The 57,671-nt window shown below is 58.8% G+C and carries 52 protein-coding genes and 1 other RNA gene (2 of these 53 running past the window's edge); 22 read left to right on the top strand and 31 right to left on the bottom strand.

All coding sequences use genetic code 11. The annotated features are described in order from the left end of the window. The 4 genes from JK621_RS20650 to gcvT form a co-directional block, all read right to left on the bottom strand. A protein-coding gene (locus JK621_RS20650) for a quinone oxidoreductase family protein (RefSeq protein ID WP_212557438.1) crosses the window boundary here: on the bottom strand, positions 1-542 show its 5' portion. It extends 424 nt beyond the left edge of the window; the window shows 542 of its 966 coding nt (coding positions 1-542); its start codon is at positions 540-542; its stop codon lies beyond the left edge, outside the window. A gap of 122 nt (positions 543-664) precedes the next feature. Next, positions 665-3,544, bottom strand: a complete 2,880-nt coding sequence (gene gcvP, locus JK621_RS20645; protein ID WP_212557437.1) for an aminomethyl-transferring glycine dehydrogenase — start codon at positions 3,542-3,544, stop codon at positions 665-667. A 92-nt stretch (positions 3,545-3,636) separates the two neighbouring features. Then, positions 3,637-4,023 (bottom strand): glycine cleavage system protein GcvH, encoded by a 387-nt coding sequence (gene gcvH / locus JK621_RS20640; protein ID WP_212557436.1) that lies wholly within the window; start codon positions 4,021-4,023, stop codon positions 3,637-3,639. A gap of 97 nt (positions 4,024-4,120) precedes the next feature. Then, positions 4,121-5,218: a glycine cleavage system aminomethyltransferase GcvT gene (gene gcvT, locus JK621_RS20635; protein ID WP_212557435.1), complete on the bottom strand. Its 1,098-nt coding sequence runs from the start codon at positions 5,216-5,218 to the stop codon at positions 4,121-4,123. An 874-nt stretch (positions 5,219-6,092) separates the two neighbouring features. Here gcvT and JK621_RS20630 point away from each other — a divergent pair. Genes JK621_RS20630 through JK621_RS20615 form a run of 4 tightly spaced genes read left to right on the top strand, consistent with a single transcriptional unit; the run spans position 6,093 to position 10,624 of the window. Then, positions 6,093-7,100, top strand: a complete 1,008-nt coding sequence (locus JK621_RS20630) for a C-terminal binding protein (protein WP_212557434.1) — start codon at positions 6,093-6,095, stop codon at positions 7,098-7,100. 24 nt (positions 7,101-7,124) lie between these two features. After that, complete coding sequence (locus JK621_RS20625) at positions 7,125-8,126, top strand: KamA family radical SAM protein (RefSeq protein WP_212557433.1); 1,002 nt, start codon at positions 7,125-7,127, stop codon at positions 8,124-8,126. Positions 8,127-8,150: 24 nt separating this feature from the next. Then, a complete protein-coding gene (locus tag JK621_RS20620; RefSeq protein WP_212557432.1) occupies positions 8,151-9,413 on the top strand; it encodes an ATP-grasp domain-containing protein in 1,263 nt (420 codons plus the stop codon). Then, positions 9,410-10,624, top strand: coding sequence for a hypothetical protein (locus JK621_RS20615; RefSeq protein WP_212557431.1), 1,215 nt, complete (start codon positions 9,410-9,412; stop codon positions 10,622-10,624). Before JK621_RS20620 ends, JK621_RS20615 begins: the two co-directional genes overlap by 4 nt. Before the next feature lie 124 nt (positions 10,625-10,748). Here JK621_RS20615 and ubiI read toward each other — a convergent pair whose 3' ends face one another. From ubiI to JK621_RS20595, 4 genes are all read right to left on the bottom strand, one after another. Continuing rightward, complete coding sequence (ubiI, locus tag JK621_RS20610; protein ID WP_212557430.1) at positions 10,749-11,951, bottom strand: FAD-dependent 2-octaprenylphenol hydroxylase; 1,203 nt, start codon at positions 11,949-11,951, stop codon at positions 10,749-10,751. 86 nt (positions 11,952-12,037) lie between these two features. After that, on the bottom strand, positions 12,038-13,216 hold the full coding sequence (gene ubiH, locus JK621_RS20605) for a 2-octaprenyl-6-methoxyphenyl hydroxylase (protein WP_212557429.1): 1,179 nt from the start codon (positions 13,214-13,216) through the stop codon (positions 12,038-12,040). A 4-nt stretch (positions 13,217-13,220) separates the two neighbouring features. After that, positions 13,221-14,534 (bottom strand): Xaa-Pro aminopeptidase, encoded by a 1,314-nt coding sequence (pepP, locus tag JK621_RS20600; protein ID WP_212557428.1) that lies wholly within the window; start codon positions 14,532-14,534, stop codon positions 13,221-13,223. A gap of 60 nt (positions 14,535-14,594) precedes the next feature. Beyond that, positions 14,595-15,173: a YecA family protein gene (locus tag JK621_RS20595; protein ID WP_062792733.1), complete on the bottom strand. Its 579-nt coding sequence runs from the start codon at positions 15,171-15,173 to the stop codon at positions 14,595-14,597. 319 nt (positions 15,174-15,492) lie between these two features. Between JK621_RS20595 and zapA the strand changes: the two genes are divergently transcribed. From zapA to JK621_RS20580, 3 genes are all read left to right on the top strand, one after another. Beyond that, complete coding sequence (gene zapA, locus JK621_RS20590; protein ID WP_004931621.1) at positions 15,493-15,822, top strand: cell division protein ZapA; 330 nt, start codon at positions 15,493-15,495, stop codon at positions 15,820-15,822. Between the two features lie 41 nt (positions 15,823-15,863). Further along, positions 15,864-16,046: non-coding RNA, 6S RNA (ssrS, locus tag JK621_RS20585), on the top strand. A 28-nt stretch (positions 16,047-16,074) separates the two neighbouring features. Beyond that, the gene (locus JK621_RS20580; RefSeq protein ID WP_212557427.1) at positions 16,075-16,683 is read left to right on the top strand and encodes a 5-formyltetrahydrofolate cyclo-ligase; all 609 of its coding nucleotides are present in this window, start codon (positions 16,075-16,077) and stop codon (positions 16,681-16,683) included. Between the two features lie 44 nt (positions 16,684-16,727). Here the strand turns inward: JK621_RS20580 and serA are convergent, their stop codons facing one another. Further along, positions 16,728-17,966 (bottom strand): phosphoglycerate dehydrogenase, encoded by a 1,239-nt coding sequence (gene serA, locus JK621_RS20575; protein WP_212557426.1) that lies wholly within the window; start codon positions 17,964-17,966, stop codon positions 16,728-16,730. Positions 17,967-18,004: 38 nt separating this feature from the next. On the opposite strand from serA, the gene JK621_RS20570 reads away from it, so the two are divergent. Beyond that, the gene (locus tag JK621_RS20570; RefSeq protein WP_212557425.1) at positions 18,005-18,217 is read left to right on the top strand and encodes a hypothetical protein; all 213 of its coding nucleotides are present in this window, start codon (positions 18,005-18,007) and stop codon (positions 18,215-18,217) included. Positions 18,218-18,291: 74 nt separating this feature from the next. Here the strand turns inward: JK621_RS20570 and rpiA are convergent, their stop codons facing one another. Continuing rightward, positions 18,292-18,948: a ribose-5-phosphate isomerase RpiA gene (gene rpiA, locus JK621_RS20565; protein WP_212557424.1), complete on the bottom strand. Its 657-nt coding sequence runs from the start codon at positions 18,946-18,948 to the stop codon at positions 18,292-18,294. Positions 18,949-19,152: 204 nt separating this feature from the next. Here rpiA and JK621_RS20560 point away from each other — a divergent pair, with 204 nt between their 5' ends. Continuing rightward, entirely contained in the window at positions 19,153-20,046 is an 894-nt protein-coding gene (locus JK621_RS20560) for a LysR family transcriptional regulator ArgP (RefSeq protein WP_004952519.1), read from the top strand. A gap of 205 nt (positions 20,047-20,251) precedes the next feature. Here JK621_RS20560 and JK621_RS20555 read toward each other — a convergent pair whose 3' ends face one another. From JK621_RS20555 to JK621_RS20545, 3 genes are all read right to left on the bottom strand, one after another. Beyond that, the gene (locus tag JK621_RS20555; protein WP_006319489.1) at positions 20,252-20,983 is read right to left on the bottom strand and encodes an oxidative stress defense protein; all 732 of its coding nucleotides are present in this window, start codon (positions 20,981-20,983) and stop codon (positions 20,252-20,254) included. Positions 20,984-21,093: 110 nt separating this feature from the next. Then, on the bottom strand, positions 21,094-21,711 hold the full coding sequence (gene argO / locus JK621_RS20550) for an arginine exporter ArgO (RefSeq protein WP_212557423.1): 618 nt from the start codon (positions 21,709-21,711) through the stop codon (positions 21,094-21,096). Positions 21,712-21,835: 124 nt separating this feature from the next. Beyond that, positions 21,836-22,654 carry an IclR family transcriptional regulator gene (locus JK621_RS20545; protein WP_212557422.1) on the bottom strand — a complete coding sequence of 273 codons (819 nt, stop codon included), beginning with the start codon at positions 22,652-22,654 and terminating at the stop codon, positions 21,836-21,838. 375 nt (positions 22,655-23,029) lie between these two features. Here JK621_RS20545 and JK621_RS20540 point away from each other — a divergent pair, with 375 nt between their 5' ends. The 11 genes from JK621_RS20540 (at position 23,030) to araD (ending at position 34,482) form a co-directional block, all read left to right on the top strand. Further along, a complete protein-coding gene (locus JK621_RS20540; RefSeq protein WP_212557421.1) occupies positions 23,030-24,583 on the top strand; it encodes a sugar ABC transporter ATP-binding protein in 1,554 nt (517 codons plus the stop codon). Further along, complete coding sequence (locus JK621_RS20535) at positions 24,576-25,658, top strand: ABC transporter permease (protein WP_212557420.1); 1,083 nt, start codon at positions 24,576-24,578, stop codon at positions 25,656-25,658. The genes JK621_RS20540 and JK621_RS20535 overlap by 8 nt, the downstream gene beginning before the upstream one ends. Before the next feature lie 15 nt (positions 25,659-25,673). Next, positions 25,674-26,774 carry an ABC transporter substrate-binding protein gene (locus JK621_RS20530; RefSeq protein ID WP_212557419.1) on the top strand — a complete coding sequence of 367 codons (1,101 nt, stop codon included), beginning with the start codon at positions 25,674-25,676 and terminating at the stop codon, positions 26,772-26,774. Between the two features lie 12 nt (positions 26,775-26,786). Continuing rightward, on the top strand, positions 26,787-27,647 hold the full coding sequence (locus JK621_RS20525; RefSeq protein ID WP_212557418.1) for an SMP-30/gluconolactonase/LRE family protein: 861 nt from the start codon (positions 26,787-26,789) through the stop codon (positions 27,645-27,647). 256 nt (positions 27,648-27,903) lie between these two features. Beyond that, on the top strand, positions 27,904-28,902 hold the full coding sequence (yiaK, locus tag JK621_RS20520) for a 3-dehydro-L-gulonate 2-dehydrogenase (RefSeq protein ID WP_212557417.1): 999 nt from the start codon (positions 27,904-27,906) through the stop codon (positions 28,900-28,902). A gap of 13 nt (positions 28,903-28,915) precedes the next feature. Further along, on the top strand, positions 28,916-29,389 hold the full coding sequence (locus JK621_RS20515) for a YhcH/YjgK/YiaL family protein (RefSeq protein WP_212557416.1): 474 nt from the start codon (positions 28,916-28,918) through the stop codon (positions 29,387-29,389). Positions 29,390-29,486: 97 nt separating this feature from the next. Next, the gene (locus JK621_RS20510; protein ID WP_212557415.1) at positions 29,487-30,782 is read left to right on the top strand and encodes an MFS transporter; all 1,296 of its coding nucleotides are present in this window, start codon (positions 29,487-29,489) and stop codon (positions 30,780-30,782) included. Then, the gene (locus JK621_RS20505; RefSeq protein ID WP_283249340.1) at positions 30,782-32,272 is read left to right on the top strand and encodes an FGGY-family carbohydrate kinase; all 1,491 of its coding nucleotides are present in this window, start codon (positions 30,782-30,784) and stop codon (positions 32,270-32,272) included. The genes JK621_RS20510 and JK621_RS20505 overlap by 1 nt, the downstream gene beginning before the upstream one ends. Further along, positions 32,269-32,925 (top strand): 3-keto-L-gulonate-6-phosphate decarboxylase UlaD, encoded by a 657-nt coding sequence (gene ulaD, locus JK621_RS20500; protein WP_212557414.1) that lies wholly within the window; start codon positions 32,269-32,271, stop codon positions 32,923-32,925. The genes JK621_RS20505 and ulaD overlap by 4 nt, the downstream gene beginning before the upstream one ends. Position 32,926: 1 nt before the next feature. Further along, complete coding sequence (locus JK621_RS20495; RefSeq protein WP_212557413.1) at positions 32,927-33,787, top strand: L-ribulose-5-phosphate 3-epimerase; 861 nt, start codon at positions 32,927-32,929, stop codon at positions 33,785-33,787. Beyond that, positions 33,781-34,482, top strand: coding sequence for an L-ribulose-5-phosphate 4-epimerase (gene araD / locus JK621_RS20490; RefSeq protein ID WP_212557412.1), 702 nt, complete (start codon positions 33,781-33,783; stop codon positions 34,480-34,482). Before JK621_RS20495 ends, araD begins: the two co-directional genes overlap by 7 nt. Before the next feature lie 99 nt (positions 34,483-34,581). Here araD and mscS read toward each other — a convergent pair whose 3' ends face one another. Further along, complete coding sequence (gene mscS / locus JK621_RS20485) at positions 34,582-35,448, bottom strand: small-conductance mechanosensitive channel MscS (protein ID WP_212557411.1); 867 nt, start codon at positions 35,446-35,448, stop codon at positions 34,582-34,584. A gap of 215 nt (positions 35,449-35,663) precedes the next feature. Between mscS and JK621_RS20480 the strand changes: the two genes are divergently transcribed. Further along, positions 35,664-36,332: a DUF1345 domain-containing protein gene (locus JK621_RS20480; RefSeq protein ID WP_212557410.1), complete on the top strand. Its 669-nt coding sequence runs from the start codon at positions 35,664-35,666 to the stop codon at positions 36,330-36,332. Positions 36,333-36,384: 52 nt separating this feature from the next. On the opposite strand, the gene fbaA is transcribed toward JK621_RS20480, so the two are convergent. The 7 genes from fbaA to tkt all read right to left on the bottom strand — a co-directional run bounded on the left by fbaA (position 36,385) and on the right by tkt (position 46,411). Further along, positions 36,385-37,464, bottom strand: a complete 1,080-nt coding sequence (gene fbaA, locus JK621_RS20475) for a class II fructose-bisphosphate aldolase (protein ID WP_062868553.1) — start codon at positions 37,462-37,464, stop codon at positions 36,385-36,387. 116 nt (positions 37,465-37,580) lie between these two features. Then, positions 37,581-38,741: a phosphoglycerate kinase gene (gene pgk, locus JK621_RS20470; protein WP_212557409.1), complete on the bottom strand. Its 1,161-nt coding sequence runs from the start codon at positions 38,739-38,741 to the stop codon at positions 37,581-37,583. Between the two features lie 72 nt (positions 38,742-38,813). After that, on the bottom strand, positions 38,814-39,830 hold the full coding sequence (gene epd / locus JK621_RS20465; RefSeq protein ID WP_006317321.1) for an erythrose-4-phosphate dehydrogenase: 1,017 nt from the start codon (positions 39,828-39,830) through the stop codon (positions 38,814-38,816). 392 nt (positions 39,831-40,222) lie between these two features. Then, positions 40,223-41,293, bottom strand: a complete 1,071-nt coding sequence (locus tag JK621_RS20460) for an ABC transporter ATP-binding protein (RefSeq protein ID WP_212557408.1) — start codon at positions 41,291-41,293, stop codon at positions 40,223-40,225. Further along, a complete protein-coding gene (locus tag JK621_RS20455) occupies positions 41,286-43,055 on the bottom strand; it encodes an ABC transporter permease (RefSeq protein WP_212557407.1) in 1,770 nt (589 codons plus the stop codon). Before JK621_RS20455 ends, JK621_RS20460 begins: the two co-directional genes overlap by 8 nt. A gap of 78 nt (positions 43,056-43,133) precedes the next feature. Continuing rightward, positions 43,134-44,222, bottom strand: a complete 1,089-nt coding sequence (locus JK621_RS20450) for an ABC transporter substrate-binding protein (protein ID WP_212557406.1) — start codon at positions 44,220-44,222, stop codon at positions 43,134-43,136. A 194-nt stretch (positions 44,223-44,416) separates the two neighbouring features. Continuing rightward, entirely contained in the window at positions 44,417-46,411 is a 1,995-nt protein-coding gene (gene tkt / locus JK621_RS20445) for a transketolase (protein WP_212557405.1), read from the bottom strand. 238 nt (positions 46,412-46,649) lie between these two features. Between tkt and JK621_RS20440 the strand changes: the two genes are divergently transcribed. After that, a complete protein-coding gene (locus tag JK621_RS20440) occupies positions 46,650-47,402 on the top strand; it encodes a M48 family metallopeptidase (protein ID WP_212557404.1) in 753 nt (250 codons plus the stop codon). Between the two features lie 41 nt (positions 47,403-47,443). Here JK621_RS20440 and JK621_RS20435 read toward each other — a convergent pair whose 3' ends face one another. The 10 genes from JK621_RS20435 to JK621_RS20390 all read right to left on the bottom strand — a co-directional run. Continuing rightward, positions 47,444-49,084 (bottom strand): thiamine pyrophosphate-binding protein, encoded by a 1,641-nt coding sequence (locus JK621_RS20435; RefSeq protein ID WP_212560255.1) that lies wholly within the window; start codon positions 49,082-49,084, stop codon positions 47,444-47,446. A 50-nt stretch (positions 49,085-49,134) separates the two neighbouring features. Beyond that, positions 49,135-50,604, bottom strand: coding sequence for an aldehyde dehydrogenase (locus JK621_RS20430; protein WP_212557403.1), 1,470 nt, complete (start codon positions 50,602-50,604; stop codon positions 49,135-49,137). 16 nt (positions 50,605-50,620) lie between these two features. Then, the gene (locus JK621_RS20425; RefSeq protein WP_212557402.1) at positions 50,621-51,415 is read right to left on the bottom strand and encodes an aspartate dehydrogenase; all 795 of its coding nucleotides are present in this window, start codon (positions 51,413-51,415) and stop codon (positions 50,621-50,623) included. Positions 51,416-51,432: 17 nt separating this feature from the next. Then, a complete protein-coding gene (locus JK621_RS20420) occupies positions 51,433-52,227 on the bottom strand; it encodes an SDR family oxidoreductase (RefSeq protein WP_212557401.1) in 795 nt (264 codons plus the stop codon). Further along, positions 52,224-53,042, bottom strand: a complete 819-nt coding sequence (locus JK621_RS20415) for an alpha/beta fold hydrolase (RefSeq protein ID WP_212557400.1) — start codon at positions 53,040-53,042, stop codon at positions 52,224-52,226. Before JK621_RS20415 ends, JK621_RS20420 begins: the two co-directional genes overlap by 4 nt. Further along, positions 53,042-53,566, bottom strand: coding sequence for a cupin domain-containing protein (locus tag JK621_RS20410; protein ID WP_212560254.1), 525 nt, complete (start codon positions 53,564-53,566; stop codon positions 53,042-53,044). Before JK621_RS20410 ends, JK621_RS20415 begins: the two co-directional genes overlap by 1 nt. A 136-nt stretch (positions 53,567-53,702) precedes the next feature. Beyond that, positions 53,703-54,965, bottom strand: coding sequence for an MFS transporter (locus tag JK621_RS20405; RefSeq protein WP_212557399.1), 1,263 nt, complete (start codon positions 54,963-54,965; stop codon positions 53,703-53,705). A 76-nt stretch (positions 54,966-55,041) separates the two neighbouring features. Continuing rightward, positions 55,042-56,253 (bottom strand): NAD(P)/FAD-dependent oxidoreductase, encoded by a 1,212-nt coding sequence (locus tag JK621_RS20400; RefSeq protein ID WP_212557398.1) that lies wholly within the window; start codon positions 56,251-56,253, stop codon positions 55,042-55,044. Next, the gene (locus tag JK621_RS20395; RefSeq protein ID WP_212557397.1) at positions 56,250-57,191 is read right to left on the bottom strand and encodes a VOC family protein; all 942 of its coding nucleotides are present in this window, start codon (positions 57,189-57,191) and stop codon (positions 56,250-56,252) included. Before JK621_RS20395 ends, JK621_RS20400 begins: the two co-directional genes overlap by 4 nt. Positions 57,192-57,300: 109 nt before the next feature. After that, a protein-coding gene (locus tag JK621_RS20390; RefSeq protein WP_212557396.1) for an IclR family transcriptional regulator crosses the window boundary here: on the bottom strand, positions 57,301-57,671 show its 3' end. It continues 424 nt past the right edge of the window; only the last 371 of its 795 coding nucleotides appear in the window; its start codon lies off the right edge, out of view — the gene reads right to left on this strand; the stop codon is at positions 57,301-57,303.

Here is a 57,671-nt window from a genome sequence, read left to right as displayed (position 1 = left end):
AGCCCGAGATCTACCGTGCCATCAACGCCCAGCGCATCCAACACGCTCTGCCGACGACCGGCGGCCACGATGCGCCCCGCTCCCGCCTGACGCGCGGCGGCCACCGCCAGCCTGCCCGACGTGCCCGTGGCGCCAATAATCAGCACGGTTTCACCCGGCTGCACTTCGGCGCGCCAATGAAGCGGCAGCCAGGCGGCGAAAGCCGGGTTAATCAGCGCCGCCGCCGTGGCGTCATCCACGCCTTCCGGTACCGGCACTGTCCATGACGCGACGGTTCTTTCCGCCAGTGCGCCATGCGGCTGGCGGAACGAGGCGAAATAAACCCGTTGGCCGTCCGGTGTATAGCCCACGCCATCAGTGCCGGGCACAATCGGCAAGGTCTTGGGGCTGGAGTAGTGGGTTCCCGCGACCATAGCGCGGTCAAGCTGCTTGATGCCCGCCAGCGTCACCTCAATCAACACCTCGCCGGCCTGAGCCTGCGGCTCTTCGATCGACCCGAAAACCGGTGGCTGCCCTAACGCTTTTACGATTGCCGCTTTCATAACGATTCCTTATGCCATTGAGTTTGCCCATTAAGCAGTGAAGCGCAATCACTGCGGCCCGGCAATAAAAAAGGGACACCGCATCATGCGGTGTCCCTTGCCAACAAACGTTGCCGAATGTGTTATTCGTATTCGCTCATTGGCACGCAGGAGCAGAACAGATTGCGGTCGCCATAGACGTCATCCAGACGCTTCACGCTCGGCCAGTATTTGTTCTCACGCACACCGGCGATAGGGAACACCGCCAGTTCGCGGCTGTAGGCATGCTGCCAATCGCCGACCAGCTCCGCCTGAATGTGCGGCGCGTTCACCAACGGGTTGTCTTCCAGCGGCCATTCGCCTTTCGCCACCCGGTCAATCTCGCTGCGGATAGCCAGCATCGCGTCGATAAAGCGATCCAGCTCCACCTTGCTTTCCGATTCGGTCGGCTCGACCATCAGCGTGCCCGCGACCGGGAAGGACATGGTCGGCGCATGGAAGCCGTAGTCAATCAGGCGCTTGGCGATGTCCATTTCGCTGATGCCGGTCTCTTCTTTCAGCGGACGAATGTCGAGAATACATTCATGCGCCACGCGATGGTCGCGGCCGGTATACAGCACCGGATAGGCATCTTTCAGGCGGGTTGCGATGTAGTTGGCGTTGAGGATCGCCACCTGGCTCGCCAGTTTTAACCCTTCCGCGCCCATCATGCGGATGTACATCCAGCTGATTGGCAAAATAGAAGCGCTGCCGAACGGCGCGGCGGACACCGCGCCTTGCTGAGTGGTTACGCCGTCGATCTGTACCACGCTGTGGCCCGGCACGAACGGAGCCAGATGCGCTTTGACGCCGATCGGGCCCATGCCCGGGCCGCCGCCGCCGTGCGGGATGCAGAAGGTTTTGTGCAGATTGAGGTGCGAGACGTCCGCGCCGATGTAACCCGGCGTGGTGATGCCGACCTGAGCATTCATGTTGGCGCCGTCAAGGTACACCTGGCCGCCGAACTGATGAACGATCTGGCACACTTCACGGATGGTTTCTTCGTACACGCCGTGGGTCGACGGGTAGGTCACCATGATGCAGGACAGCTCTTCGCCCGCCTGTTCCGCCTTGATGCGCAGATCGTGCAGATCGATGTTGCCGTTCTTGTCGCAGGCCACCACCACTACGCTCATGCCCGCCATCTGGGCGGAAGCCGGGTTGGTGCCGTGCGCGGAACTTGGGATCAGGCAGATATGGCGGCCCGCTTCGTTACGGCTTTCGTGGTAACGGCGGATCGCCAGCAGGCCGGCATACTCGCCCTGGGCGCCAGAGTTCGGCTGCATGCAAACCGCGTCGTAACCGGTCAGTTGCACCAGCCACTGCGACAGCTGGCCAATCATCTGCTGATAGCCTGCCGCCTGCTCTGGCGGGCAGAATGGGTGCAGCTCGGAGAATTCAGGCCAGGTGATCGGGATCATTTCCGCCGCAGCATTCAGCTTCATGGTGCAGGAACCGAGCGGGATCATCGCCTGGTTGAGCGCCAGATCTTTGCGCTCCAGACGGTGCATGTAACGCATCATCTCGGTTTCGCTGTGGTAGCGGTTGAATACCGGATGGGAGAGGATCGGATCCTTGCGCAGCATTGCCGCCGGGATCGACTGGCCGTTTTTGCTCACCGCCGCGTCCAGCGTATCGATGTCCAGCCCGTGATCGTCACCCGCCAACAGGGCGAACAGCGTCTGCACGTCTTCACGCGAGGTGGCTTCGTCCAGCGTGATGCCAACCGCGCCGTGGATGTCGGTACGCAGGTTGATGCCAAAGCTCAGCGCGCGTTCCAGCACGGCGGCCTTGTCTTTGACTTCCACAGTCAGGGTATCGAACCAGGTTTTATGACGCAGCGCCAGACCGGCCTGTTGCAACCCGGCGGCCAGAATGTCGGTCAGGCGATGGATACGCCCGGCAATGCGCTGCAGGCCCTGCGGGCCGTGGTACACCGCGTACAGGCTGGCGATGTTGGCCAGCAGCACCTGCGAGGTACAAATATTCGAGTTGGCCTTTTCGCGGCGGATATGTTGCTCACGGGTTTGCATCGCCATACGCAACGCGGTGTTGCCGGCGGCGTCGCGGGAAACGCCGATAATGCGGCCCGGCATCGAGCGTTTGAATTCGTCGCGGCAGGCGAAGAAGGCGGCATGCGGGCCGCCGTAACCCATAGGCACGCCAAAGCGCTGCGCGGAACCGAAGACCACGTCCGCGCCCTGTTTGCCCGGTGCGGTCAACAGCACCAGCGCCATGATGTCGGCCGCCACGCTGGTGACGATTTTGCGGGTTTTCAGCTCAGCCAGCAACGCGCCGTAGTCGTGCAGCTCACCGGTAGTGCCCACCTGTTGCAGCAGCACGCCGAACACGCCCTGCAGCTCCAGCACCTTCTCGGCTTTATCCACGATCACTTCAAAACCGAAGGTTTCGGCACGAGTACGCACCACGTCCAACGTTTGCGGGTGCACATCGTCGGCGACGAAGAAGCGGTTGGCGTCTTTCAGCTTGCTGGCGCGTTTGGCCAACGCCATGGCTTCGGCGGCGGCGGTGGCTTCGTCGAGCAACGAGGCGGAGGCCAAATCCAGGCCGGTCAGGTCGAGCGTGACGGTCTGGAAGTTCAGCAACGCCTCCAGGCGACCCTGCGACACTTCCGGCTGATAAGGGGTATAGGCGGTGTACCAACCCGGGTTTTCCAGCATATTGCGCAGGATAACCGGCGGCGTCAGCACCGCGCTGTAGCCCATGCCGATATAGGATTTGTAACGTTGATTCTGCGAGGCGATCGCTTTCAACTCAGCCAGCGCCTGATGTTCAGTCGCCGCATCGCCCACCGGCGGCGGCCCCGGCAGCTGAATGTCCGCCGGTACGATCTGTTGGATCAGCGCGTTGAGTGAGCGTGCGCCCACCGCTGCCAGCAACTCCTGCTGTTGTTGCGCAGAAGAGCCGATGTGACGTTCGATGAACGCTTCGCTGTGTTCAAGTTGGCTGAGTGTCTGAGTCATTGCTACAAATTCCTGAATGCTTGCGTGATACGGGATATAGCTTGAGCGGTAACTAAAACGCCCCGGCCGAAAGGCCTGGGGCGTGGCCACTATTACTCGTCGATCGAGGCCTGATAAGCTGCAGCGTCCAGCAGGTTTGCCAGCTCGCCTTCGTCTGAAGCTTTAATCTGGAACAGGAAGCCGTCACCGTAGGGCTCGCTGTTCACCAGTTCCGGGGCGCTTTCCAGCTCGCCGTTCACCGCCACGATTTCGCCGCTGATTGGCGCGTAAATGTCCGACGCCGCCTTGACGGATTCCGCCACGGCGCAATCTTCACCGGCGGCGACGTTGCGGCCCACTTCCGGCAGATCGACAAACACCATATCGCCCAGCAGTTCCTGCGCGTGTTCGGTGATGCCTACGGTGTAAACGCCGTTACCTTCTGAACGAACCCACTCGTGGGAGGATGCGTATTTCAATTCTGTTGGCACATTGCTCATAGCCAGCTACTCCTTCGAAGAAATAATTTCCCTGCGTCTTTCACACCGCGGCGTTGTTGGCTGCGTGCGAAATCCATTGGGAATAACCAATAAAAAATCAATTTGTCAGTGGCTTACCGGCACGGACAAAGCCGGGCTTGGTGACCTTGACCGGCATTTCGCGGTTGCGGATTTGCACGATAGCCTGCTCGCCGATACCGGCGGGCACGCGCGCCAGGGCAATGCTGAAGCCCAGGGTCGGCGAGAAGGAGCCGCTGGTGATCACCCCTTCGTGCGCCTGACCTGCCGCGTCGGTGAAACGCACCGGCAGCTCATTACGTAATACGCCTTTTTCCGTCATGATCAAGCCGACCAGTTGTTCGGTGCCCTGTTCCCGTTGCTGTTCCAGCGCGTCACGGCCGATGAACTGGCGATCTTCCGGCTGCCAGGCGATGGTCCAGCCCATGTTGGCCGCCAACGGCGAAACGCCTTCGTCCATCTCCTGGCCATACAGGTTCATGCCCGCTTCCAGGCGCAGAGTGTCGCGCGCGCCCAAACCGGCCGGTTTAACGCCCGCAGCCAGCAGCTGTTGCCAGAAATCCGCCGCCTGCTCTTTCGGCAGGGCGATTTCGTAGCCCGCTTCGCCGGTATAACCGGTGGTGGCAATGAACAGATCCCCGGCCTGTACGCCGAAGAAGGGCTTCATGCCTTCAACCGCGCTTTTTTGTTCCGGAGTAAACAGGGTAGCGGCGCGTTCTTTGGCCTGTGGGCCCTGCACCGCAATCAGCGCCAGATCGTCACGTACCTTCAGTTCAATACCATAAGGTGCTGCGTGTTCTTCGATCCAGGCCAGGTCTTTGTCGCGCGTGGCGGAGTTCACCACCAGGCGGAAATAGTCTTCAGTAAGGAAATAAACGATAAGATCGTCGATCACGCCACCGGACGCATTCAGCATGCCGGTATACAGCGCTTTGCCAGGTTGAGTGAGTTTGGCGACGTCATTCGCCAGCAGATAACGCAGGAACTCGCGGGTACGGGCACCGTGCAGATCCACAATGGTCATATGGGAGACGTCGAACATGCCGGCATCCTGACGCACGGCGTGGTGCTCATCGATCTGGGATCCGTAATGCAGCGGCATCATCCAGCCATGAAAATCTACCATGCGCGCACCGCACGCCACGTGCTGGTCGTACAGTGGGGTTTGCTTTGCCATCTTTTCCCTCATTCCACTCAATAGCTGAAGTTAGGGTGCTGCCACGCAATACGGTATGGCTCGCGGGCCGGGTTGCGTGGCGCACTGACTGCCCAACAGAAACGCTGCGCCGAAACGTACGGAAACTGCGGCTGACCGTCGTGACGCAAACGATACCTTTGTTCTGACGTTATCACCGAACGCCCCCATTAACCATAAGTTAAAATAGGTTTGGCGGTGTCCGTCGCCAGTGAAAAGCCGGGCTAGTGTGCAGAGTTTTTAACTGGAAAAATGCGCTTTAAGGCACAAAACCAACAATTGAAGCACCAAAAATCCGAACTTATATAACAAACCAACGGCCTGACGCGGAATTTCGATTTTTGATAATCGACCATTGAATTAGAAAAAATAATGCGAAAAACCGACTGAAATTAGATTATTTCAAATGAAGGGTAATATAAGGAAAAGCTATGGGCGATCTCAGGTTTGAGCAGCCCGAAACTTGTCGTTCACTTAGGCCACGTGAGTTTCCTGATGACGATAAAATGCGCACCGCCCCAGCCCCTCAAAAAACCGCAGTGGCTTCACATCGGGCTGATGGGGAGCGTTCGTTCTCCCACTGAGAGCAAAAGTTTCGTTTACTGGTTTAGGTAAAGGGTAAATATTTTTCACGTTTATCATATTTTTTCAGAAGATTAATATTTCCATCTCTTACCCATTTCCTGATTTTTAGATTAACAAAACCATAACCATTGGGTTTATAAACCAATAAATTAATGATAATCGATTTTTTAATCTGAAAGTCATCAACTTGTTAGAAAAAAGGAACCATGCTTCAATTAACGCTCAGTTTGTAATGTTAATGTTATCTTAACAATTATGAGGTGGGCGTTAGATGGAACCCAAACGTACCAAGGTTTTAATCATTGATTCGACAACGGAAAAACATTTTCCCCAACCAGATATTGAACGAGAAATACTGGCCGGGCATGATGTTCACTTGGCACATATCAGCAATATCAATGAAATCCCCGCCGAAATCCTGCCCGAGATAGAGTTTATGATCATCTGGGCATGCATCCCGTCCATCCAGTTCAATCAGACTTTTTTACGCAATTTAAGCCGCTGCCGCACTATCGTTAAAGCCGCCGTCGGTTACGATAATGTGGATATTGACGCCGCCAGGCAGCTCGACATCGCCGTGTACAATATTCCCGACTACGGCACGGAAGAAGTGGCCGATCACACTTTGGCGCTGATGCTCGGCGTAGCCCGCAAACTCAACGACATCAATTTGCATGTCAGACAAGGTGGTTGGGACTGGGCCAGCGTCAAAAAGTTGTACCGCTTGCGTGATAAAACGCTGGGGATCATCGGTTTTGGCCGCATCGGCGGCGCCGTGGCAAAAAGAGCGGCGGCCTTTGGTCTGAAAATCCGCTTTTACGACCCCTATGTCGCCAGTGGGATTGATAAAACGCATGGCGTCACGCGCTGCGAATCCCTTGAGGAACTGCTCGCTTCGTCGGATATCGTGTCTGTCAACGCTTCCCTAAACCGCACTTCCCACCATCTCCTTTCCGAACCGCAGTTTCAGCAAATGAAAGAAGGCGTATTGCTGGTCAATACGGCACGCGGGGGCATTGTGGATTCACAGGCTTTGTTGGCAGCGCTCAATACCGGCAAGGTGGCGGCGGCCGGGCTGGACGTCCTGGAGAATGAACCCAATATCCCCGCAGGTTTCAGAACTCTGGATAACGTTATTCTTACCGCACACTCAGCTTTTTACACTGAAGAGTCATTCCTGGAAATGAGAACCAAATCGGCCGAGTTGCTTTTGGGCATCATGGCCGGGGCTAATGTACGCAACTGCGTGAACGGAAACGGTATTTCACAACCCTCGTGATCAATAAGAGCATGGAGAATAACAATGTCTGCCGAGCAAAATATTGTCGTTAAACAGGTTGAAGAAGAAACGCGTTTTTCAGAAAAGCTGACGCCGTATTTAAAAGAACTCAGCAAAACCAGCCAGGCAATAAAGGAGATGTATGAGTTCAATCCTGAATATGAAACATTGCCGGCCAATCTTGACGTTGACCTGCTGAACGAGAAAACATCCACCCCCGTTTTTGGTACGGTGAAAAAATATGATGGCCAATTACTGGTCTTGCTCTCTTATACCTGCGCCGCCAACTGTCGGTATTGCGAACGGCAGGATCGCGTGGGGGTTGGCCTGGATGTGGAAGGCCGGTTAAAAATGTCTCAAATTGATGATATCGTTGACTATATCGCCAACGATAAAAGCATCTACGAGGTCATCGCCAGCGGTGGCGATCCGCTGACCAACCCCAAAGGTCTGCAATATCTGTTTAATCGACTGAAAGCGATCGACCATGTAAAAGTGGTCAGGATCCATACCCGCTATCCGCTGCAAAATCCCGGCAAGGTACGTATGGAACTGATGGAAGAGCTGGCGCAGGCCAAACCGACGGTATATTTGAGCCTGCATATCGATCATCCGGATGAGCTGCAACCTGAAGTCATCGAAATGATCCGGGCTTTCAAAAAGATGGGCTATGTGTTGCTGACGCAAACCGTCTTCCTGAAAACAATCAATGACGACAAGGACACGCTGAAAACCCTGTTTTTGCGTTTATTCGAGTTGGGCGTTCGCCCGTATTACATCTATCACGGTCAGGAAGTCACCTCTACCCGGCGTTTTGTCATGCGCCTCGAAGATGAGATGGCAATCATGACGCAACTGCGCAATGAACTGTCCGGCCTCGCCTTCCCCCAGCACGTTATCGATATCCCCAGCGCTTCCGGCAAAGTGGTGGTGCCGAGCGATCACTGGCAAACGGATACCGCTACCGTTACGGACTTTTATGGCAAAACGGTCAGAACGGCCGACTGGTCGCCCATTACCAACTAAAACAACCGGGAGAGAGGCTATCTCATGAAAACATTTATCATATTGCAGAACATTGTCACCTTCCGGGCTGACTGGAATAAGCTGATCGACAAGGAAGAATACGCCGTTTGCCTGCTGACGGGGAAACAGGGCTGGGGCAATTTGCCTGCTGATCAAAAACCCTGTTTCGACGATATTCAAATCTGCGATCCCTTCACCACAGAAGAGCTGGAACAAGCCTGTCGCGATCTGTTTACCCGCCGCAATATCACCAATATGGCGGAGGTGAGAATCATCACCAACGACGAATATTTTCTGGGGCACGCAGCACGCCTGCGGGAAATATTCGGTATTCAGGGCGCAACGTTCGCGCAGACGGAACCCTTTATCAACAAGCTGCGCATGAAAGCTGTCATGGCTGCCGGCAATATAGAGATCCCTCGGGTAACGCCTTTTTCTCCGCAGTCCTATCAGGACTCTCCTGAACGTTATCTTCAACAAGTTGAACAGTCCTTGTCTTACCCGATATTCGCCAAACAAATTGATTCTGCCGGCAGTGAACGAATCGCCAAAATTCATGACCGCCCGGCGCTGCGGCACTGGTGTGAAGCCAATAAAGACGTTGAAAACTATGAGTTGGACCAATTTATTGAAGGAACGCTGTTCCATATCGACAGCCTGGTTTATCAAGGAGAGATCGCCGATATTTATATCTGCCAATACAGCTACCCCAACGCCGAGTTTATTGACGGCAAGCCAGTGGGCAGCTTACCGCTGGACAAAGAAGATCCGCTGTATTCACGCCTGGAAGCGTATAACTCCCGCGTATTCGATGCGTTGGGTTACGTGCCCGACGGCGCGACCCATATGGAAGCCTTCCTGACCAAAGATGACCGTATCGTGTTTCTGGAAATCGCCGCCCGCGCGCCCGGCGGCTGGATCCCGCAAATGCATGCCCTGTGCTCTGGCCGCAATATCGAAGAACAGCACTTTCTGGCGCAAATGGGTCTGCTGGAACAGGCGAGCGAGCGGCCTGGCGGTTACGCCGCCTGGGTGTGGTATCCGCATCGGGAAGGCGCGCGTGCCGATATAGAAAAAAACATCAGCGTCGGCAGCGCATATAAAACGACATGGGAGGTGCCGCAAGGCACTCTGCTGACCAGACCGCAGAGCGTACGCGACCGCATTGGCGGGATCCTGCTGTGGAATGACTCGCTGGCGTCTTTAACGGCGGACTTCCAATGGCTGGTTAATGACTACCTGCCTTATCACGATGCCGTGGCGGCAGATATCGGGGAGAATACATGAATACCGCCGGCATGTTGCGGTTATGGTTTCCCAGTGCGATCAGCATCAGTCTGCTGAATCTGGAACTCCCCATTATCTCGCTCATTCTTTCAGCCTACAGTCTCAAGGCATCCGGCGATTACGCCATTGCCCTGAGTACGTTCATGTTTGCCAATGCGTTTGTTTTCCCTCTGTGCGCGGTGGTCATCAAAATGAAAAAGAGTGCGGAGACGCTGATGTTTTCCGCACTGCTCGCCGCCGCGGTCTTTTTGATATTCAATCTGGGCGTTTGGGGTTTCAGGCAACATATCAGCCCGCATATCGCCTTTATTACCCATGTGTTTTCTCTTTCTCTGCTGGCCGTAGGCGTCCGACGTTATCTGCAGGGATGCTGCATCCTGGAGGGGAAAACCGCCCTGATGAGCCGCGCCTCATTCGTACGCGTGCTGGTTTCGGTGCTCGGTTGTTATGCGCTGACCCGATTTCAAGTACCTGTGGATATGGCGGCGATCCTGGCGCTTGTGGCAGGTGCCTATACGGAGGCCATTTTGCTGTTGCTGTTGGTCCTGCGTCAGGGCATTCGGCTACACGACGGGGGCGGCAGGGACTATCGGCAAATCATCGCGCCCTACTTCTCGGCCTTTCTGATGACCGCCTCATCGCTCATGAGCAACATCATTGTCGTCATCTGTCTGAGCCGGGTTATCGGCGGCAGTGAAGTGCTGCAATACTGGCCGTTAACCTTTGGCCTGATCTGCATTTCCATCGGCGCGGTGTTGGATATCGAGAGCATCCTCTTAAAAATATTGGGGCATCAGCCGCAGAAAAAACAGCAGTTCGGCTTCCTGGCGCTGCTGTGTCTGGCGGCCCCCATATTGTTCGTCGCGTTGTGCCTTATTCTTGATCGATTTGACCTGTTGCCGGCCGGGAGCAGAACGATTTACATGAATGCGGAGTTTTTCATCGCCATCGTCGGCGTGTCGATGTTGTGGATTTTACGGGGTTATATTCGCGCCAACCTGATGAACGACAATCGGCTGAGGATCATCAATGCCAGCATTCTGGTGGCGATGCTGGCCCCTTTAGCCGTATTTTACGCCGTCGAAATCCCCAATTATGGCGTCATGCTGTCGCTGTCGATTTTTTCCGCGCTGATTATACTGGAGCTGTTGTGCTATGCGCTTTACGGCATGACGCAGGCCCTGCAACGGCGACCGATCGCCGCAGAGTAGCGCCCCTGGGTTCATTCCATGCTGATAAGGCTCCGCAAGGAGCCTTTTTTGTTTCATGGTGGGCGCCGGGCATGCAGCGCCCCTGCGACAAGTCCGGGCGAGGCTTCATCCTGGGTTTCCAGCCTTAAGCCAGCCACTCCGGCAAATCGTTCAGGCCCATTGCCTGGCGTACCAGTTTTGGCTTCACGCCCGGCAAGCTGTCGGCCAGACGCAGACCGACATCACGCAGCAGTTTCTTCGCCGGATGATTACCGTCGAACAGCTCACGGAACCCTTGCATACTCGCCAGCATCACGGCCGCGCCGTGTTTGCGACGGCGCTCATAACGGCGCAGATACAAGTGTTGGCCAATGTCCTTGCCCTGGCGTTGCAGGCGGCGCAGCTCGGCAATCAGCTCGGCGGCGTCCATAAAGCCCAGGTTCACCCCCTGGCCGGCCAACGGATGCACGGTATGCGCCGCATCCCCCACTAACGCCAGCCGGTGCGCGGCAAAGCTGCGCGCGTAACGCCCGGTCAACGGGAAGGTCTGGCGTTCACTCTCAAGCCGGCAAGCGCCGAGGCGCAGATCGAACGTCATCGCCAGCTCGCGATTAAACTGCTCCGGCTCCAGCTGCTTCAGGCGCTCCGCTTCTTCCGGCGTTACCGACCACACGATCGAGCACAGATGCGGATCGCTGAACGGCAGAAACGCCAGAATGCCATTGCCATAAAATACCTGCCGCGCCGTCGCCAGGTGCGGCTCGTCGGTGCGGATGGTGGCCACCAGCGCATGATGGCGGTAATCCCAGAAGGTCAGCGGGATGTCGGCGTGCTGACGCAGCCAGGAATGCGCGCCGTCGGCACCCACCACCAGCCGGGCGGTCAGCATGCGGCCATCTTCAAGCGTGATAAAGGCGTCGTTCTCGCCCCAGGCCACCTGTTTTAGCGCCGCAGGGGTGATCAGCGTGACATCGCTCAGGCTTTCCGCACGCTTCCACAGCGCCTGCTGGATCACCGAATTCTCAATGATGTGGCCGAGGTGACTGAAGCCGCATTCATCGCCGCGAAAGGCGATTTTGCCGAAGCTGTCGCGATCCCACACTTCCATCGCGTTGTAAGCGCTGGCACGCAGGGCGAGGATTTCGTCCCACACGCCAATATGCTGCAGCAGGCGCTCACTGGCGGCGTTGATGGCGGATACGCGCAGCGCCGGCTGTTCCTGCGGCGGTGCCATCTCCGGTTGCCGGTGTTCAAGCACCGCAACGCGCAGGCCGCTGCCTTGCAGGCCACAGGCCAGCGCCAACCCCACCATACCGCCGCCGGCGATGACCACGTCAAATGATTGCATGCTGCTTAATTTCCTTAAATGACTCGCTGCGCAGCGATTGCGCGGCGTTCCGGGCGCAACACGCTGCACCCCTGCTTAATACCAGCCTAGCGATCCACCCAGCCCAGCGTACGTTTGGCAAAGGCATCGCGCACCGCCGGCAGCTGTTCCATCGCCATCAGGCCCAGATTGCGGCCGACCACTAAAGGACCATAACGATTGGCGAACAACCGGATCAGGCCGTCGGTCACGCCGACGGTCGCCTGCTGATCTTTCTGCCGCCGCTGCTGATAGCGGCTCAGCAGCGCATAGCCGCCGGGATCTTCGCCCGCCTGCTCCGCCTCTGCCAACGTTTCCGCCAGCGACATCACATCGCGCAGCCCCAGATTGAACCCCTGACCGGCTATCGGATGCAGCGTCTGCGCGGCATTGCCCACCAATGCCAACCGATGGCTGACATGCTGGCTGGCGGTCAGCAGACTTAGCGGATAGCTGTGCCGTTTGCCGGCCTTGACGATCCGGCCCAGCCGCCAGCCAAACGCCTGTTGCAGCTCACGGATAAAGCGGGCGTCGTCCCAGTTGTCGACCTCGGCGCGATCTTCACGCGCATGGCACCACACCAGCGAACTGCGGCCCTGAGACATCGGCAACAGCGCCAATGGCCCATAGCGGGTGAAACGTTCGAAGGCACGCCCCTGCGGGTCCTCTGAAGTGGTGACGTTGGCGATGGTGGCAAACTGCGGGTATTCGCTTTGTTGCCACTGCACATTGCAGGCCTGCGCCAGCGCCGAACGCGATCCGTCCGCCGCCACCAGCAGTTGCCCGTTGATGCGGCGTCCGTTATCCAACAGCACTTCGGCGCGATCCGCAGTACGCAGCACGTCGACCACCCGTGCCGGGCAGTGCAGCGTGACGCCGGGCGCTTTGGCCAGCAACGCGAACAGCCGCTGGCCGGCATCATGCAGCTCAATAACCTGCCCAAGCGCGTCGACCTGATAATCTTGCGCATACAGGTTAACAAAACCGGCGTGGCCGCGATCGCTGACATGCACATGGGTAATGGCCGTCGCGCAGTCGCGCAGCGCCGGCCAGACGCCGATACGCGTCAATTGCCGGCAAGTGCCCTGCGCCAAGGCAATGGCGCGGGCGTCAAACCCCGGATGGCTGCGATCGTCCGGCCGCGTAGCTTCGATCAGATCAACCGCCATTCTGCCTTGTGTAAGCGACGAGATAGCCAGCGCCAAGGTCGCGCCCGCCATGCCGCCGCCAACGATAATTACGCTCATCCGCTTACCTTGCCGCCGCCATCAACGCTTCAATGGCATCGGCGTCTTTCACCACCCCGGCGGTCAGGTTTTCATTGCCGCCGGCGGTGATCACAATATCGTCTTCAATGCGAATGCCGATACCGCGGTATTGTTCCGGCACGTCGGCATCCGGTGCGATGTACAGGCCCGGCTCGACGGTCAGCACCATGCCCGGCTCCAGTTCCCGATCGCGAGCTGGCGTGACGTAATTGCCGACGTCGTGCACGTCCAGCCCCAGCCAGTGGCCCAGCCCATGCATGTAGAACTGACGGTGCGCCTGTTCGGCAATCAGTTGCTCCACCTCGCCTTTCAGGACGCCCAACTCCACCAACCCGGTAATCATGATGCGCACGACTGCGTCGTTTGCCTCACGGATGCTGGCGCCGGGTTTTAACAGCTCCAGCGCCCGCAGCAGCGACTTCAGCACGATGTCGTACAGAGCACGCTGCGGTTTGCTGAATTTACCGTTCACCGGGAAGGTACGGGTGATGTCGCCGGCATAGCCTTTATACTCGCAACCGGCGTCGATCAGCACCAGATCGCCATCGCGCAATTCACTTTCGTTTTCTGTGTAGTGCAGGATGCAGGCATTTTCGCCGCCGCCGACGATGGTGTTGTAAGACGGGTAACGGGCGCCAAGGCGGTTAAATTCATGCAGGATTTCCGCCTCGAGCTGATACTCAAACATCCCAGGGCGACATTTTTCCATCGCGCGGGTATGAGCCAGCGCGCTGATCTCACCGGCGCGACGCATCACGGCCAGCTCTTCAGCGGATTTGAACAGGCGCATTTCGTGCAGCCAAGGGCGCCAGTCGACAAGGGTCGCCGGCGCTTGCAGGTTCTGACGGAAGCCTTTGCGCAGCTTGTCCAGCGCCGCGAACAGGATCTGATCGGCATAGGCGTATTCGCCCTGCGCGTGATAAACCACATCCAGGCCATTGAGCAGCAGGTGCAATTGGTCGTTGATTTCATCAAACGGCAGCGCGCGATCCACCCCGAGCTTCGCCGGTGCGGCATCCTGGCCCAGGCGGCGGCCAAACCAGATTTCCGCCGTCAGATCGCGCACCCGGTTGAACACCACGCTGTGGTTATGCGTTTCGTCGCTCTTCACCAGAATCAACACCGCTTCCGGCTCGTTGAAACCGGTCAAATACCAGAAATCGCTGTTCTGACGGTAGGGATATTCAGTATCTGCACTGCGCGTCGCTTCCGGCGCAGAGAAAATAATTGCCGCGCTGGCCGGAGCCATTTTCGCCAACAGCGCCTGACGGCGGTTGTTGAATTCCTGCTGAGTCATCACCTTCTCCTGAAATCAATCTGCCTGTGCTCACGACCTCTGCGGGCGTGGTATCGGGGTTTAGTGCAAGGTCGGTTTGGCGTTCTCCGGCGCCGTCGGCTTGCGGCGAGTAAATTCGGTATGGCACAAAATGGCCGCCACCCGCACATACTCCACCACTTCTTCCAGAGAGTGTTCCAGCTCTTCCTGATCTTCGTCTTCGTCGTAACCCAGTTGGGCGATATTGCGCAGATCGTCGATCGCCTCACCCACTTCGTCTTTCACCTGAGCCAGTTTCGGTTGCATCATCCCCAGCCCGAGCAGGAAATGGTTCACCCACCCGGCCAGCGCGTCGGCGCGATCGAAAACGGTTACCGTTTCGCCTTCCGGCATCATCAGTTGGAACATGAAGTCGTCGTCTTCCAGCGTTTCACGCGTAATTTCATAAAGTTGCTGGAGCGGCAGGTTCAATGCCTGCGGAAAGGCCACGCCTTCGTTAGTCAGATCGTAGACCAGCGTCTGCCAGCCGGCGTCGCGGCTGCCACCGCACAACAGACCGCTGATCAGGCCGTGCATTTCTGCTGCGGTCAACGCCACCGCTTGCTGGTTGAGAGCAACGGTCAAAGATTGGTAACTTGGAAATGTATTCTGTATGGACATGCGCATTCGTCATCGTTGGCAGGATAAGTTCGTGTTATGCTACCACCAAGGTCCATCGCTGTACCAGATAAGCGCGACACCTCAGTGGCTAGTTATAATCGTGATGCGTCAGAACTCACACAGTGCCGGCAGGGATCAAAATGACGCTAAATACGCATTTTGAAACCCTTTTTTGACTGGTAATGTCTGTCGCGGTAGATTACAACCAGGTACTGAAAAAGGGGTTGTATCTTGGTACCGAGGTATATATAGTGGCGCCCGCTTTGGTGGCCCGGTAAGGGTAACTGGGGCTGGCGCGAAATTTAGGCAGGAAGGTGGCATGTCTGCACAACCGGTAGATATTCAAATTTTTGGCCGCTCGTTAAGAGTCAATTGCCCGCCAGAACAACAAGATGCGTTGAACATGGCGGCGGACGATCTTAACCAACGGTTGCAAGATCTTAAAGTTCGCACTAGAGTCTCAAATACTGAGCAACTGGTTTTTATCGCGGCATTGAACGTATGTCACGAACTTGCTCAAGAACGGTTGAAAACCCGTGATTATGCGTCCAATATGGAACAACGCATTCGTATGCTGCAACAGACCATTGAACAGGCTTTGCTTGAACAGGGTCGCATCTCTGAACGTCAGGATGCACAATTCGAATAACTTAAATTGCTGAAATCTAAGGTTTCGGCAATGAGTAAAAAATTTCTCTGAGATGTTCGCCAGCGGGCCAGTCCCCTGAGCCGATATTTAGTACCAACAGAATGTGATGATCCGCGATCGGTGTGCATGCTCGGCCCGCCGAGAAGCCTTAAGATTGCGACAGCACGTTCACCTTGAACCATGGGTTCAAGGGTTACAGCCTGCGACGGCATCTCGGAGATTCCCCCTTCCTCAGCGGTATGTGTGCTGACTATGTCTTTTCAATCCCAATATGCCCAACAGCGGCAAAATATCCGAAACCAGGTCCGTCAGCGTCGTCGCGCCTTAACGCCAGACCAACAACATGATTTTGCCTTGCAGATGGCTGAACGTATCGCCGCGCATCCGCGTATTCTGGTGGCAAAGAACGTGGCGGTCTTCCTGTCGTTTGACGGCGAACTGGATACCGCTCCGCTGATCGAACGGCTATGGCAGCAGGGTTTGCGGGTTTATCTGCCGGTTCTGCACCCGTTCAGCGCCGGCAATCTGCTGTTCCTGCGCTATGCCCCGGATACGCTATTGGTGAACAACCGCTTCAATATCCTTGAGCCACAGCTCGACGTACGCCACGTATTACCCGTCGGTGAACTCGATGTGGTGCTGACGCCGCTGGTCGCTTTTGACAGCGCAGGCCAGCGTTTGGGGATGGGCGGCGGCTTCTACGATCGCACGCTGCAGAACTGGCAACATGCCGGCCCCTACCCTATAGGGTTGGCACATGACTGTCAGCAGGTGGAGAGAGTGCCGGTGGAACACTGGGATATTCCGCTACCGGAAATCATCACCCCGTCGCAGAATTGGGTATGGCGGGAGCAGGAATAGCAAAAGGCCGGATAAATCCGGCCTTTTCATTAGGGTACGAAACCTCAGAACAGCAGGCGGGCGCGAATGGTGCCGGCAATGGCCTTCATGCGCTGCAGTGCGGCATCGGCACGCTCGGTTTCCGCTTCGATATCGATAACCACGTAGCCGATTTCCGGACCGGTTTGCAGGTACTGTGCAGCGATGTTAACCCCTTCTTCGGCGAAGATCTGGTTAATCTGCGTCAGCACGCCTGGGCGGTTTTCGTGGATATGCAGCAGGCGGCTGGCATTAGGGCCATGCGCCGGCAGCGATACTTCCGGGAAGTTGACCGCCGACAGGGTCGAACCGTTGTCGGAGTATTTCGCCAGCTTGCCCGCCACTTCGTCGCCGATATTCTCCTGCGCTTCCTGAGTGGAGCCGCCGATGTGCGGAGTCAGGAGCACGTTGTCGAACTCGCACAGCGGTGAGTTGAATGGCTCGCTGTTGGTCGCAGGCTCTTCCGGGAAGACGTCGATCGCCGCACCGGCCAAATGTTTGCTGGCCAGCACGTTGCACAGCGCAGGGATATCCACCACGGTGCCGCGCGAGGCGTTGATCAGAATCGAGCCCGGCTTCATCAGCGCCAACTCTTCTGCGCCCATCATGTTTTTGGTCGACAGGGTTTCCGGCACGTGCAGCGTCACCACGTCGCTCATATTGAGCAAATCGGACAGGTGCCGAACCTGCTGGGCATTACCCAACGGCAGCTTGTTCTCGATATCGTAGAAAAACACCTTCATGCCCAGGCCTTCGGCCAGGATACCCAACTGGGTGCCGATATGGCCGTAGCCGATAATCCCCAGCTTCTTGCCGCGCGCTTCGAACGAGCCGACGGCCAGTTTCTGCCACACGCCACGGTGCGCCTTGGCGTTGGCGGACGGAATGCCGCGCAGCATCAGCAACAGCTCGCCGAGAACCATTTCAGCCACGGATCGGGTATTGGAGAAAGGCGCGTTAAACACCGGAATGCCGCGTTTGGTCGCCGCTTTCAGATCAACCTGGTTAGTGCCGATACAGAAACAACCCACCGCCACCAGTTTTTCTGCGGCAGCGAAAACTTCTTCGGACAGATGCGTACGCGATCGGATGCCGACGAAGTGAGCATCGCGGATGGATGCCTTAAGCGCTTCGGTGTCTAACGCACCTTTGTGATATTCAATGTTGGTATACCCGGCCGCCAGCAGATTATCTACCGTGCTCTGATGAACCCCTTCCACCAACAGGAATTTAATCCTGTCTTTCTCCAATGATACTTTTGCCATTTACCCGACCCTATATTCAGACTTCAGAAGCGGCTGTTATGAAACAGCACGCATCCAACATAACAAAAATAACGCGGGCGGCAATACAAACGATTGCCTGCCCGTCAGTACAAGGCTCAGCGTTGTTGCTGGTTTTTGGCAGAAAATGCCAAAGGGAAAGAAATAGACAGAAGCTTTGTGGAGCCAAGGCTCACAATGTGACATATGTCACCAAATTTGGCGCTTTTAATAAAAGATATTTTAGCCAGTGAATTATGCGGTCAGGCAGGATCCAAGACCGCATACAAGATAAAGGCGCACCCTATGCGCCTCCGCAGCATGGGGTTTATTCAACCACCTTCACGCCGTCTGGCGTACCGACCAGCGCCACATCCGCGCCACGGTTGGCGAACAGGCCGACGGTCACCACCCCGGCGATGCCGTTGATTTTGTTTTCCAGCGCAATGGCATCCATGATGCTCAGGTTATGCACATCGAGGATCACGTTGCCGTTGTCGGTCAGCACGTTCTGACGGTATTCCGGCAGGCCGCCCAGCTTCACCAACTCACGCGCCACGTAAGATCGCGCCATCGGGATCACCTCCACCGGCAGCGGGAACTTGCCCAGCACCTCGACCTGTTTGCTGGAGTCGACGATACAGATAAACTTGCGCGCGATGGCGGCAATGATTTTTTCACGCGTCAGCGCCGCGCCGCCGCCTTTGATCATCTGCATCTGGCGGTTGATTTCATCCGCGCCGTCGACGTAAATATCCAGCGAATCCACCTCATTGCTGTCGAACACGTGGATACCCAGGCTTTTCAGCTTGGCGGTAGAGGCGTCGGAGCTGGACACCGCGCCTTCGATCTGGTGCTTGATAGAGCCGAGCGCGTCAATAAAGTGGGCGGCGGTAGAGCCGGTACCTACCCCAACGATGGTGCCCGGGGTAACGTAATCCAGCGCTGCCCAGCCAACCGCTTTTTTCAGTTCATCCTGCGTCATGATATGTCCATTGCCTCTGTACGAAAACGTGTGCGTATTATAGGGTAAATCGCTATTTTTCACTCCGGCAGGATCACACTTCTTCACCCCAAGCCGCATTTTTAGGCGCGCCGCAGCAAGATAGCCCCGTGATTTTTCCACCTGTAAAACACCAGAAATGTGGCATAGTGCCAGTATCAATCTAATTTAAGGGATATCTTTCCGATGAAACGCCCAGACTATCGAACGCTGCAAGCGCTGGACGCGGTGATCCGTGAGCGCGGCTTCGAACGCGCCGCACAGAAACTTTGCATCACCCAATCGGCGGTATCCCAGCGCATTAAACAGTTGGAAAATCTGTTCGGCCAGCCGCTGCTGGTGCGCACCGTACCGCCGCGCCCGACCGAGCAGGGCCAGAAATTGCTGGCGCTGTTGCACCAGGTGGAACTGCTGGAAGAGGAGTGGTTGGGTAACGACACCGGCGCCGATACGCCGCTGCTGCTGTCGCTGGCGGTCAACGCCGACAGTCTGGCGACCTGGCTGCTGCCGGCGTTGAAACCGGTGCTGACCGATTCCCCTATCCGCCTGAACCTGCAGGTGGAAGACGAAACGCGCACCCAGGAAAGGCTGCGCCGCGGTGAAGTGGTGGGAGCGGTAAGTATCCAACCGCAGCCGCTGCCAAGCTGTCTGGTGGATCAACTGGGCGCACTGGATTATCTGTTCGTCGCCTCGAAAGGCTTTGCCGAGCGCTATTTCCCGAACGGCGTCACACGCTCTGCGCTGCTGAAAGCGCCTGCGGTGGCGTTCGATCATCTCGACGACATGCACCAGGCTTTCCTGCAACAGAACTTTGACCTTTCGCCAGGCAGCGTGCCCTGCCACATCGTGAACTCGTCGGAAGCCTTCGTGCAACTGGCGCGCCAGGGCACCACCTGCTGCATGATCCCGCACCTGCAAATTGAGAAAGAGCTGGAGTCGGGCGAGCTTATCGATCTGACGCCGGGCCTGTTCCAGCGCCGCATGCTGTTCTGGCACCGTTTCGCGCCGGAGAGCCGCATGATGCGCAAAGTGACCGATGCCCTGCTGGAGCATGGCCGCCAGGTTTTGCGCCAGGATTAAATGGAAAAGGTTCGCCGCGGCGAACCCCTTTCAGACTGCTGACAAAGCCCGTTATTAGGGAGAGCGTGCCGAAGGGGTCGTAGCGGCTTGCCGCCGGAGCGCCCCTCGGTGCGCTAGGCCCGGGTATCTCGGGTTGCAAGACAACGTTGTCATCAAACTCAAAGGTTCGCCGCGGCGAACCTTTTTTACTGCGACAAGCCTGCCGTTACTGCGCGGCGTTACGCTGCAACTCAAACACCACATCCACCTGATCGTCAAAGTGAATGCTTTGCTGTTCGTAGGTTTGCGCCGCATCGGTTTCCGCTGCCGCACCCGCCGATTTATACATGCGCGCTACCGGCATCGGTTGGTAATTGGCCACATGGTAACGAATGCTGAAGACCGGCCCCAGCTTGGCGTTAAAGCCTTTCGCCAATGAAGCGGCCTGCTGGGTGGCGTTCTCAATGGCTTTCTGGCGCGCCTGCTCACGGTAAACATCCGGCTTCGCCACGCCCAGTTCAACGGCGCGGATCTCGTTCAGGCCGGATTTCAACGCGCCGTCCAGCAGCTCGTTCAGTTTATCCAGTTGGCGCAAGGTCACCTGCACCTGACGAACCGCACGGTAGCCTTTCAATACCGACTCGCCGGTTTTCAGGTAATCATATTCCGGCTGGGTACGCAGATTGGCGGCGCTGATGTCTTTCTTCTCGATATTGTTTTTCTGCAGGAAATCGAAATATTGCGCCACGCGCTCATCGACCTGCTTCTTCGCCTGCCCGGCGTCTTTGGAAGAAACGCTGACTTCGATAGCCAGCGTAGCGATATCTGGGGTAGCGTCCACGCTCGAGGTACCCGAGGTGACGACGTGCGGCCCTTCCGGCAACTCCGCCGCCTGCAGCGCCAGAGGCAGCGTCCCTAATCCAACCATTGCGGCCATAGCCAATGCTTTAAGCTTCACAGTGTCTCCTTGATGACAGGCTGTAACTGATTACCGGCCTGACAGCCGGTTCCTTGGCATAAAACGTAGCATATCGCGCGGGTTTTTAAATTCGGATTAGTGACAAACTCTTATAAATTTGCCCCCTGCCAGGCCAATTGTCCTGCGATGGCCCACATCACCAGCCCCACCAGCGTATTGATAATGCGCTGCGCCAGTTGGGTTTTCAGCCACGGCGCCAGCCAGGAAGCCAACAACGCCAGCCCGAAGAACCAGACGATGGAGGCGCTCACCGCACCCAGCGCAAACCAGGAGCGCACATCCGGCATCAGTTGGCCGCCCAGACTGCCCAGAACCACGAAGGTATCCAGGTAGACATGCGGGTTCAACCAGGTCACCGCCAGCATGGTAACCACCAGGCGCCAGCGGCTTTGTTTCAGCTCCTCGGCCGCCGCCAGGGTCAATTGCCGGGCGAAAGCGGTGCGAAACGCGCCCCAGCCGTACCACAACAGAAACGCCACGCCGCCCCAGGTGACAATCGCCAGCAGTAGCGGCGAACGGCTCAGCAAGGCGCTGCCGCCGAAAACGCCGCCGCAGATCAGCACAATATCGCTCAATGCGCACAGTGACGCGATCATCAGATGATACTGACGGCGGATCCCCTGATTCATAACAAAAACGTTTTGCGGGCCAAGCGGCAGGATCATCGCGGCGCCCAGGGCGAAGCCCTGGATAAAAACAGCTAGCATGGTGTTCCTCACAGAGAAAAAAGCGCCGTTCAGGGGGCGCGTGTCGGTCAACACGCGCATCATACGAGGAAGAAATTATTAGGTGAAATTGATATTTCTAATCAACTATCAGGAATGCTAATACTCAGGCTGGGATCACAAACCCCAATTCCTGGGAAATGCGCTGTGCGGTCGCCAACACCGGCTTGATCAGGGCCTTCACGCCAATCTGTTGCAGTTTGGCGGTCGGCAACGACACCGACACCGCATAGGGCACCCTCTGCTGAATATCAAATACCGGCGCCGCCACGCAGGAGACGCCCAGCTCATTCTCTTCACGATCCATCGCCATGCCGCGCTGGCGGATATCGGCCAATTCCTCATACATCTTCGGCAACTCGGTAATGGTATTGCGCGTTAACGTCTGAATCTCTTGCTGATGGGTTTGCCAATAGTGTTCGGGATAGTCGTTGTTGCCGTAGGCCATGAAAATCTTGCCCATCGCCGAGCAGTACAGGGGCATATGCTGGCCGATATAGGCACGGGTACGCATCATGCCGGTGGTCGGCTCCAGCTTGTAAATCAGAATGACGTGGTCATCTTCCCGGCTGGAGAAATTCACCGTCTCCCCCACTTCCAGATTCAGTTGTTCCAGATGCGGCGCGGCAACGTGGATGATATTCAGCGAAGAAAGCGCCTTCTGGCCGATGGAAATAAATTTGGTGGTCAGGCGATAGCTGCCAGGCGACGGCGCCTGGGTCACATAGCCGCTGGTATGCAATCCCTGCAACAGACGATGGACAGTGCTTTTGTTCATTCCCGCCAGCTCGGACAGGTGCGCCAACGGGCAGCCATTAGGGAAATTGCTCAGGATCTCGATCAGTTGCAAACCACGGAACAGGCTTTGGCTACCCAGGGGTTTATCTTTCTTGTCATCTTTCTCGTCGACGGCTTTCAGGCTCATAGCGCAATTTCTCCAATGTCGAACCGCCGGTCAACGCCACGGCGTGGCAAGCGGCTCCTTTGTCGGGAATGTTACCCCAAGGCCCGCATCAGGTGAAGACGGAACGCCGTTTCATTGTCAGCAGCAGGTTGAAAATGCGCAACAACCTGGCAACACCTGAAGTGAGTTGTCCGTCACAATTCCGCAAAGAGACAAATAACACATTGTTTTAAAACAACAATTAAAATGCCTCTGGCTTTGCTTTAGATCAGCGATCGGCATATTATTTTTGAAATTGAATTTCGCATAATGAAATTTAAAGGCGATATAACAACCAGAAGTTCACCCATTTTGCATTGCGCCGATAGCGCATGCCGGACACCAGGGGCGCATCACATGACACCAGACCATGCGGAACAACCCATTCTCACCCTCAGCCATATCGTCAAACGTTTTGGCGGCAACGTGGCGGTCAATGACGTCAGCCTGCACGTCATGCCGGGCGAGGTGCTGGCCCTGCTGGGCGAGAACGGCGCAGGCAAATCGACGCTGATCAAGGTGTTGGCGGGGGTTTACCCGCGCGACGGCGGCGACATTCAGTTTCAGGGAGCCAGCATAGCCTCCGCTGCGGCGATAAAAAGTGACAGCCGCCAGCCTATTGCCTTTATCCATCAGGATCTCGGGCTAATCGAATGGATGACGGTGGCGGAAAACATGGCGCTGGTGATGGGCTTCCCGCGCCGTTTTGGCTTGATCAACTGGCGCGCCATCCGCCACCGCGCCGTTCAGGCGTTGCAGGACGTCGGCATTGCGCTGGATCCCGATGCCAGGGTATTCGAACTGTCGCGCACCGAAAAATCCTTGCTGGCGATCGCCCGGGCAGTGGCGGTCAATGCCGAATTGCTGGTGCTGGATGAACCCACCGCCTCGCTGCCCGCCAACGACGTGCGCCATCTGTTCGCGGTCATCAACCGGCTGCGCGCCAAAAAAGTCGGCATGATTTACGTCACTCACCGGCTGGATGAAGTGATCGAAATTGCCGACCGGGTGTGCGTAATGCGCGACGGACGCTACGTGGCCGGTGGCAATACCGCCGACTACAGGCTGCGCGATCTGGTGCAGATGATCGTCGGCGAAGCCATGGCCGACGATCAGCGCGAGCCGCTGCCGGAACACCGGCCGCCGGTATTGCAGCTCAATAACCTGGTGGTGGGCGATATCGGCCCGGTCAGTTTCAGCCTGCAACCGGGCGAAATGCTGGCGCTGGCCGGTCTGCGCGGTGCCGGGCAAGAAGAGATCGGCCGGCTGCTGTTCGGCCTGCGCCAGGCCGACGGCGGCGAGATCCGTTTTCGTGACCAGCCCTATACGGCCGGCAACCCGCAACAGGCGATGGCCTGCGGCGTCTCATTGGTGGCGGGCGATCGTACCGGCGAAAGCCTGGTGATGTCGATGAGCGTGCGCGAAAACCTGTTTATCAATCCGACGGCCTCCGGCCACAAGCTGCTTTCGCGCTACAGCCGCCGCGCCGAGATAGGCGCCAGTTGGTGGAAGGTCCAGCTGTTCGATGTGCGGCCCAAGGACGTCAATATCGATATCAGCGCCCTGTCCGGCGGCAACCAGCAGAAGGTGGTGATGGCGCGCTGGATGCACCTGGGCGCACCGCTGCTGATCCTGGAAGATCCCACCGCCGGCGTGGACGTCGGCGCACGGGCGGAAATCTATCATCTCTTAAATAAATCCCTGGCAGAAGGCGTGGCGGTATTGGTTGTCTCCAACGATTTTGAGGAGATCGCCCATATCTGCAACCGCGCTCTGGTGTTTAACCGGGGAAAAGTGGTCGGCGAGCTGAAAAATCAGCAGGTGTCATTCGCCAATTTATTGGAACTGGCCTCCGCCAGCGCCGGGGAAACCCTCGCAACAACGTTAGAATCTGAGGTGGGTAATGTCTAAAACATCTGTTAAATCAACGGCGCTTGAGCAAAGGGTCAGCCTGTCGCAAGACGGCGCCGGCCCCTGGCTGATGCAGGTTCTCACCCGCTACGGCCTGCTGCTGCTGTGCGTTGCGCTGGTGGTCCTGTTTTCACTGATCGCGCCGTCATTCGCCTCGATGTTGACGGTGCAGGCGATCCTCTCCAGCAAATCCAAGATCGCCCTGCTGGCGCTGGCGGCGACCATTCCGATGATCGTCGGCAAAATCGACCTTAACGTCGGCTTCGGCATCGTGCTGTGGCATATCCTGGCCATTACCCTGCAGGTGGAATACGGCTTCTCGTGGCAGATGGCGGTGCTGACGGTGTTGGCCATCTCCGCGCTTTACGGCCTGCTGAACGGCATTCTGGTGGCGCTGGCGGATATCGACAGCTTCGTCGCCACCCTGGGTTCCGGCACCGTGCTGTATGCGATAGCGCTGTGGCACTCCGGCGGGCGCCAGATCGTCGGCGATCTGCCGGACGCCTTCATCGCCCTGCACCACACCGAGATCGGCGGGATCCCGATCGTCGCGTTCTACGTGTTGATCGTCGCCGTGGTGCTGTGGTTGATCACCGAACACACTCCGCTGGGCCGCTGCATGTACGCGGTGGGCGGCAACCCGGCGGCGGCGCGGTTAAACGGTATCTCGGTCAATCGCTTTACTGTCGGCGCCTTTATTGCCTCCAGCGTGTTGACCGGCTTCAGCGGCGTACTGATCGCCGCCGAACAGGGCGTCGGCCAGGCCAGCGTGGGCATGGACTACCTGCTGCCGGCACTGGTCGGTGCCTTCCTTGGCAGCACCACCATTCGCCCCGGCCGGGTTAACGTCTGGGGCACCGTGGTCGGCATCGCCATTCTGGCTATCGGCATCGCCGGTATTCAGCAGTTCGGCGGCGAATTCTGGGTCGAGCCACTGTTCAACGGCGCGACGCTGCTGCTGTCGATCACCCTGGCGGGCTATGCCCAGCGCCGCCGGTTACTCAATCAAAAAGCGGTACAACGCAGCCCGACCGTTACGGCGGATAAAAATAACCAAAAAGCGATCAATCCTTAACCAGGAGCTCACCCAATGAAACGTCTTTGGATCTTACCGACTACCCTGCTGCTGGCCAGCGCCACTTCACCCGCCTGGGCCGATGCCTATCTCGATCAGGCCACGGCGGCGGTCGCCAAGGCCACCGCCAGCGTCACCCAGTGGGACGGCCCCACCAGCGGGCCAAAATTGCAGGCCAACAAGAAAATCATCTTTATCGCTTCGGACATGAAAAACGGCGGCGTGCAGGGCGTGCAAGAAGGGCTGAGCGAAGCGGCGAAAGCCGCCGGCTGGAAGCTGGAAACCTTGGACGGCGGCGGCTCGGTGAAAGACCAGTTGGCTTCGCTCAATCAGGCCATCGCCCAGAAACCGGACGGCATCGTGATCGGCGGCTGGAACCCGAACGTAGCCAAGATCCCGCTGAAGAAGGCCATCCAGCAAGGCATAGTGCTGACCGCCTGGCACGCGGTGCCGGAGCCGGGACCGATCGCCAAATACAACGTGTTCTATAACGTCACCTCAGATTCCAACGAAGTGGCGCGCATCGCCGCCCAATACGCGGTGGCGCAATCCGGCGGCAAGGCCAGCGTGCTGATCTTTACCGATTCTCTGTATCAAATCGCGCTGGACAAGGCCAACGTGATGAAAGAAGAAATCGGCAAATGCAGTGGCTGTAAAGTGGTGGAGTTTATCGACACCCCGCTGTCGGACACCTCCAACCGCATGCCGTCCATGACCTTCAGCCTGCTGCAGAAATACGGCGATAAATTCCAGTACGCGCTGGCGATCAACGATTTGTACTTTGATTTCATGGCGCCGGCGCTGAAAACCGCAGGCAAAGGCGGCAAGAACGCGCCTTACAACATCTCCGCCGGCGACGGCTCCATTTCCGCCTACCAGCGCATCCGTTCCGGCGACAGCCAGTCTGCCACGGTGCCCGAACCGCTGAAACTGCACGGTTGGCAACTGCTGGATGAGTTCAACCGCGCCTTCGCCAAGCAGCCACCTTCAGGCTATGTCACTCCGGCGCACCTGGTGACGCGCGACAACATCGCCGCCGACGGTGGCAGCAACAACCTGTATGACCCGCAAAATGATTATCAGGGCCACTACAAAACCATTTGGGGCGTGAAGTAAGCGGAGGTCGGTATGAACGGACTGATGGCGGACCATCCGCTTGAGCGCCTGTGTTCACCGGCCATCTGGGCTGAAGGACCGGTGTGGCTGCCGCAGCAGGATGCGGTGGTGTTCAGCGATGTGAAAGGCAACCGCATGTTCCGCTGGTCACGGCAGGGGGAGCTGAGCCTGTGGCGCTCCCCTTCGCACTACGCCAACGGCAATGCCCGCGACGCCGAAGGGCGGGTGATCAGCTGCGAGCACGGGCGCCGCGGCATCTCCCGCACTGAAAGCAGCGGTGAAGTGCAAATGCTGATCGAACGCGTTGACGGCAAACGTTTCAATTCACCCAACGACGTGGCGGTGCGCTCTGACGGCACGATTTGGTTTACCGATCCGCCCTACGGCATTACCGGCGACGAAGAAGGTTACAAGTCGGAAAGCCAGGTGATCGGCTGCTATCTCTACTGCTTTGACCCGCGCGACGGTTCGTTGAACATTGCCGCCTGCGATCTGCAGCGCCCGAACGGCCTGGCCTTTTCGCCGGATGAATCGCTGCTGTACGTGGCGGATATGTCGATCGTCGATTTCCCGACCCTCGGCCGCAGCGAATTGCGGGTGTATCAGGTCGAGGGGCGTGAGTTGAGCAGCGGCCGGCGTTTCGCCACCGTCGCCCCCGGCTTTCCTGATGGCTTCTGCGTAGACAGGGCCGGCAACCTGTTTTGCAGTTGCGCCGATGGCGTGCTGATCTTCGACAGCCAGGGGAAAACGCGGGGTAAAATCGACGTGCCGGAGCGCGTCTCCAATTGCACCTTCGGCGGGCCGGACGGCAACGAGCTGTACATTACCGCCACCACCTCGTTATACCGCAGGATATTGAATACTCAGGGATAACTGACAGGGAAAGTGGACGCAGAGCGGGCCTGTACCGCTCTGCTTCGTCACGCCTGAAGCACGTCAACGGCCCAAAACGTGCCGCCGATCACAAAACCGCCAGATTAATTTAACTTGCTGTTTTATATAAATAACTTTCTCTTTGCTTGCTTTGACTTCACTCAACCGCAGGTATAGCATTTATTTGAAATGTGATTTCGCATATTGGAATATGACGGACACAAAACACACAAAACCGCCGTAACGGAGAGCCCGCATGAGAGTGAGTTACACCGATCTGAAACAGCAATTCAAACGCGTACTGCTGTCGCGGGGCGTGGCGGAAGCCACCGCTGACGACTGCGCCGGCATGTTCGCCGACACCTCGGCCAGCGGCGTTTACTCCCACGGCGTTAACCGGTTTCCACGCTTTATTCAGCAGCTCGACGCAGGCGATATCGTGCCGGACGCCGAACCCAGCAAGCTGCTGTCGCTGGGCGCAATCGAACAGTGGGACGCCCATCAGGGCATCGGCAACCTCACCGCCCGCAGGATGATGGATCGCGCCATGCAACTGGCCGATAGCCACGGTATCGGCCTGGTGGCGCTGCGCAACGCCAATCACTGGATGCGCGGCGGCGGTTACGGCTGGCAGGCGGCGGAGAAAGGCTATATCGGTATCTGCTGGACCAATTCGGCAGCCGTGATGCCGCCGTGGGGATCCAAAGAGTGCCGCATCGGCACCAACCCGCTGATCGTCGCGGTGCCGGGCAACCCCATCACCATGGTGGATATGTCGATGTCGATGTTCTCCTACGGCGCGCTGGAGCTGAACCGGCTGGCCGGCAAAACGCTGCCGGTAGACGGCGGCTTCGACAACGACGGCCAGTTGACGCGCGATCCGGCCACCATTGAGGAGAACCGCCGCATTCTACCTATGGGTTACTGGAAAGGATCGGCGCTGTCGATTGTGCTGGATATGATCGCCACCCTGTTGTCCGGCGGATCCTCGGTGGCGGAGGTGACCGAAGACAACCGCGATGAGTACGGGGTATCCCAGGTGTTTATCGCCATTGAGATCGAGCGCCTGATCGATGGCAATACCCGCGACGAAAAGCTGCAACGGATCATGGATTACATCACCGGCGCCGAACGCGATAACCCGGAAGTTGCCATTCGCCTGCCGGGCCATAAATTCCCGCGTATCCAGGCGGAAAACATGCGCGACGGCATTCCGGTCGATGAACGCGTCTGGGCGCGCATTCAGGCGCTGTAACAGGAGAACCGCCATGATATTCGGTCATATCGCCAATACGGCCCCCGAACACTACCCTGCGCCGGTCGCCAATGCCGTCGCCTATTTGCAGAATACCGATTTCAGCGCCCTGCCCACCGGGCGTTATGAAGATCCCGCCACGGGTTACGTGGTGCAGGTGCTGGATCTGCACACTCAGCCGCCGGACCAACTGCGGCCCGAAGTACACCGTAAAAACGTCGACGTACAGTTTCTGGTCAGCGGTACCGAATTGATCGGCGTAGCGGCAGATCGCGGCGATAACCCCGTCCATCAGGAATTGCTGGCGCAGCGCGACATCATTTTTTATCGGGACGTCGCGGACGAATCCTGGCTCACAATGCGCCCCGGCAACTTCGCGGTATTTTTTCCGCAGGACGTTCATCGCCCGGCCTGTATTCATCAACGGCCCTGCGCTATTCGCAAAGTGGTGGTGAAAATACCGCTGGCGTTATTTAACGCCCAATAAGCAACGCTGATTTTATAACGACTCATAACACGGGCCTGCGGGCCTGTGCGGGCGCCCCTACGCCCTAACGCCACCAAATGACTCTACAGGTGTATATATGAATACAGCCTCTGTTTCTGTCACCCAAAGCCAGGCGATCCCCAAATTACGCTGGTTGAGAATAGTGCCTCCTATTCTTATTACCTGCATTATTTCCTATATGGACCGGGTAAACATCGCCTTCGCCATGCCCGGCGGCATGGACGATGAACTGGGTATCACCGCTTCGATGGCCGGGTTGGCCGGCGGTATCTTCTTTATCGGTTATCTGTTCCTGCAGGTGCCGGGCGGCAAGCTGGCGGTGTACGGCAACGGCAAGAAATTCATCGGCTGGTCGCTGTTGGCCTGGGCGGTGATTTCCGTGCTGACCGGGCTGGTCGCCAACCAGTATCAATTGCTGTTCCTGCGCTTCGCCCTCGGGGTTTCCGAGGGCGGCATGCTGCCGGTGGTGCTGACCATGATCAGCAACTGGTTCCCGGACAAGGAACGCGGCCGCGCCAACGCCATCGTCATCATGTTCGTGCCGATCGCCGGCATCCTCACCGCACCGCTGTCCGGCTGGATCATCACCGCCTGGGACTGGCGCATGCTGTTCCTGGTCGAGGGCGCGCTGTCGCTGGTCGTGATGGCGCTGTGGTATTTCACCATCAGCAACCGTCCGCAAGAGGCCAAATGGATTTCGCAGGCGGAAAAAGATTATCTGATCAAGACGCTGCACGACGAACAGTTGCTGATCAAAGGCAAAACGGTGCGCAACGCCTCGCTGCGTCGGGTGCTGGGCGACAAAATCATGTGGCAGTTGATTCTGGTGAACTTCTTCTACCAGACCGGGATTTACGGCTACACCCTGTGGCTGCCGACCATTCTCAAGGGGCTCACCAACGGCAATATGGAGCAGGTCGGGATGCTGGCCATCCTGCCCTATATCGGCGCCATCTTCGGCATGCTGATCATTTCCACCCTCTCCGATCGCACCGGCAAGCGCAAAGTGTTCGTCGCACTGCCGCTGGCCTGCTTTGCCATCTGCATGGCGCTGTCGGTGCTGCTGAAGGATCACATCTGGTGGTCGTACGCGGCGCTGGTGGGCTGCGGCGTCTTTATCCAGGCCGCCGCCGGGGTGTTCTGGACCATTCCGCCCAAGCTGTTTAACGCCGAAGTAGCCGGCGGCGCGCGCGGCGTGATCAATGCGCTGGGCAACCTCGGCGGTTTCTGCGGCCCCTATATGGTCGGCGTGTTGATCACCTTGTTCAGCAAAGACGTCGGCGTTTACAGCCTCGCGGTGTCGCTGGCCATCGCCTCGGTGCTGGCGTTGATGCTGCCGAACAGATGCGACCAAAAAGCGGGGGCCGAATAATGGACTATTGGCTGGGGCTGGACTGCGGCGGCACCTTTATCAAAGCCGGCCTGTATGACCGGAATGGCACAGAGCTGGGCATAGCCCGCCGTACGCTGGACATTATCGCGCCGCAACCCGGCTGGGCGGAACGCGATATGCCCGCGCTGTGGCAAACCGCCGCCGAGGTGATCCGCGAATTGCTGGCCCGCAACGAGATTGTCGCCGCGGATATTCAGGCCATCGGCATCTCGGCGCAGGGCAAAGGCGCATTTTTGTTAGACGAACAAGGCCAGCCGTTGGGCAACGCCATGCTGTCTTCCGACCAGCGCGCATTGGCGCAGGTGCAAGAGTGGCAGAAACAGGGTGTGCCGCAGGCATTGTACCCACAGACGCGGCAAACGTTGTGGACCGGCCACCCGGTCTCGCTACTGCGCTGGGTCAGGCAGCACCAGCCGGAGCGCTACCGCCGGATTGGCAGCGTGCTGATGGCGCACGATTACCTGCGTTACTGCCTGACCGGCGAGCTGGCCTGCGAAGAAACCAATATCTCCGAATCCAATCTGTACCAGATGAGCGGCGGACGCTATGACCCGGCGTTGGCGCAACTGTTAGGCATCGGCGACATCATGCCCGCCCTGCCGCCGATCGTTGGCTCTGCCGAGATCGCCGGGCGGGTGAACGCCGCAGCAGCCGAGGCTACCGGGTTATTGCCGGGAACGCCGGTGGTTGGTGGCCTGTTTGACGTGGTTTCCACCGCGCTGTGCGCCGGGTTGCAAGATGAAACGCGGCTTAATGCGGTGATGGGCACCTGGTCGGTCACCAGCGGCATCACCGACAGCATCACCGAAGGTTTCGACCATCCCTTTGTCTATGGCCGCCACGCCGAGGCGGGGAAATACATCGTCCACGAAGCCAGCCCCACCTCAGCCGCCAACCTGGAGTGGTTCTGCCGCCAATGGGGGCTGAGCGACTATGCCCAACTCAATGACTGGGTCGCCGCGTTGCCCAAGGCCGGCAGCAGCCTGCTGTTCGCCCCCTTCCTGTACGGATCCAACGCCGGTTTGGGGCTGAGCGCCAGCTTCCACGGCCTGCAGGCCTTCCACCAGCGCGAACATCTGGTGCAGGCGATCTACGAAGGCGTGGTGTTCTGCCATATGACCCACCTTAACCGCATGCGGCAACGCTTCCCGGCGGCCAAAGCGTTACGCGTCACCGGCGGCCCCGCCAAATCGGCGCCCTGGATGCAGATGTTCGCCGACGTCAGCGGCCTGCCGGTGGAACTGCCGCAGGTTGAGGAAACCGGCTGTCTGGGTGCGGCGATGGCGGCGATGGTCGGCAGCGGCGCATTCCGTGATTTCACCGCCGCCCAATTGGCGCTGGCACCGCGCATCGAACGGGTGCTGCCGGACACCGCAGCCGGTGAAGCCTACGCTCGAAAACATCACCGTTATCAGGCGCTGATTGCGGCGCTGCAAGGGCTGCAATCCGGCCACCAGGAGGTTCCATGAGCAATAAACCGCGCCTGCAACTGGCGCTCGACCATACCCGGCTGGACGCAGCCCTGCAAACGGCAGAACGCCTGCAATCGCACGTCGACATCATCGAGGCCGGCACCATTTTATGCATCAGCGCCGGTATCCGGGCGGTGAGCGCACTGCGTGAACGCTGCCCGCAGCATACGTTGGTGGCTGACCTGAAAGTGGCCGATGCCGGTGGCACCCTGGCGCAGCAGGCCTTCGGCCAAGGTGCCGACTGGATGACGGTGATCTGCGCCGCACCGCTGGCCACCATGGCCGGCGCGCTGGAGGTGGCGCAGCAGCATCAGGGGGACATTCAGATAGAACTGTTCGGCCGCTGGACGCTGGACGACGCCAGACAGTGGCGCGAGCTCGGCATCCGCCAGGCGATCTACCACCGTGGCCGCGACGCTCAGGCCAGCGGGCAAACCTGGGGGCGGCAAGATCTGGATCTGATGAAAGCGCTGTCGGATCTGGGCATCGAGCTGTCGGTCACCGGCGGCATCACCCCGGCCGATTTACCGCTGTTCAAAGACATCGCCGTGACCGCCTTTATCGTCGGTCGGGCGCTGGCGGAGGCTGCCGATCCGCCGGCCGCCGCCGGTCAGTTCCGTTCCGCCATTGATGACATCTGGAGAGGTTGATATGCGCCAGCACCCGTTGGGAATTTATGAAAAAGCGTTGCCGAAACACCTGACCTGGCCCGAGCGGCTGGCGCTGGCCAAAGCCTGCGGTTTCGATTTTGTCGAGATGTCGGTGGATGAAAGCGACGAGCGGCTGGCACGTCTGAACTGGAACAAGGAGCAACGGCTGTCGCTGGTCAGCGCCATGCTGGAAACCGGCATCAGTATCCCGTCAATGTGTCTGTCGGGCCATCGCCGTTTCCCGTTCGGCAGCCATGACGATGCGCTGCGCCAGCGCGCCTTCGAGGTGATGGAACAAGCCATTCAGTTGGCGAAAGACGTCGGTATCCGCACCATTCAGCTCGCCGGATATGACGTCTACTACGAACAGCAGGACGACAGCACTCTGGCGCGCTTTACCGAGGGCATGCAATGGGCGGTCGAACGTGCCGCCGCCGCCCAGGTAATGCTGGCGGTAGAAATCATGGACACCGCCTTTATGAACTCCATCAGCAAATGGAAGGCCTGGGACGTTTGCCTGGCATCGCCGTGGTTCACGGTGTATCCGGACGTCGGCAACCTCAGCGCCTGGGGCAACGATGTGGCGCAGGAGCTGGCGCTGGGCATTGACCGCATTGCCGCCATCCACCTGAAAGACACCTATCCGGTTACCGAAAGTTCGCCGGGGCAGTTCCGCGACGTGCCCTTTGGCGAAGGCTGCGTGGATTTTGTCGCCGTATTCCGCACACTGCAACAGCTTAACTACCGCGGCGCTTTCCTGATCGAAATGTGGACCGAAAAAGCCGAGGAGCCGGTGGCCGAGATCGTTCAGGCGCGCCGCTGGATCGAACAGAAAATGCAACAAGGGGGAATGACATGCTAACTCTGCCGCAGCTTAAACAACAGGTGCTGGAAGCCAACCTCGACCTGCCCCGCCACAATCTGGTGACCTTCACCTGGGGTAATGTCAGCGCGGTAGACCGCGAGCGCGGGTTGGTGGTGATCAAGCCTTCCGGCGTGGAATACGAGCATATGGCGGCCGAGGATATGGTGGTGGTGGATCTCGCCAGCGGCCGTACCATAGAGGGAACCAAGAAGCCGTCGTCAGATACCGCCACCCACCTGGCGCTGTACCGTGAATTCGCCGATATCGGCGGTATCGTACACACCCATTCGCGCCACGCCACCATCTGGGCGCAGGCCGGGCTGGACATTCCCGCCTGGGGCACCACCCACGCCGATTACTTCTACGGCGCCATCCCCTGCACCCGGCTGATGACCGAGCAGGAGATTGAACATGACTATGAGCTGGAGACCGGCAAGGTGATTATCGACACCTTCCGCCGGCGCGGCATCAGCCCCAACGCCATTCCGGCGGTGCTGGTGAATGCGCATGGCCCGTTCGCCTGGGGCAAGGATCCGCACAACGCGGTGCACAATGCGGTGGTGCTGGAAGAAATTGCCTATATGGGGATTTTTTCACGCCAGCTGACGCCGGGTATCGGCAGCATGCAGCAACAGTTGCTGGATAAACACTATCTGCGCAAGCACGGCAAGAACGCCTATTATGGGCAATAAGTCGGGTTAGTCACCGTCGTAGCCAGGTGCCGGGAGGCGTCTGATGCCGGTATTGGTCGGCTGGCCGGCAATAAAAAAGGGGCCTGGGCCCCTTTTCGCTTATTCCGCTTTGGCGGCGGCTTGCTCGGTGCGATAGAGATGAACGTCCATCTGCGGGAATGGAATACCGATGTTGTTGGCATCCAGCGCGCGCTTGAAGTTTTCCATCAGATCGAAGTACACGTTCCAGTACTCCGCGTTGGTGGTCCAGGAGCGGGTCACGAAGTTCAGCGAAGACGGCGCCATTTCGTTCAGGCGTACGGTCACACCCTTGGCGTGCATGATGCGCTTATCTGCCGCGATCACGTCGCCCAGCACCTTTTTCACCACGTCGATGTCGGCGTTATAAGCCACGCCCACCACGATATCCACGCGGCGATTCGGCTCGCGGGAGTAGTTAATGATGTTGCCGGCAATGATTTTACCGTTCGGCACCACGATGGTTTTGTTGTCTGCGGTGCGCAGAGTGGTAGAGAAAATTTGCACCTGATCGACAGTCCCTGCCACGCCGCCCAGATCGACGTACTCGCCCACGCGCAGCGGACGGAAGATCACCAGCAGCACGCCGGCGGCAAAGTTGGACAGCGAGCCTTGCAGCGCCAAACCAACGGCCAAACCGGCGGCACCCAGTACGGCGATCACCGAAGTGGTCTGCACGCCAATGCGCCCCAGCACCGCAATGAAGGTAAACGCCAGCACGCCGTAACGCACGATCGCCGCCAGGAAATCCGCTACCGTGGCGTCAATGCCGCGCAGCTTCATCACGCGGTTTAATGCGTTGCCTATCACGCGGGCAACTATCGAACCGATGATCAGGATAACGATAGCGGCAACGATGTTCACCGCGTACTGGATCAGCAGATCCTGGTTCTTCACCAGCCAGTTACCGGCGCCGTTGATGCCGTCTACTACATTTAAATCTTTCATTCGTGTTGTCCTAACTCTGCCCCTAAAGGGATAAACGCGCAAAAATACACTGACATCAATCGTCAGTTGGAAACCACTGCCTTAGGTTAACCAACATTCGCCCCGCATCCAACCGCAAGCGCTAAAAATAGCCGAAACAGCAACCTGTTTAAGGCCATTTCCTCTATGCTAAACAAAGCGCTACTCTTTTATGCTACCAAGGAATCCCGACCTTCATGTACATTCCGTCGTCGATTAAACACTACTGGCAAGTCCGGCCGAGGCTGCTGCTTTCGGTGGGGGCCGGCATCCTGTGCTACCTGTTGCTGCCTGCCCAGCTATCTGAACTGCAACGCCTGATGGTTGGCTGGAACGTGCTGGCCTGGCTCTACCTGATGTTTCTCTGGCGCTTGATGCTGGTGAGCACGCCGCAACACATCCGCCAGATTGCCCGTTCGCAGGATGAAAGCGCCAGCATGGTGTTGGCGCTGGTCAGCATCGGCTGCCTGGTCAGCATTCTGTCGATTCTGTTTGAGCTGGGCACCACCAGGCAGGTCAGTAACTCGCTGAAAACGCTGCATCTGACGCTGACCGGCACCACGCTGGTAGTGTCCTGGCTGCTGCTGCCGACGGCCTTCACCATGCATTACGCCCATCAGTTTTACCGCAAGGGCGCGCAGCAGAACCCGCTGCCGCTGATGTTCCCCGGCAATCTTGCCGAACCGACCTATCTGGATTTCGCCTACTTCTCGTTCACCATCGCCGTGGCGTCGCAAACCGCCGACGTGGCGGTCGGCGCGGCGGAAGTGCGCAAAATCACCCTGCTGCAATCGGTCATCTCTTTCGTGTTCAATATGGTGATCCTGGGGCTGTCGATTAACGTCGGCGCCGGCCTGTTAAGCTAAAACGAAAAAGGCTCCCCGAAGGGAGCCTTTATGGCAAAACAGCTAACCGAGATTACAGAACGTCTACTGCGTTCAGATCTTTGAAAGCTTGTTCCAGACGAGTAATCATCGAAGTCTGGGCTGCACGCAGCCATACGCGTGGATCGTAGTATTTCTTGTTCGGCTGGTCGGCGCCTTTCGGGTTGCCCAACTGGCCCTGCAGGTAACCTTCGTTCGCTTTGTAGTACTGCAGGATACCGTCCCAGGTTGCCCATTGGGTGTCGGTATCGATGTTCATTTTGATCACGCCGTAACCTACGGACTCTTTAATCTCTGCGTCGGTAGAACCGGAACCGCCATGGAACACGAAGTTCAGGCTGTTGTGCGGCAGGTTGAATTTCTTGGACACGTAGTCCTGAGAATCACGCAGGATGGTCGGGGTCAGTTTAACGTTGCCTGGCTTGTAAACGCCGTGCACGTTACCGAAGGACGCCGCGATGGTGAAACGTGGGCTGATGGCGTTCAGTTTTTCGTACGCGTAAGCCACGTCTTCCGGTTGGGTGTACAGTGCGGATGCGTCCATATGGCTGTTGTCCACGCCATCTTCTTCACCGCCGGTGCAGCCCAGTTCGATTTCCAGAGTCATACCCAGCTTCGCCATGCGAGTCAGGTACTTGCTGCAAATCTCGATATTTTCTTCCAGAGACTCTTCAGACAGGTCGATCATATGGGAAGAGAACAGTGGCTTGCCGGTAGCGGCGAAGTGCTTCTCGCCCGCGTCCAACAGGCCGTCCAGCCATGGCAGCAGTTTCTTCGCACAGTGGTCGGTGTGCAGAATAACCGGCACGCCGTAATGCTCGGCCAGCTGGTGAACATGATGTGCACCAGAAATCGCGCCCAGAATCGCTGCGCCCTGCGGAACGTCAGTCTTCACGCCTTTGCCGGCGATAAACGCGGCACCGCCGTTGGAGAACTGAACGATAACCGGAGCACGTACCTTCGCGGCTGTTTCCAGCACGGCGTTGATGGAGTCGGTACCCACGCAGTTCACTGCTGGCAGCGCAAAGTTGTTCTCTTTAGCTACTGCGAATACTTTCTGAACGTCATCACCAGTGATGACACCCGGTTTTACGAAATCAAAAATTTTAGACATGTTACTTTGTCCTGTTTCGTCGGCCGTAGATGGATGTAAATCGATTTTTGCATGCCGCGCCGCCTTGGCCGCGCGGTATAAAACAAACGGGCGGCTTTCGCCCCCCGTTGTCTGAATTACTGCTTAGCACGCTCTTCCAGCATCACTACCGCCGGCAATGATTTACCTTCCACGAACTCCAGGAAGGCGCCGCCGCCGGTTGAGATGTAGGAAATCTTGTCGGCAATGCCGAACATGTCGATTGCTGCCAGAGTGTCGCCGCCGCCTGCGATAGAGAAGGCTTCGCTGTCTGCGATAGCGTTCGCGACAATTTCGGTGCCCCGACGGAAGTTAGGGAACTCGAAGACGCCAACCGGGCCATTCCACAGAATGGTTTTGGCATTTTTCAACAGCGCAGCCATTGCATAGGCAGTTTCGTCGCCGAAGTCCATAATCTCTTCGTTATCAGCGATGTCTGAAACGTTTTTCACCGTTGCCACGGCAGTTTCAGAGAATTCTGTGCCCACGCGAGAATCGGTTGGAACCGGAATGCCGTACTGATCGCGCAGACCTTTTGCCGCAGCAACGAAGTCTGGCTCGTACAATGATTTGCCCACGTTGTTGTCGATAGCAACGAAGGTGTTTGCGATGCCGCCGCCGACAATCACGGTATCCGCGATTTTCACCAGTGACTGCAGAACATCAAATTTGGTAGACACTTTAGAGCCGCCAACGATAGCGACCATTGGGCGAGCCGGGTTACCCAGCGCTTTGCCCAGGGCTTCCAGCTCGGCAGACAGCAGCGGGCCTGCACAGGCAACAGGGGCAAACTTGCCCACGCCGTGAGTCGAAGCCTGCGCGCGGTGCGCGGTGCCGAAAGCGTCCATCACGTATACGTCGCACAGCGCCGCGTACTTCTTGGACAGGGTTTCGTCGTCTTTCTTCTCGCCCTTGTTGAAACGGACGTTTTCCAGCACTACCAGCTCACCTTCTGCAACGTCAACGCCTTCCAGGTAGTCTTTAGCCAGACGTACCGGGCTTTTCAGGTGCTCTTTCAGATAGTTTACAACTGGCAGCAGGGAGAATTCTTCGTTGTATTCGCCTTCGACAGGACGGCCCAGGTGGGACGTTACCATCACGCGAGCACCTTGTTTCAGCGCAGCTTCAATCGTCGGCAGGGAAGCACGGATACGTGCATCGGAAGTCACTTTACCGTCTTTCACTGGTACGTTCAGATCGGAGCGGATCAGAACGCGTTTACCTGCCAGATCCAGATCGGACATGTTAATTACAGACATGGTGAACCCTCTTGGTTAACTCTCTTTAAAGTTGCCTAAGCGACGCACCGGCAAGCTGCCGATGCCGCCGTACTAGAAACCGCTTGCGGCCATTGCCCGTGTTGTATCCAACATCCGATTGGCAAAGCCCCATTCGTTATCGCACCAGACCAAGGTCTTGATCAGGTGCTGCCCGCTGACCCGGGTCTGCGTACCGTCGACGATAGCGCTATGCGGGTCATGGTTAAAATCAATCGAGACTAATGGTAGTTCCGTATAATCGACTATACCACGAAAAGATCCCTGTGCGGCCTTTTGCAACAACTGGTTGACCTCTGTCACTTTCACCGCCGAACTGACGCTGACGCTGAGATCGATAGCCGTCACGTTGATGGTCGGCACGCGCACGGAAATCGCTTCGAAACGATCGCAAAACTGCGGAAAAATGCGGGTAATGCCGGCAGCCAGCTTGGTGTCGACCGGAATAATCGACTGGCTCGCCGCACGGGTGCGCCGCAAATCCTGGTGATAGGCATCTATCACCGGCTGATCGTTCATCGACGAGTGAATGGTGGTCACGGTGCCGGATTCGATGCTGAAGGCATCGTCCAGCAACTTGATCACCGGAATAATGCAGTTGGTGGTGCATGACGCATTGGACACGATACGGTGTTCCGCCAGCAGCGTCTGATGATTGACGCCAAACACGATGGTGGCGTCCAGATCGTTGCCGCCCGGATGGGCGAACAGCACCTTCTTCGCCCCCGCCGCCAGATGGGCCTCGCCATCCGCCCGGCTGCCGAACACGCCGCTGCAATCCAGCACGACGTCGACGCCCAGTTCACCCCAGGGAAGCCGTTCCACCGCCGGCTGATGCAGCAAACGGATAGTGTCATCCCCGACGGTCAGCATGTCGCATTCCTGGCGGACATCCCAAGCAAAGCGGCCATGGCTGGAGTCGTATTTCAGCAGGTGGGCCATCCCTTCGGCGTTCGCCAGTTCGTTGATCGCCACCACGGAAATTTCCGCTCTACGTCCCGATTCATACAGTGCGCGTAAAACGCTGCGGCCGATGCGGCCAAAACCGTTTATCGCTATGCGGATGGTCATGCTGCTCCTGAAAAAGGGCCTTCTTCTGCCGGGCGCGTTCACCGGCGTTGAGAGGGCACAGGCTGGTTATCTGACTAACCTGCATAGAGTAGTGTATCGCACCGCCTGCTGTGAATCGTCGCGTAACATTATTCCTGCCTGCCGGCGGTAATTCACCGGCGTCACTCGGGCATTTCTGCGAGATACCGCTACAACTGAAACGCTTCAGCCGAGCATAAACCAAAGTTTTGCCAAAAGGAACAGGTGCAGCAAGCCGGTGGGCAACGCGGAGAGGTTTTGCGAGAATAAGATGATCTAGCGCACACTTTTGACTTAAGTAAGCGCCAAAGACACGAGGCAGGATGCCGAATTTATAGCCGGCCGCCCCGTAACCGGGTGCGGCCTTGCCGATATTATTCTTTGGGGAAAATCCACAGATGCTCTGCCGGCAACGATAGCCTGCACAACGCCTGCTCACGCCCCTCGCTGCCATAGGCACGCACCACAAAATCCTCGGCCACCGTGCGGAACAGGTATTCCCAACGGTCGCCAAGATACATGCTGGTCAGCAGCGGCAGCTCAAGCTGATTACCCTGAGGATCGTCCCCCAGACGCACGCGCTCGACGCGGATCACCGCCGTCCCCTCTGCGCCGGCTTTTACCCCCGCGCCCGCCATGCCCCACAGCGCCCAGTCTTTACCCTCGATACGCGCTTTGCCGTCACTCACCTCCGTGACCTTGCCGTACAGGCGATTATTGCTGCCCATAAACTCGGCGGTAAACAACGTTGAAGGTGAACCGTACATTTCCTGCGGCGTGCCCTGTTGTTCGATTTTCCCGTTGTTGAGCAGCAAAATACGGTCGGAAATCGCCATCGCCTCATTCTGATCGTGGGTCACCATCAGCGCCGACAGGCCAAGCTTGATAATCAACTCGCGCAGGAACACCCTGGCTTCTTCACGCAGCTTGGCATCCAGGTTGGACAAGGGTTCATCGAGCAGAATCACCGGCGGGTTGTACACCAGCGCCCGACCAATCGCCACGCGCTGTTGCTGGCCGCCGGAAAGCTGGTGCGGATGGCGTTTGCCCAACGCCCCCAGCCCAAGCTGATCGAGCACGCCCTGCACCCGCTGGGCAATTTCCGCCGAGGCGACCTTGCGTAATTTCAACGGGTAGGCAACGTTCTCAAACACGGTTTTATGCGGCCATAGCGCGTAAGACTGGAACACCAGCCCGAGGTTGCGCTCTTCGGCCGGGATCTCGCTGCGCGCGCTGCCGTCGTACACCGCATTGTTGCCGATGACGATACGCCCCTGCGTCGGTTTCTCCAGCCCGGCCACCGCACGCAGCAACGTGGTTTTCCCACTGCCAGACGGCCCCAGCAGCGAAACCACCTCGCCCCGTTTCAACTGCATCGAAACGCCTTTCAGCACCGGGTTGTCGCCGTAGGTCAAATGCAGATTATCTACCGAAAGTTCAATCATGTAATTTCACTCCAAAGCGCAGGGCGATACCCAAACCCAACACCACCAACAGGATGTTGATAAAGGAGAGCGCCGCAACGATATCAATGGCACCCGCCGCCCACAGCGAGACCAGCATCGATCCTATGGTTTCCGTGCCCGGAGAAAGCAGATACACGCCGGTGGAATACTCGCGTTCAAAAATCAGGAACATCAACAGCCACGAACCAATCAGGCCGTACCGCGACAGCGGAATGGTGACGTGTCGGGTGATCTGGCCACGGGTCGCACCGGCGCTGCGCGCCGCTTCTTCCAGTTCGGGGCCGACCTGCAACAGCGTGGAGGAAATCAGCCGCAGCCCGTAGGCCATCCATACCACGGTATAGGCCAGCCAAACGCTGAAGATGGTGCTGCGCAAGGAGCGTAACCAGACGATCAGGTTCTCCCGCAGCCACTCGGCCACCGGCAGCGCCGACAGCCAGCCCTCTTTCAGCGATTTATCCAGCCACATCGGCAGGAACAGGAATACCCACAGGAAAGCCAGACCGGCCAACAGGCCCGGCACCGCTCGCGGCACCAGCACGCTGTAATCGAGGAAGCGGGTCGCGCCGTCGGACTTGCGGTGCATGGCGATGCCGATAAACAGATAGCAAACCACCGCCAACGCGCCGCCGAGCACCCCAATCGCCATCGAGTTGACAATCGCCCGCAACAGGTTGGGTTGCTGCCAGATGGTGCGGAAGGTATTGAGCGACAGTTCGTCCCAGAGGGAAACGCCCACGCCCCAGTTGGAGATAAAGGCGCGCAATACCACGCCCACCAACGGTACGCCGATGGTGACCGTCAGCCAGAACACCACCACGGCGCCGGCGACCCAGCGCCATTTACCCAGCGGCAGCGCACGGGCCTGCGAAGCCTTGCCTTTGACGGTAACGAAACGGTTGGCGGTGCGCATCAGACGGCGCTGCAGCATCACCAACGGAATGGTGATGCAGATCAGCACCACCGCCACCGCCGCCATCAAATGGTAAGACGGCGTACCCAACTTATTGGTCAGTTGATACAGGTAGGTCGCCAGCACCAGGTTGCCTTCCGGATCGCCCAGCACCAGCATCAGGCCGAACACCTCCAGCCCAAGGAAAAACAGCAGCACGCCGGCATAGAGAATGGATGGCCGCACCATCGGCAAGCTGACGGCCGTCATCACCTGCAAGGGCGAGGCCCCCGCCGTGCGCGCCGCCTCTTCCACGTCGGAACCTACGCTGCGCAAAGCCGACGAAATATAAAGATAAGCGTGCGGTACGTGCGTCAGCCCGGCGATGACCACGATGCTGGACATCGAGTAGATATTCCAGGGTACGAAGCCCAGCAGCGATTCCGCCCACAGCGAGAAAAAACCCACCGGCCCGGCGGCTACCACGTAGCCAAACCCCAGCACCATCGGGGAGACAAAGATCGGCACCAGGATCAGCGGCTCAATGAAGCGGCGGCCGGGCAAATCGGTTCTGACCATCAAAAAAGCCAGAATACCTCCCAGCGGAATGGCGATCACCACCAGCCCGAAAGCCAGAATAAATCCGCTTTTCAGTGCCTTGTAAAAGTCCGGGTCGGTAAAAATAAACTGAAACGCCTCAAGGCTGAACACCTTGGACGGGGAGAAAAAGGGGGCGGAGAGGAAACTTTGAATCACGATAAACGACAGCGGCACATAGATAACCAGTGCGGTTATCAACACCACCAAGCCGCGTGGCAGGCTTTGCCACTTTCTGCGCCATGCATTCATAGATTATCCCTATGGTGGTAAACGGCGACCCAAGGGCGCACGCCCATGCGACGGACGCGCGTCCGAATGCGCTTCCTGTTATTTCGCTGCGGCGGCGCGCCACTGTTTGATGTAGTCCAGGCGTTTGGCTGGCTGCAAATACTCCAACAGGCTCTCATCCACCGGGATCGGCTTCAGCGCGTTGCCCAACAGCTTGGTCATGCCATCGATATCATTCTTGCCTTCGATATCGTTACGAATCGATGGAATGTCCGCCTGGTTGGCGAGAATGTTCTGCCCTTTCTCCGACAGCACGTAGTTAAGCCACAGTTTCGCGGCGTTAGCGTTGGCGGCTTCTTTGCTGATGAAACTCACACGCGACAACACCAGGGTATAATCTTTCGGATAAGAGATACCGAGCGACGGGTCGGTCTTGGCGCGCGCTTCGGCATAAGAACCGAGGATATTGAAACCGATCAGGTTCTCGCCGGAGGAAACGCGCTCCATCATGGTACCGGTAGAAGACTGTACCGACAGGCCGCCTTTGGCGACGTCAGCCAGAGTAGCGAAGTAGTGCGGATCAGCCTTGAAGTCCTGCACCGACAGCATGAAACCCAGCCCTGACTTTTCGATGTCATAGGTAGTGACTTTCTTTTTGAACTTGTCGGTCTGGCCGGCGATCAGTTTTGCCAGCGCGGCGTGGGAGTCCGGTACGTCACCCTGTGGGATCAAGCGTTTGTTATAGATGAATACCACCGGCTCGTAGGTGGTGCCGTAGGCCTTCTCTTTCCAGACCGCCCATTTCGGCAATTGAGCCTGCTCCGGCGAGGCGTATTCCTGTGCGTAGTCGGTCGCCAGCTTCAGCGCGGTGTCCATCGACGAGCTCCAAACCACGTCGCCGCTGGAGCCGCCCGCCGCCTGTTCGCTGATGTAACGATTGTATAATTCGGTGCTGTTCATGTCGTTGTATTCGACTTTCACGCCCGGATACAAGGCTTCGAAGCCCTGAATCAACGGCCCCGCCGCCTTAATGTCGGTCGTGGAGTAGATAACTACCTTGCCCTCTTTTTTCGCGCCATCGACCAACTTCTGGTAGTCGGCGGGATAGCCGGCCGGGAAAGCGGCGTAGGCAGGAACGGAGCCTAATATTGTCAAGGCAACCACAGACGCGCCGATTCTTTTAAACATAATTCAACTCCTGTTTACATTTAAGAAACTAAAAATTAACATATAGTTAATCATCGTTCTTAAGCAACGCCGTTGATTTTTTATCTTCGCGTTTTGTGAGGTTGGACGATTTTTAGGCATAAAAAAGCCCGGCAGAGTTGCCGGGCCTGGCGTCATCAGCTTCAGGGCGCGGCCTGCGCCGCCCCTGCCGTGACTTATTTCAGCAGCGCCTGCGCCCTGGCCACCACGTTGTCCACGGTGAAGCCAAACTCTTTGAACAGCTGCTCTGCCGGCGCCGACTCACCAAAGGTGGTCATGCCCACGATGGCGCCGTTCAGGCCCACGTACTTGTACCAGTAATCCGCGATACCCGCTTCCACCGCCACACGGGCAGTCACTGCCGCCGGCAGCACCGATTCACGGTAGGCCGCATCCTGCTTGTCGAACGCGTCGGTCGACGGCATCGACACCACGCGCACCTTACGGCCCGCGGCGGTCAGCTGGTCTGCCGCTTCCACCGTGATGCCCACTTCCGAACCGGTGGCAATCAGGATAACGTCCGGCGTACCGGCGCAGTCCTTCAGCACGTAGCCGCCACGGTACACGTTCGCCAGTTGCTCTGCGGTACGCGGCTGCTGGGTCAGGTTCTGACGCGAGAAAATCAGCGTGGTCGGGCCGTCGTTGCGCTCGATGCCGTACTGCCAGGCTACCGCCGATTCCACCTGGTCACACGGGCGCCAGGTGCTCATGTTCGGGGTCACCCGCAGGCTGGCGATTTGCTCGACCGGCTGGTGCGTCGGGCCGTCTTCGCCCAGACCGATGGAGTCGTGGGTGTAGACGAACACATTGCGGATTTTCATCAGCGCCGCCATGCGCACCGCGTTGCGGGCGTATTCCACGAACATCAGGAAGGTCGCGGAGTACGGCAGGAAGCCGCCGTGCAGCGCGATGCCGTTGGTGATGGCGGTCATGCCGAACTCGCGCACGCCGTAGTGGATGTAGTTGCCCGCCAGGTCAACATTCAGCGCTTTGGAGCCGGACCACATCGTCAGGTTGCTTGGCGCCAGGTCGGCGGAGCCGCCGAGGAATTCCGGCAGCACCTTGCCGAAGGCTTCCAGCGCGTTCTGCGACGCCTTGCGGCTGGCGATGTTGGCCGGGTTGGCCTGCAGTTTTTCAACGAAGGCTTTGGCCTCGGCTTTCCAGTTGGCCGGCAGTTCGCCGTTCACGCGGCGTTTGAACTCGGCAGCCAGTTCCGGGAAGGCCCTGGCGTAGGCGGCGAACTTGTCGTTCCAGGCGGCTTCTTTGGCCTGGCCGGCTTCTTTGGCGTCCCACTGGGCATAGATGTCCTGCGGGATTTCGAAGGCGGCGTATTTCCAGCCCAGGGCTTCGCGGGTGGCGGCCACTTCGGCGGCGCCCAGCGCCGCGCCGTGCACGTCGTGGGTGCCGGCCTTGTTCGGGGAACCGAAACCAATCACGGTTTTGCACATCAGCAGGGACGGCTTGTCGGTGACCTTGCGGGCTTCTTCAATCGCCGCCTTGATGGCGTCCGGGTTGTGGCCGTCGACGTGGCGCACCACGTGCCAGCCGTAGGCTTCGAAGCGCTCGGCGGTGTCGTCGGTGAACCAGCCTTCCACGTGGCCGTCGATGGAGATGCCGTTGTCATCGTAGAACGCGGTCAGTTTGCCGAGCTTGAGGGTACCGGCCAGCGAACAGACTTCGTGGGAGATGCCTTCCATCATGCAGCCATCGCCCATAAAGGCGTAGGTGTGGTGGTCGACGATGTCATGGCCCGGGCGGTTGAACTGCGCGCCCAGGGTGCGTTCGGCAATGGCGAAACCGACGGCGTTGGCGATGCCCTGGCCCAGCGGGCCGGTGGTGGTTTCGACGCCCGGGGTGTAGCCGTATTCCGGGTGGCCCGGGGTTTTGGAGTGCAGCTGGCGGAAGTTTTCCAGCTCGCTCATCGGCAGGTCGTAGCCGGTGAGGTGCAGCAGGCTGTAAATCAACATGGAGCCGTGGCCATTGGACAGCACGAAGCGGTCGCGGTCAGCCCAGTGCGGGTTGGTCGGGTTGTGGTTCATGTAGTCGCGCCACAGGACTTCGGCGATGTCCGCCATGCCCATAGGTGCGCCCGGATGGCCGGAATTTGCTTTTTGGACGGCGTCCATGCTGAGTGCGCGGATGGCGTTGGCAAGCTCTTTACGAGAGGACATGTTTTACTCCAGGTCGGATTAAAAAATCAGTCAAGTTTTCTATTTTCTCAGACTCAGCATTAAAACGGCAATCCCTAATGCCAAATGAGAGCGAGTTCACAACTTATTAGCACGATCGGACGGTTTTTCGGAATAACACTATTCTCCCGATTGCTGGCGTACACTAGTCTCGTGCGACAAGATTTCCCCTAAACTACAATCGCACTCCCCCTTGTTACCATTACAGGAAGATGGCCTTATGAAAATTCGTACCTCTTTGATTGCATTAAGCATTGCCACTTTGGCAAGCGGCTGTCAAAACCTGAATACCGATACGCTGATGCAGTCTGGGGCGCAGGCGTTTCAGGCGGCGACGCTGAGCAATGACGACGTAAAAACCCTGAGTGTTAAATCCTGCGCAGAGATGGACAGTAAGGCACAAATCGCGCCGGCCGACAGCACTTATGCCAAACGTCTGAACAAAATCGCGGCGGCGCTGGGAGACAATATCAATGGCACGCCGGCCAACTACAAGGTTTACGTTACCAAAGACGTGAATGCCTGGGCGATGGCCAACGGCTGTATCCGCGTTTACAGCGGGCTGATGGACATGATGACCGACAACGAAGTGGAAGGTGTGCTGGGTCATGAAATGGGCCACGTGGCGTTGGGCCATACCCGCAAGGCGATGCAGGTCGCTTACGGTACCGTGGCGTTGCGTACCGCAGCGGCCTCAACCGGCGGCATCATAGGTTCGCTGTCGCAATCGCAATTGGCGGATGTGGGCGAAAAACTGGTTAACGCTCAGTTCTCGCAGAAACAGGAAAGCGAAGCGGACGATTATTCGTTCGACCTGCTGAAAAAACGCGGTATCGATCCTAACGGCCTGGTCACCAGCTTTGAAAAATTGGCGAAAATGGAAGCCGGTCGTCAGAGCAGCATGTTCGACGATCACCCGGCCTCCGAAGAGCGCGCTCAGCATATCCGCGATCGCATCGCAGCAGGCAAGTAACAACGAGAACGCCCGGCAAGCGCCGGGCGTTTTTCACTTCATCAGTACAAACTCTTTTGCGGCGGCCCGGCGAAGGTCAGCGGCCCGATACTGTTCATATCCACCTCCACCACCGACGGCCCGGGGTAGTTAATCGCTTCCGCCAGCACGCCCTTGAACTGCGCAGCACTGTCCACCTTCCAGGCCTTCAGCCCCATCGCCTCGGCGACCAGCGTAAACGCCGGGGTATGCAGCTCGTTGTAATACTGACGGCCGGCAAAGTATTTATCCTGAATGCCGCGCATCACGCCATACCCGCCGTCGTTCATGATAAGCAGCGTGATGTTGGCCTGCTCCTGTGCCATCGTCGCCAGTTCTCCCAGCCCCAGCGCCAGCCCGCCGTCGCCCACCAGCCCAACCACCTTGCGCTGCGGGTTAGCGATCGCGGTGCCGATCGCCATCGGCAGGCCCATGCCGATCGCCCCGGCCAGCGAGTGAATGTTGCAAAGCGGCGAAATGGCGCGGAACAGACGGCTGCCCCATACGCTGCCGGACACGGTGATATCGCGCACCAACAGCCCATCCTGCGGCAACGCGTCGGCAATGGCGTCGTTCAGTTTGGCGTACTCTCCCGACTGCTCGCGCAGCGCGCCTTCCGCCTGCCGTACCGCAGAGGCGATCGCGGCGTCCCAGTCGGCATTCACCTTCTCGCCCGGGCTCAACCGGGCGGCCAGCGCGTTGAGCAATGCGGCGCAGTCGCCGTTGATTTGCTCATCGGCCAGATAGTTGCGGTTGCCCGCCGCCGGATCGATATCAATCTGCACCAGCGGGCGCGGCAGCGGCAGCGTCCAGGTGCGGGTTTCGTTGCTGCGCAGGCGCGAACCGGCCACCAGCGTCAGATCGCACTGCGTCAGGATCGCCTCAATGCCCGGAGAATTATGAAAGGCACGCAGGCTGCGCGGATGGCTGTCCGGCAAAATGCCGCGTCCGTGGGTGCTGGAGATCACCGCCACCCCGGCGTCGGCCAGCTTGCGCACCGCATCGCCGCAGGCAAGCGCCCCGCCCCCCAGCCACAGCAGCGGCCGCTTGGCGTTTTTCACCCGCTGATACAGACGTTCTACCGCCTCATCATCCGCCGGCGGCAGCGGCGCGGGCGCTAACGGCCGGCTCAGCACCGAACTGGATACCAGGCTGCTTTGAATATCGATCGGGATCTCTACCGCCACCGGGCCGCAAGGTAGGGTCTGCGCATCCAGGATCGCCCGCTGGATCACCGCCACCGCCTGCTCCGGGGAGTTAACCCGGTAGGCGCGCTTGGAACAGGCACGCAGGAAACCGAGCTGATCGCGAGTTTCATGAATAAACCCGGCATCGGCGTCCAGCCAGGCTTTTTCCACCTGGCCGGTAATGTGCAGCAGCGGCGTGTTGGCGTTTAACGCCTCGATCATCGCCCCGACCGCATTGCCGGCCCCTGCGCCGGTGCTGGTCAGCGCCACGCCCAGGCCGGAAAAGCGCCCGTGAGCGTCGGCCATGGTGACGGCCCCCGCCTCGCCGCGCGCCGGTACGAAGCGGATTTTTCCGCGCTGCCCCACCGCATCGGCAATCGGCAGATTGTGGATCGAAATGATGCCGTACATCGCCGACACGTCATACTGTTCCAGAGTCCGGGCTATCGCCTCACCAACCGTTATTTTATCGCTCATCATCAGCCTTCTTATCTGTTTATTGTAGGGGTATGCACCGTCGACCAACGCTAATCGCTCCAGCGGTTCACCTGATGGTTCAGCGCCAGGTACAAGCTTTTTTGCTGCATGTAGGCTTTGATGCCGTTCAGACCCTTTTCGCGGCCCAGACCGCTCTCTTTGAAACCGCCGAAAGGCGTAGAAATAGAAAATGTCTTGTAGGTATTGATCCACACAGTGCCGGTTTCCAATCGCTCCGCCAGCGCCATTGCCCGTGGGAAGTCGCGGCTCCAGATCCCGGCCGCCAAGCCGTACACCGAGTCATTGGCCTGTTCGATCAACTGCTGTTCATCGTCGAACGGCAGCGCCACCAGCACCGGACCAAAAATCTCTTCCTGACAAGCTCGGGCGCTGTTGCTCAACCCTTCGATAATCGTCGGCAGGTAATAGCTGCCGCCCGCCAGCAGCGGATCGGCCGGAGCCTCGCCGCCAATCACTATCCGGCCGCCCTCTTGCTGCGCCAGCGCGACATAATCCGCCACGCTCTGGCGATGCTTGTCGTTAATCAGTGGGCCAAGATGCACCCCCGGCGTCAGCGGGTTGCCCACCCGCAGCCCGGCCGCCAGTTCGCTCAGGCGCGCCAGCAGCGGCCGGTACAGCGAACGCTGTACAAACAGCCGTGAACCGGCGATGCAGGCCTGCCCGGCTGAGCTGAAAATGCCGTAACAAATCCCGCGCGCCGCCTGTTCCACATCGGCGTCTTCCAGCACGATGGTCGGCGACTTGCCGCCCAATTCCAGCGAGGTGGGGATCAGTTTTTCGGCGGCGACATGCGCCAGATGGCGGCCGGTACTGGTGCCGCCGGTAAAGGAAATCTTTTTCACTAACGGATGACGCGCCAGCGCTTCGCCAATCACCGATCCTTTGCCCGGCAGCACGCTGAGCAGCCCGGCGGGCAACCCGGCCTGTTCGAACAGCTCCGCCAGTTTTAGCGCCATCAGCGGCGTGGCTTCGGCCGGCTTGAGGATCACCGCGTTGCCCGCCGCCAGCGCCGGGGCCACCTTTTGCATTTCACTGGCAATAGGCGAGTTCCACGGCGTAATGGCGGCGATAACGCCCATTGGCTGATACTGGCTCAGGGTCATCACTTCGGCGCTGCGCTGGGTGGGCAGCTCGCCCTCAAGCACTTCGCAGGCGGCGGCGAAATAACGGGCAGTGGCCGCCGCGCTGGCCACCAGGCCACGGGTTTCCGCCAACGGCTTGCCGTTGTCGCGGGTTTGCAACTGCGCCAACTGCTCCTGTTGCGCCAGAATCAGGTTGCTGACGCGATAGAGGATCGAAGCGCGTTGGTGCGGCACCAGGCCACGCCATTCGGGGGCGCGCCAGGCGCGCTCCGCCGCCTCCACCGCCTCATTCACGTCCTCTACGCTGGCGGCGTTCAACCGCGCATTGATGCTGCCGTCGGCCGGGAATACCGAGGCCATCTCATCGCCCCGGCCTTCGCGCCAGCGCCCAGCCACAAAAATCTTTAACTTTTCCATGCTCCGCTCCTGCCGTTCAGGCAATAAAGCCACCGTCGATCAGACGGCGACAGGCTTGTACCGCGCTCAGCGCCGCCAGGGTTGATGTCTTGGGATTGCTCGCCAGCGGGTTGCCGCTCAGCTCAATGTGAAACTCACCGAAGCTGCCGCACACCTGTAGCCGGTGAGTGTTGCGCCGGGTGTGCGGATCGACCTGCAATCGCACCCGCGTAGCGTCCATGCCCAGCCCGTTCAGCGCGATGGTAGCCGCCACGTTGGCATTGGCCGGGAACAGCCGCGCCGCTTCGCGGGCCGAACCTTCAAAGAACACCCGCGCCTCGCTGACCGTATCGAGGTCGATCAGTTTTTCCGCCAGGCTGCCGCGCCAGCTGGCCGGGCTTTTGCTGGCCTGATAGGTAACGCTGTCCAGCCCGCCTTCGCGCGCCGACGCCAACCCGTCCATACCCGCCACCGCGCCGGACAACACGATCACCCGCCCCTGATATTGCCGCCCGGCCTGTTGCAACCTGAGCTGCAGCGCCGCATCCGCCAGCGCACCGGTGGAGATCACCGCCAACGACCAGCCGCGTTTTACCACCGCCTCGCCAAACTCCGCCACCGCCTGCTGGCTGGCGCACTCCAGCACCAGATCCGGCTGCCCGGTACAGTGATCCGGGTGCGTCAAAGCCTGCACTTTACCGCCGAAAGCGTTATGGATAGCCGCATGATGGGCCGCACGCGCCACGATCCAGCCAACGCCGACGCCCTCCGGCAAGCGGGAAAGCACTTCTTTCGCCATCGCGCCGTAGCCAATCATCATGATGTTCTTCATTTTTCAGCTCCCAACGGTTACAGATGGCGGTTAAAGCCGCCGGAGACGTCGAGCGCCGCGCCGGTGGTAAAGGACGCTAACGGCGAGGCAAGGAACAGCAACGCCCGCGCCGGTTCCTGCGGTTTACCCAGACGTTTCATCGGAATGCCGCGCCGTTCGGCGATCGCCGCCGTCCACTGCTCCCAGCTTTGATCCTTATCGCCGCGCTCCTCGAAACGCCGCCGCCACTGGCCGGATTCGACCATGCCCAGCAGAATCGAATTAACGCGAATGCCCTTCTCCACCAGCTCTTTCGACAGCGTCAGCGTCAGGTTCAGCAGCGCGGCGCGCGCCGCCGAAGTGGCGACCATGTGTTCTTCCGGCTGCAACGCCAGCAGCGAATTCACGCAGGTGATTGAGGCAATGTCCGAGCGCTCCAAAGCCGGTAAAAACGCCTGCACCGGGTTAATCACGCCGAACAGTTTCAGCTCCGCCTCATGCAGCCAGGCGGCGCGCGGCGTTTGGTCGAAATGGGCGACGAATCCCTGGCCGGCGTTATTGATCAACAGATCAACGCCGCCAAAATGCGCCGTTACCCGTTCGGCGAACTGCGCCACCTGCCGCTCATCGAGCACGTCGCAGCACAGCGCCAACACTTGCGCCTGCGGGAATTCATCGCGCAGGCTGGCTTCGGCGCCGGCCAGTTTGTCCGCATTGCGGCCGCAAAACGCCACCTTCGCCCCTTCCGCCAGAAGGAGACGCAGGGTTTCGAAGCCAATGCCCGACGAGCCGCCGGTGACGACCGCGACCCGATCCTCAAGCTGAAAATTCATGGTTGAATTGCTCCCGTAAAATCCTGCAAATAGCGGTTAAACAGCGCCGGTGCCTCGAGATAGCTGGCATGCCCTGCACCGTCGATCAGGCGCAGCGGCGCGTCATGCCGTTGCGCCAGCCTCGCGGCCGCCTCGGGGGGCGTGATACGGTCTTGATCACCGCACCACACTTCCAGCGGGCCGCGATAGCGCATCAAATAACGGTCGATATCCTCGTTGGCCAGCATCCAGGCGGCACCGAGAAAACCCTCGGGATCGAGCTGCTGCATGCCATTGCGCACCCAGGTGATATCTTGTTCCGACGCCTTTTCACTCAGCAGCGCAGCCGCCCGCTGTTCGCCGTAGCCCAACGGCCCCAGCGTTTCAATCATCTGTTTGCGTTGGCCGTACACCTGACGCCGTTTTTCCTCCGTCGCCGTGGCGTAACCCTGTGCAGGGTCCGCCAGCACCAGCCCGCACAGCCCGTCCGGATAACCTGCGGCATAGGCGCTGGCGATCAACGCGCCAAGCGAGTGGCCGATAATCAGCGGTTGTTCCAGCTCCAGCTCAGTCACCAGCGCCGCCAGCGCGGCGGCATAGGCGGCGGCGTCCGACTCGGCGGCGGCCAGCGGCAAGCTGCCGCCGTAGCCCGGAGCATCCCAGGCCAGCAGACGGTGAGCGTCGGTCAGCCCAGCGTCGTTAAACTGCTTTATCCACGAAGCCGAACCGGAGCTGATGCCATGCAGCAACACTACCGGTCGGCCGTGCCCCGCTTCGCGCCAACTGAGGGAGTATCCCCCGCAGCGCCGCTGCTGACGTTGCGCCAGACCCTTCATCAGTTGCGTTTCACTTTGGATAACGGGTGATCGGCCGGGTAGGTCGGCGTTTCCGGTTTGGCCGTGCCGAGCATCACGCACATCAGCGCCTCTTCCTCACCGTGATTGAACAACCCACGGTAGACACCGGCCGGCACCGAGATCAGATCGCGCTCTTTCAGCTTGGTTTCGTAATATTCCGCGCCATCCTGGATCATCAGCGTGATGCTGCCTTTCAGCATAAAGAACACTTCTTCCACGTCGTCATGCAGGTGCAGCGGCCCTTCGCATTTCGACGGCAACACCATGGTGGAGAAGGTGAAGTTTCCCGCCGGAATGGTATTGGTGTCGTTAACCACCCCGGTAGCGCCGGTGCCGATATAGCGCATCTGCGCACGGCGGTATTTCGGGTCGTAGTCGGCCTGGAACTTCAACGCGTTCCAGTCATATTTACGGCCTTCAAAGCGGGCGATACGTGATTCCACCCAATTTTCTATCGACTGATCCTGCGGCTTGACGCCGGCGTGTTTCTCAACCTGGGACATGTTGTTACTCCTCTGTTGAATCAAACGGTTATCCCCTTCGTCTTTCACGCTGTCGCGTTGTTGGCTGCATTCGTTCGCACCCGTCACTTGCCGCCTGGCCACAGCATGAAATCCATTGGGCTTAGTAATTGTTAATTCAGTACTTTCTCAGCAACGGCAGCAGAATGACGCTGCCGATAAAGGCCATCACCACCAGAAACAGCAGGCCGTTATCCATGTTGCCGGTGGCGGCGATCAGCGCCCCCATCAGCACCGGCGCCAATGCGCCGGCAAAATTGCCCAATCCGTTGAAAATACCGCCTGCGGTGGCGCTGACCTTGCTGCTGGTCGCTTTCGCCAGCAGCGCAAAGATGTTCGGCGCGCCGGCCCCCCACATAAAGGTGCTGAAGGCCATGGCGGCAATCACGCTGTAGGTGCCTTGCAGATGCAGTACCACGGCCAGGCCCAGCCCGGCGCCGCACAGCGAGACAAAGCAGGCCAGCGCGCGACGATCCAGTTTGTCCGACAGCCAGGCGCCGACCACTTCGCCGAGCAGCATGGCGATAAATGGCAGCGATGACAGGTAACCGGCGTGTTCCAGATGGATGCCTTTCCCCTTGATCAGGTAGCTGGGCAGCCAGCCGTTCATGCCCCACAGGTAGGTCAGGAAAGCGATGTTAAACAGGCAAATCATCCAGAAATGCGGATTGCGCAACAGTTCCCGACGCCGTTGTTTACGCTCCGCAGCCACAGGTTGCGCATCGGTTTTGGCTGCCGGGCGCGCCACGTTCAGGTGGCGCATGCCAAACAGCACCAACAGCATTACCGGTAGCGTCAAAAACGCCATAAAGAAGAAGGTGGTCTGCCAATCGAAGGTGTTGAGAATATACAGCGTCACCGGGAAGCCGAGCGCGGCTCCCAGCGGCGTGCCAAGCAGCCACAGCATGGTGGCGCGAGCCTGCAAGCGTTGCGGGAAGGCCTGGCGGATAATGGCGTACGCCATCGGCAGCAATGGCCCTTCCGCGATGCCGAGCAGGATGCGCAGCGTCATCATGGTGTGATAAGAACGGGACAGCCCCATCAACACCATCAGCACGCCCCACACCACCATCATGCCGATCAGCACTTTCACCGGATTCAGCCGGTCGCCAATGCCGCTCAGCAGCATGGAGGAGATGCCGTAAGAGAACAAAAACGCACTCATCAGCAAGCCGAGCCGCGCCGGGTCAAAACTGATGCCCAGCGCCTGCTGGAACTCGCCGTCGGAAAACAGCGCCGCAATGCTGATCTTGTCGAAAAACGCCAGCAGCACGCAGGCGAACAGCGCGATCGGTACCGACCAGCGAACTCGTTGCTGCGGATTTTCGGCAACGGCGTCCCCCACCCGTCCAGCGCGGGCGTCAATGTCTTGCGTAGTCATGAAACGCTCCCGATTTCCCCTTCACATTTCACGCTGCAGCGTTGTTGGCTGCGACATGAAACTCATTGGGGAATGATTATTTCAACGCCATTAAAGAAAACTCCGCGTCCGCCAACTGCTGCGGCTCCAGCACCCGCCCGCCGGCCAGCCAGCGTTTGCCCAGCTTGATGGTGCGAGCGTCGTTAAACGCCACCATCTGCACCAACTGCCGGTCGGCGTTGAGCGTAAAGAACACCTGCGACTGCGGCGTGCGGCGCACCACTTGATGCACCCCGCCGATCGGCACGCCGAGGATCTGAATATTGGTGTCGTATTGATCCGACCACAGCCAGGCCACGTCGCTGTATGGGGCGGCAAAGGCATCCAGCATCGCGCAAGCGGTGCTGATCGCCTGATTCTGCGCATAGGCCCAGGACTGCAGGCACAGGCCAAGCGTCGGGTGGCGCGCCACATCGCCGGCGGCGAAGATTGCCGGGTGGCTGGTGCGCCCCTGGCCATCGATCACGATGCCGGCGTCCACCCTCAACCCGGCGCTATGCGCCAGCTCGAGGTTAAGCTCGACGCCGATACCCACCACCACCAGATCGAAAGCCTGAGGATCGCTGCTTTCGCTGCCGATCCAGGCAGCGCCGTCACGATCCTCCAGCGAGATCTCGCCGCAGCCGCAACGTACCGTTACGCCCTGCTGCTGGTGCAGCTCAAGCAACGCCTGCGAAACGTCAGCGCCTACGCTGCGCATGCACAGCGCGGGCTGGCGCTCGAACACCGTCACCTCGGCACCGAGCCGTCGGGCGGAAGCGGCGATCTCCAGCCCAATCCAGCCGCCGCCGACGATCGCCAACTGGCGACACCCTTGCAATGCCTGGCGCAGTTTTGCCGCATCGTCCCAGGAGCGCAGCGTCATCACCCGCGGATGGCTGGCCCAGGAGGCATTCGGCACACGCGGGCGACCGCCGGTGGCGATCAACAGTTGCTCAAACTGTAGCTGCCGCCCATCGCTGAGCGTGACGATTTGCCGCTGCCCATCAATGGCTTCGGCACGCAACGGACGGTACCAGTCGATGTTCAGCCCGGCGACCACCTGTTCGCTGAACAGCCTGCTGAGCGGCGCATTGCCGTCCAGCAACACCGCCTTGGAGAGCGGCGGACGTTCGTAAAAGTCGTAGGGTTCATCGCTGACAACCGTCAGCCGGCCTGCATAACCGCGATCGCGCAGCGTTTTCGCCGCCCAACCGCCGGCCTGCCCGCCGCCGATAATCACGATGCCCGCCTGCACTGGCCGGTTCATACCGCCTCCGGTTTTTTCTGCTGGCGGCGCGTGTCGTGGTCGATACCGCCTTCCACCGCCCACTCGGTGAACGACACCAGAGAATGCTCCAGCTCACGCGGTTGCCAGTTTTCGGTCAGGTAATCGTCGTTGGTGTAGTACTCGAATGCACCGCCGGTCGGGCTGTTGACGTACCAGAAATAGGCCGAGGAGATCGGATGGCGGCCGGGGCCGATAAAGGTGCTCCACTTCTCTTTGTTCATGGCGATGCCGCCGCCGATCACCTCGTGGATGTCGCGTACGGTAAAGGCCACGTGATTGAGGCCACGCGGGCGATTAGGCAGTTTCAGCAGGAACAGATTGTGATGGCCGCCGCGCGCCTGGGTCCGCAGGAACACCGCGCGATCGATATAGCGATCCGAGACCTGAAAACCCAGCACTTCACGGTAAAATTTTTCGGTGGCGGCGAGGTCTTCGACGAAGAACACCACGTGACCGATGTTGATAGGTTGCGCCTGCGCATACACCGGGCTGGGCTGATCGATGCGGCGCACGTCGCCCCATTGATTGATCGGCGATACCGGCAACTCGACATCGCGCTGTTGGCTGACGCTAAAGCGCAGCGTCATGCCGTTCGGATCGCGGCACTCCAGCTCTCCTCCAACCCGACGGAAACCCGGCATTTGCGCCAGCAACGGAGCCAGAGCCGCCAATTCGCTTGGGCTGCCAACGCCCCAGGTCATGCGGCGCAGGGTAGAACCGCCCTCGAACGCCGCCGGCAATGCTTCACTCTGCAACGGATGCAGCACCACGCGCGCACCGCTCAGGGTAGTGAATTCGCGCTGGCGTTCCCCCCAATGCTGCTGTGCCGCCTGCAGGCCGAAGTTCCGCATGAATTTTTCGCAAGTTGGCAGATCTTCGACGCCAAATTCCAGCTTTTCGATTCCGATTATGCTCATTATTGTGCCTCACGTTCTCGCTGAATGCGTTTTTCAGGCATGATCGAACCCCGGCCCCTGATAGGTATGGGCCTTATCCCTGCCTGAGTAAAAGAGTCGGTGCCGTCAGTTAACCGACGTTTGCCTGCGGCGGTGCGCCCAGGAAGCCGGAGATTTTCTCTGCGGCGTCCCGCACTTCCTTGCGCAGCCGCTCGCGATCCGCTTTCGGGATCTCATCGAACGGCACCATAATGCTGACCACGGCCTCAACCCGCTGCTCGCGGTTGAAGATCGGATAGACGATCGAAGAGATGCCGTGGCGAAAGAACGACTCGCCGATCACATAGCCGCGCGCCTTGTCCTGCTGAACCATCTGCCACAAAGTTTCACGATCCGCCGGGGTGCCCGGCCCGCTGCCCGGTAATTGTTCCTGCGGATACAACAGCTCGAACTCTTCGCGGGTGGCGCTGGTCAGCAGCATGCGGCCGAGCGAAGTCCGGT

The sequence above is a fragment of the Serratia plymuthica genome (assembly GCF_018336935.1).
GTDB classification, from domain to species: domain Bacteria; phylum Pseudomonadota; class Gammaproteobacteria; order Enterobacterales; family Enterobacteriaceae; genus Serratia; species Serratia plymuthica_B.
Note: the sequence above shows the minus strand (reverse complement) of the source record. Positions and strands in the feature narration are given on the sequence as shown.

Coding starts and splice junctions, on each gene's coding strand:
- JK621_RS20625 (WP_212557433.1), top strand. CDS start 7,125: ATGTCTGCCGAGCAAAATATTGTCGTTAAACAGGTTGAAGAAGAAACG.
- tkt (WP_212557405.1), bottom strand. CDS start 46,411: ATGTCCTCTCGTAAAGAGCTTGCCAACGCCATCCGCGCACTCAGCATG.
- JK621_RS20480 (WP_212557410.1), top strand. CDS start 35,664: ATGTACATTCCGTCGTCGATTAAACACTACTGGCAAGTCCGGCCGAGG.
- araD (WP_212557412.1), top strand. CDS start 33,781: ATGCTAACTCTGCCGCAGCTTAAACAACAGGTGCTGGAAGCCAACCTC.
- JK621_RS20535 (WP_212557420.1), top strand. CDS start 24,576: ATGTCTAAAACATCTGTTAAATCAACGGCGCTTGAGCAAAGGGTCAGC.
- JK621_RS20455 (WP_212557407.1), bottom strand. CDS start 43,055: ATGAATGCATGGCGCAGAAAGTGGCAAAGCCTGCCACGCGGCTTGGTG.
- mscS (WP_212557411.1), bottom strand. CDS start 35,448: ATGAAAGATTTAAATGTAGTAGACGGCATCAACGGCGCCGGTAACTGG.
- pepP (WP_212557428.1), bottom strand. CDS start 14,534: ATGACTCAGCAGGAATTCAACAACCGCCGTCAGGCGCTGTTGGCGAAA.
- rpiA (WP_212557424.1), bottom strand. CDS start 18,948: ATGACGCAGGATGAACTGAAAAAAGCGGTTGGCTGGGCAGCGCTGGAT.
- argO (WP_212557423.1), bottom strand. CDS start 21,711: ATGCTAGCTGTTTTTATCCAGGGCTTCGCCCTGGGCGCCGCGATGATC.
- serA (WP_212557426.1), bottom strand. CDS start 17,966: ATGGCAAAAGTATCATTGGAGAAAGACAGGATTAAATTCCTGTTGGTG.
- JK621_RS20460 (WP_212557408.1), bottom strand. CDS start 41,293: ATGATTGAACTTTCGGTAGATAATCTGCATTTGACCTACGGCGACAAC.
- gcvP (WP_212557437.1), bottom strand. CDS start 3,544: ATGACTCAGACACTCAGCCAACTTGAACACAGCGAAGCGTTCATCGAA.
- JK621_RS20595 (WP_062792733.1), bottom strand. CDS start 15,173: ATGTCCATACAGAATACATTTCCAAGTTACCAATCTTTGACCGTTGCT.
- JK621_RS20515 (WP_212557416.1), top strand. CDS start 28,916: ATGATATTCGGTCATATCGCCAATACGGCCCCCGAACACTACCCTGCG.
- JK621_RS20630 (WP_212557434.1), top strand. CDS start 6,093: ATGGAACCCAAACGTACCAAGGTTTTAATCATTGATTCGACAACGGAA.
- JK621_RS20400 (WP_212557398.1), bottom strand. CDS start 56,253: ATGAACCGGCCAGTGCAGGCGGGCATCGTGATTATCGGCGGCGGGCAG.
- JK621_RS20440 (WP_212557404.1), top strand. CDS start 46,650: ATGAAAATTCGTACCTCTTTGATTGCATTAAGCATTGCCACTTTGGCA.
- JK621_RS20540 (WP_212557421.1), top strand. CDS start 23,030: ATGACACCAGACCATGCGGAACAACCCATTCTCACCCTCAGCCATATC.
- fbaA (WP_062868553.1), bottom strand. CDS start 37,464: ATGTCTAAAATTTTTGATTTCGTAAAACCGGGTGTCATCACTGGTGAT.
- JK621_RS20580 (WP_212557427.1), top strand. CDS start 16,075: ATGTCTTTTCAATCCCAATATGCCCAACAGCGGCAAAATATCCGAAAC.
- JK621_RS20435 (WP_212560255.1), bottom strand. CDS start 49,084: ATGAGCGATAAAATAACGGTTGGTGAGGCGATAGCCCGGACTCTGGAA.
- pgk (WP_212557409.1), bottom strand. CDS start 38,741: ATGTCTGTAATTAACATGTCCGATCTGGATCTGGCAGGTAAACGCGTT.
- JK621_RS20425 (WP_212557402.1), bottom strand. CDS start 51,415: ATGAAGAACATCATGATGATTGGCTACGGCGCGATGGCGAAAGAAGTG.
- JK621_RS20620 (WP_212557432.1), top strand. CDS start 8,151: ATGAAAACATTTATCATATTGCAGAACATTGTCACCTTCCGGGCTGAC.
- zapA (WP_004931621.1), top strand. CDS start 15,493: ATGTCTGCACAACCGGTAGATATTCAAATTTTTGGCCGCTCGTTAAGA.
- JK621_RS20505 (WP_283249340.1), top strand. CDS start 30,782: ATGGACTATTGGCTGGGGCTGGACTGCGGCGGCACCTTTATCAAAGCC.
- JK621_RS20570 (WP_212557425.1), top strand. CDS start 18,005: ATGAAACAGCACGCATCCAACATAACAAAAATAACGCGGGCGGCAATA.
- JK621_RS20405 (WP_212557399.1), bottom strand. CDS start 54,965: ATGACTACGCAAGACATTGACGCCCGCGCTGGACGGGTGGGGGACGCC.
- JK621_RS20410 (WP_212560254.1), bottom strand. CDS start 53,566: ATGTCCCAGGTTGAGAAACACGCCGGCGTCAAGCCGCAGGATCAGTCG.
- ubiH (WP_212557429.1), bottom strand. CDS start 13,216: ATGAGCGTAATTATCGTTGGCGGCGGCATGGCGGGCGCGACCTTGGCG.
- JK621_RS20530 (WP_212557419.1), top strand. CDS start 25,674: ATGAAACGTCTTTGGATCTTACCGACTACCCTGCTGCTGGCCAGCGCC.
- JK621_RS20545 (WP_212557422.1), bottom strand. CDS start 22,654: ATGAGCCTGAAAGCCGTCGACGAGAAAGATGACAAGAAAGATAAACCC.
- JK621_RS20495 (WP_212557413.1), top strand. CDS start 32,927: ATGCGCCAGCACCCGTTGGGAATTTATGAAAAAGCGTTGCCGAAACAC.
- JK621_RS20395 (WP_212557397.1), bottom strand. CDS start 57,191: ATGAGCATAATCGGAATCGAAAAGCTGGAATTTGGCGTCGAAGATCTG.
- JK621_RS20510 (WP_212557415.1), top strand. CDS start 29,487: ATGAATACAGCCTCTGTTTCTGTCACCCAAAGCCAGGCGATCCCCAAA.
- JK621_RS20420 (WP_212557401.1), bottom strand. CDS start 52,227: ATGAATTTTCAGCTTGAGGATCGGGTCGCGGTCGTCACCGGCGGCTCG.
- JK621_RS20450 (WP_212557406.1), bottom strand. CDS start 44,222: ATGTTTAAAAGAATCGGCGCGTCTGTGGTTGCCTTGACAATATTAGGC.
- JK621_RS20415 (WP_212557400.1), bottom strand. CDS start 53,042: ATGAAGGGTCTGGCGCAACGTCAGCAGCGGCGCTGCGGGGGATACTCC.
- epd (WP_006317321.1), bottom strand. CDS start 39,830: ATGACCATCCGCATAGCGATAAACGGTTTTGGCCGCATCGGCCGCAGC.
- yiaK (WP_212557417.1), top strand. CDS start 27,904: ATGAGAGTGAGTTACACCGATCTGAAACAGCAATTCAAACGCGTACTG.
- ulaD (WP_212557414.1), top strand. CDS start 32,269: ATGAGCAATAAACCGCGCCTGCAACTGGCGCTCGACCATACCCGGCTG.
- JK621_RS20430 (WP_212557403.1), bottom strand. CDS start 50,604: ATGGAAAAGTTAAAGATTTTTGTGGCTGGGCGCTGGCGCGAAGGCCGG.
- gcvH (WP_212557436.1), bottom strand. CDS start 4,023: ATGAGCAATGTGCCAACAGAATTGAAATACGCATCCTCCCACGAGTGG.
- ubiI (WP_212557430.1), bottom strand. CDS start 11,951: ATGCAATCATTTGACGTGGTCATCGCCGGCGGCGGTATGGTGGGGTTG.
- JK621_RS20525 (WP_212557418.1), top strand. CDS start 26,787: ATGAACGGACTGATGGCGGACCATCCGCTTGAGCGCCTGTGTTCACCG.
- JK621_RS20560 (WP_004952519.1), top strand. CDS start 19,153: ATGAAACGCCCAGACTATCGAACGCTGCAAGCGCTGGACGCGGTGATC.
- gcvT (WP_212557435.1), bottom strand. CDS start 5,218: ATGGCAAAGCAAACCCCACTGTACGACCAGCACGTGGCGTGCGGTGCG.
- JK621_RS20615 (WP_212557431.1), top strand. CDS start 9,410: ATGAATACCGCCGGCATGTTGCGGTTATGGTTTCCCAGTGCGATCAGC.